The sequence below is a fragment of the Stutzerimonas tianxiuensis genome (assembly GCF_053470365.1).
The window spans coordinates 1-43712 of sequence record NZ_JBPVWS010000026.1 but is presented as its reverse complement, the minus strand read 5'-3'; the positions used below and the strand labels follow the sequence as shown (position 1 = coordinate 43712).

Sequence of the window (43712 nt, the reverse complement as noted above, 5' to 3'; positions counted from 1 at the left end):
TGAACCGCCGTATACGGAACCGTACGTACGGTGGTGTGAGAGGACGGCGGATGTGAATCCGCCTCCTACTCGATCGCTGATAGTTACCTTGGTAAGTGAATTTAATAATACAAAAAAACACGCACTAAATTACTTCACCACACCAAAAACCGCCCCCAATAGCAGCAAAAATGCATTTCAAGAGCTTGTAAACTCCTGCAAAGTCTGCGCAATTCGTGCATTTATTGGCCCCTTACTTGCTATATGTAAATGCTGACTATTCGATCAGCTTTATATATGGGGGATAAGATGAAAGTTAACAATAAGTCCACTGTTTTTGCAGCAAGCTTTTTGGGGTTTTCGTGTTTGCCATCGGTATCGCATGCCGATATGAATTGGCACAGCGAAAGTCTCACTTATCAATACGGCAAAGAGTTCAAGGTGGATGCACGCACCGTACAAACCATTACCTTCGAACATGCCAGCGACTGGTCGTGGGGCGATGTGTATTTATTTATGGACAACAATTGGTACCCAGGCGGTGGTACTTACAATGATGGACACCATTCCATTTACAGTGAATTGGCGCCGCGACTTTCGTTGGGCAAAGTGTTTGATAGCAAACTGTCGTTCGGTCCCGTCAAGGACGTATTGATTGCGTCGAGTTTTGAATGGGATAAAAACGAAAAGCATGAAACGCACGATCAGGTTAACTATTTGCTCGGCCCGGGCTTTGATCTCGATCTACCGGGTTTCGATTATTTCCAGCTTAACTTCTACTACCGCAAACCAGACGGCGGTGTAGCACCTAGTGGGCAATGGCAAATCACGCCGGTCTGGTCGTATACCATTCCGATCGGCCGCTCCGACGTGGTGATCGATGGTCATATGGACTGGGTGGTCAATAATAAAGGCACGTATCACAGTAATCTGCTGTTCAACCCGCAGATCAAATATGACCTGGGCAAGCACTTTGGTTATGAGCCCAAGCGCTTCTACGCCGGGGTCGAGTACAACAACTGGACAAACAAATACGCGATCAAAGACACCCGCGCATTCGACACCGATCAGAATGTGACCAGTCTGATTGTGAAGGTGTATTTCTAAAACAACACCGGGCGGTTATCCGCCCGGTTCAGCCTTGCCAAAAGCGAGGCATGAAAAAGGCCACTCGCTAGTGGCCTTTTCCGCTGTCGGCGCGTTATGCCGTGGCTTTCTTGACCCCGAAGGTCTTGTCGAACATAGCCGCGATATGACCGCCGACAGTGATGGGCGCCGGATAGACCTCATCGGCCTTGCGCAGCGTGGGCACCACCGAGGCTTCGTAGTAGTAATCCAGGTCGAAAAAAGTTGGCACCGAGTAGCGCGGGGTGTCTTTTTTGGAGTTGAACACGCGGTGCATGGTCGAGTGATAGAGGCCATTGGTGAGCACCGGCACCATATCGCCGAGGTTCACCACAAAGGTGTTCTCGATAAACGGCGCTTTCAGCCACTCACCGTCGGCATTGCGCACCTCGAGACCGCCGACTTCATCCTGCAGCAGCAAGGTAATCAGGCCCCAGTCGGTATGGGCACCGGCGCCAATCTGGTTTTCACGGGCATCGGCCGGCTGGCTGGGGTAGTGCAGCATGCGGGTAATGATCATCGGCTCTTTGAGGCCCTGGTCGAAAAAGTCTTCGGGCAACTGCAGCGACAGGGCAAGCAAGCGGACGATCTTGCGACCGAGCAGATCCATGTAGCGCATATAGTCTTCGGTCTGCTGGCGGAAACGGGGGTTGCCCGCTGGCCATTGGTTCGGGCCGTGATAGGGTGTTTTGCGAATAACGTGCGGATGTGCGTCGTCCAACTCGCGACCCAGCAGAAACCCTTCTTTCAGATCGGGCGGCGAACCTTCATCGAGAATTTGCGCCGCAATCGGTTCATACCCTCGCAGGCAACTGGAGTTTTTCGAGTTGACCAACATTTTTTCGTGCAGCGGCGTTTTGAAATATTCCTTGGCTACATCAAACTGCGCTTTCTGCAGTTCTACCGGTACGCCATGGTTTTTAATATAAAAGAAACCGGTCTGCCGTGCCGCCTTATGAATTTCCCAGGCTACTGCCTTGCGCTTCTCGATATCGTGGGAAAAGCTGTCCGCCAGATCGATAACCGGAATGTTTTTGGCCACTGAAGGCGGGGTATATATGACCATCTGCAAAACTCCTGTTGATTACTAAGTGGTGTAACAAGGCAGAGTGGTAGGGCAACGTGCTGTCAGAACCGCTGTTATGGTTATAGTGCGGGGCAAGTAGCCACGTCTTTTGATGTTCTGACGATAAGAGTAATCAGGGTTTGCCGGCCGGGAATATGCCGGCCATTACGGTAAAGCCTGGAATACGTCTGACTTCATCCAGCCAGAGACGCACCGAGGGATAATCCTGCAACGAAAGCCCGGCTTCATCGGCCATGGCCACATAGGGAAAGCAGGCAATATCGGCAATAGTCGCGTGCGCCAGTGGACAGAGAAACTTGAAATCCTGTTGGCGATTGATCCACAGATGTTTATCCATCACCTCCAATAATGTTTGAGCACGCGCGCGACAGGCGTCGGCGTCGAAGTCATACATGAACAACTCATGTAAACGTGCGGCAGAAAGTGATCCGGTCAGACTATCGGCAAATGCCAGCCACACCTGGATATCACCCAACACCTCCGGTTGATCCAGCGGATACCATTTGCGACTCGGATCAAATATTGATGCCAGATAAACCAGAATGGCCTGGGAGTCGCGAATGATCTTTTCGCCATTCTGCAAAACTGGTAATTGACCCATAGGATTGATGCGCAGAAATGCAGGGCGCTTATGTTCACGCCCCGGGTGGAACTCGACCACTTCGGTTTCGTATTGCACGCCCAGAATCGATAGCAGCAAACGCACCTTGAAGCAGTTTCCGGATAACTCGTAATCGTAAAGTTTCAACATCAGACACCCATTAGATATCCAGAATCAGCGTTTCAGAGCGGCAACCCGATACACACGGCATGATCAACGTGCCGCTGTCTTTTTCTTTGGCCGAAAGATAAACATCGCCGTGCTGCAGTTCGCCGCTGACCACCTTGGTCATGCAGGCGCCGCATACCCCTTGCTCGCAGGAGTAATCGATGGCTACCCCGTGATCGAGGCAGGCTTGCAGCAGGGTCTGCCCGGGGCTGACGGTGAAGGCTTTGCCGCTGGACTTGATGGTCACTTGGTAACTGCCCGACTCGGCAGCCGGCGGCTTGCTGCTGGGGGCCAGCGCAAAGTACTCGAAGTGAATCTGCTCGCTGGCAAAGCCAGCTTCGCGTGCCAGCTCGACGACCAGATCAATCATCGGCTGCGGCCCGCAGACATAGACGTCATGCCGTGCCGGTTCCCGGTCCTGGAGCAATTCACGCAATGTCTGCTGCGTGCCTTCGATATCGAGGCCCAGGTAGGTCGCCGCTTGTTTACCGAGCGCGGCAAGCCGCTGGGTAAAGGCCACATGTTCCTCACTGCGCGCCAGGTAATGAAAACTGTACGGGCGCTTGGCGCGTTGCAGATGCAGGCCCATGGCCAGAATCGGGGTGACCCCGATGCCACCGGCGATCAGCAGGGCGTGACGGCCCGGCGGCTGCAGCTGGAACTGATTGCGTGGCAGCGTCAGCTGCACCTGGGTGCCTACCTGAACATCCACGTGCATGCTGCGCGAGCCGCCGCGTGATTGCGGCTCGTGTTTGACGCCGATCACCAGTACATCCTGCTCGTCAGGCGTGTTGACGATCGAGTACTGGCGTAGGTGGCCAGAGGGCGTGGTCAGGCTCACGTGCATACCCGGTTCCAGCGCCAACAGCCGCCCGTCATCCGGTTTCAGCCAGAACGAAGCGATGTCCGGGGTTTCGTTTTGGCGCGCGATGACGGTGCACGAGAACGGCTCGCCCGGCTTATCGGCGGCGGGTGGGTTGGGAGTCTTCAGAGGCACCGCGTCCGAGGCGATAAGCCGCGCGGTCGGCGCTGGCGTGGGGCTTTGCAGTACGCGGGCAAACAGCTCGTCGAGCAGTTGGGTAAAGACGATTTTGCGTTGCAGGGGCAGGGCAGCAGCGGCGTAAAGGCGGGCATGCACCACGGCCTTGGAGTCCGATTCCGGCTGGACAAAAATCCGCACGCTGTCGAGCAGCCCGGCGCAGCTCAGGTCAATGCTCAGGCCGCTTACCAGCGTTTGCACGCGGTCGGCCTGATCTCCCAGCAGCGGCGCGAACGAGGGGGCGGCCTGCTGGATGGCCTCGACGACGGCCTTGGCGTTCATTGCCACTGGATGGCTGCGCAAATTGGTGGACAGCGCGGCACCGAGCGGACGCTGTCTCCCGGGTTTGGCGTTGCCAACCGGGGCTTCGAGCTGGGCGAACACCAGGCCGTCCACCTCGGCGCAGGGGAAGGTGCGCACACAGGCGGCGCTGGGTTTTGCCGTGCGGTGAGCGGGCACAAAGGCACAATGGCCCGAGCCGCTTTCATATTTCCAGCCATGGTATTGGCACTTCAGCTGGTTGCCGATGTTCACCCCAAGGCTCAGGCGTACACCGCGGTGCGGGCAGCGGTTTTCCCACACATTTACAACACCGTTGTCGTCACGCCAGACCGCCAGCTCCTGACCGAGCAAGCGCGTTTGGTACACGTGGCGAAACGGAAGGTCTTCGGAGCTGGCGATCACATGCCATTCCTGATGTAACGAACCCATATCTGATTACCTGCTAATACGGCTCAGCGAGCGGTGCCGAACGTGACGTTGCGTGCTTTGATCCAGCGGCGGTAGGCACTGGACAGTGCATCCGCGCGCACGGGCGTTTCGTGCCGGGGATCCAGCGGCAGGCCCTTGGGCACCTGATTGAGCAAAATCATGATGTCCTGGCCAAAGATGCGTTGCTGGAAGTCGCGCAGCTGCTTGTCGGTGTTGATGTCGTCGAGGTAGCACATGATCGCGTGGGCGATGCAGCTCTCCTCATCCACGGGCTGCACGTACAGGCCGAGCACATCCAGGCGATTGGCGTCGATGACGCAAGTCTTGTAGAGGATGGCGATAAAGGGGCGGGCGATGCGGTACACGTACTGCATCTCCACCGGTTCGCTGGCCGCCGCCGAACCCTTGGGCTGCGGAAAGCGGCAATTGACTGCCAGCACCTCATCAGCCTGTTCGTCGATCTCGACGTCATAGGCGGCCACTTCGGTGAGCGGTTCGGCGCCGAGAATATCGGTGTGCACGAACGGGAAGTGAGCCATGTCGAGGAAGTTTTCCACCACCCGCAGCCCAGAGGTGGCAACGCGGATCGAGCCGGCGCTGACGACGCGGCGGTCCGTTTCTTCGAACTCGGGAATGGCCAGAATTCGGCGTGGTTGCGCGGACAACGACACCCAGAGCAAGCCGTAGACGATCAAGGTTTTCAGCGGCTGAGAACTGTCGGCAAGGTGCGCGATCAGCCCGTCGGGGGTGCGGGTGTAGCAGATGGCCTGACCCAGAATCCGGGTATGGCATGGCTTGCCAACGACGGCCTCGGCCAGCGCACCAACCGGATGCCAGTCGTCGTAGACAAAGCTGTTTTCTTTTAACATAACGGTGGCCCGTACAAGGCTTGGCGGCGCCGTGACGACGCCAAGCGCAGAGGAGGTATTACGCCCGGTACTGAGCAACGAATTCAGCCGCCGACTTGGCGCTGCGCGCCTCGTGCACAGCCGCGCGCTCGGCGTACAACTCGCGGACGAACTGCGCGTAGGCACAGCTGTCGGCAAACATGTTGTACATCCAGCCCAGGCCGTAGGCGTTTAGGTTGATGTTGTCGATGGTCATCAGCGACAGGTTGGTAGCGGGGTTTTGCAGGTAGGCATCGATGACTTTGCGGGTGACTTCCTTGGTGCACGCCAGCTTGTGCGCATGCCACATGTCGGTATGCCATTCGCCTTCGGCAGGACGCCGGAACGGGTACTGAATGGAGCGCCCTGGACGGTCGATACCTTTGGCATCCCAAGGGCCGGTTTCAAAGCCCCACCAGTTCAGCGGGCCGTTAGGCGCGGCCGGGCGCATCTGGGCCCAGTGCACCAGGTTGCGGTTCAGCCATTCGTCCGCGTAACTGTCGTCGTTGAACGGGTCAAGTTTGGCGATGGCATCGTTGTCGCCACGCATCTGCGAGACGGCGTGCTCCACTTCGTTTTCAATCTTGAAAATGCAGTGGCTGTAGTCAATGGCCACGTTGAACTTCGCGCCGCGGGCTTCCACCAGATCGGCTACTTGCGAGACCCGGCGATAGTCTTCGGACCACATGTCCACATGGTTTTCGAAGGTGATGATCACCCCGGCTTTTTCCGCGTACTCGTACGACTCCAGGTAACACTCGGCGACCTCTTCGTTGGTCACGTAGTGGCGGTCCTTGTGCTTAGCCCAGATCATGAAATTGTGGTACTTGCCGCCGACCTCGACGGTCAGGTCGATGTTCTCTTTGATCAGGTGATCATCCAGGCCCAGGGTGTACAGGCCGCTCCCCGACAGCACCGGCAGGTCGTAAAGTTGGCTGCCCTTGATGTACTCGTCCAGCTCCTGGCGGTTGTTGGGAATGCGATCGATGAAGTCCCAGACCTCGGCTTCCTTGACCAGTTTGAATTGCTCGAGAATCGGCAACTCGGTCAGTGACACCGGGTTCTCACGCGACGACGCCTGGATACCCAACCCGGCACAGCCCAACTTGAACATCTTTTTCATGTACTGCTCCTGCAAAAACGTAGCTTCGAAAGGGCGCTTGGCCCATGGGTGTAGGCCTTAACGCTCCTCGAGCACTTCGCTGAGGAGGGCCGCTTTGAATTCGTCCTTGCCGCCCAGCGCCGCTTGCGACAGTTCGCGGTGCCATTTGCGGTACTGGATGGAGATCTTGTCGGTGCCTACCGACAGTTCGGCGCTATCGAGCTCGATAGGCCATTGGGACTGGATCACCGGGCGGTCTTCTTCCAGCACGCGTTTCTGGAAAGCCAGGTGCACGTGGTCGGGCTGCTGGTCTTCGGTACGCACGATGACCATGAAGTTGCGGCAAGTTCTGTCGTCCACCGGGCTGGCGGTGGTCCAGAGGATGAATTTGGAATCGTCCTTCCACAGTTTGATTTCCAGGTTCACCGAGTACGGCATCGAGCAGCGGTAGGTGAAGTCGCCCATGGGCGCTTCTTCCGGCAGCGTTTCGTACATCTCTTTGGGCGGCGCCAGCTGAAAGCGCAGTTCACCGTGGCTGCGATCGACGTTTACCGTGGGGTGACTGGCGAAGAAGGGGTCGTACAGAGTGCCGGGGTGAACGAAGGCGAAATGGGAGAAGTCGGTGAAGTTTTCCCAGCGGCGCTCGGCCGAGGTTTCCCACACATACGACTCCGCCACCACGACTTTCATGCCTTCGCTGTCCCAATCGCCCAGGTAAGGGATTTCGGTGCAGTCGAACGAATTGTCCAGGCGCACCCAGACGATGCCGTAGCGAATGGCGCAGTCGTATTTGGCGATTTTTGCGCGCGGCGGAATAGGGCGGTCGGGGCAGGCCGGCACCAGCGTGCATTCGCCGGCGTCGTTATAGCGCCAGCCGTGGTAGGGGCACTGCAGGGTGTCTTTGCCCTGGTGCTTGCACACGCTCCCCAGCGACAGGCGCGCCGAGCGGTGCACGCAGCGGTCATCGGCGGCCATCATCTGCCCGTCCAGACGGGCCAACACCAGGTTCTCTCCCAGCAGCTTCACCGACATCGGGCCATGCCCGGATGCGTTGGCTTTCTCGAACTCGCTCAAGGTACACACCGGGTGCCAGAAATGGCGGAGGTAACCTTTGTGTTCTATCAGGGGCTTCCATTGAGCGGACATCGCCGATCCTCATTACGGTTGATCACATTGCGGGCTTTTCAGAAATACAATCTGGTATACCAGTCTCGGCATCGCTAGAGCACGTCTTGTGCCAACGCGAAGAGGCGATCAGAAAAATGCTCGCAATGCCTCGTAGTTGACTGCCTGGACAGTTTTTAGACGAATTTTTTCAGCAGTTGGCGGGCGTGTTTTTCGCTCTGGCATGGTGCGCAGCGGCAGCTCGATGCACTTTCCTGGCGCGAAAAGAATCCGCGTTGGGCAACATTTCGAAGTGAGGAAGTCAGGTAAAACCATGGTTCGGCGGTTACGGTTTCATTCGGTGTCGGTCAGCTACTTCGACATGGTTCAGCACTGCGGCTCGATCCGCGAAGCGGCCCGGCGCCTGAACGTGGCTTCGTCGGCGGTCAATCGGCAGATCCTCAAACTGGAGGACGACATCGGTGCGCCGCTATTCGACCGGCTGAGCTCCGGACTGAAACTCACCCCCGCCGGCGAGTTGTTCGCACGCCATATCGGTGTGGTGCTCCACGACGTAGAACGGCTGCGCTCGGAACTCGAAGCCATGGAAGGAATCCGGGCAGGGCATGTCGAATTGATCGTTGCCGAGACCCTGGCTGTGGACCTGTTACCCACCGTGCTCGAACACATGCACGCGCGTTATCCACGGGTGTCTGTCGGTGTCACCGTCTCCGGCTCGCAAGGCATTCCGCAGGCGATCATCTCCGGGGCGGCGGACCTGGGTCTGGCTTTCGCGTTGCCTAAACACGAGCAGCTCCAGCAATTGGCCCTGGGGCATTTCCGGCTGGCGGCGATCGTGCCGCCCAATCACCCGTTGGCCGATAAAAGCCAGGTCAGTTTTGGCGCCTGCGCCGACTACGACCTGATCCTCAGCAAGCCGGAAATCTCGACGCGGCAACGACTCGCGCCACTGCTCAAATCCGCCCATTTTTCCGGCAGGACCCGCCTGGAAACCGCATCGCTTGAACTGGCCAAGCAGATGGTAGTGCGCGGCAGGGGCGTGGCGTTTCAAACCGCGTTCGGCATCGAGGCGCAGGTGGCCGCCGGTGAACTGAAGATGCTTCCGCTCACCGACAGCGGCGGTATTTTCTGCGACCTGGGCTTGTACATGAGCAGCGGCCGCTACATTCCGGCTGCCGTGGATGCCTTCGCCAGAATTCTCACCGACGAGATTTTGCGTCGCGAGCGGCACGAGGCCAGTCAGTTCGGGGCTCTTGGCTAGCGCTGCCAAAAAGGCATCAGGCCTGGCGATATTCGATGCTTTCCGCGCTCTGCCTGAGCAGATAACACTCCGGCCCATTCAAGTAGGAGTCGCTCACATGGCACACGCCCAACTCGCACCGTCACCTCTGGAGGCCTCGCAGGCCACCACGCTTCCAGTTATCGACATCTCGGGCCTGCGCTCGGCATCACTGATCGAACGCACCCGGGTCAGTCAGCAAATCGGCCAGGCCTGTCGTGACAAAGGTTTTTTCTACGTCATCGGTCATGGTGTACCGGCAGCTTTGCAGCAGCAGGTGATCGACCAGGCGGCCACGCTGTTTGCTCTGCCGCCCGAAGAAAAGCGCAAGGTCGACAAGTCACTCTCCATGGCCAATCGGGGCTACGAACCGTTGCGTAATCAGGTGCTCGAAGCCGGCGCGCCACCGGACGTCAAAGAAGGCTTTTACATCGGCCAGGACAAGCCGCTGGATCATCCCGATGTGCTGGCTGGCAAATTCAATCAGGGGCCGAACCTGTGGCCGGCAGACCTCCCCGAGTTTCGCCAAACCATGGAGGCCTACCAGCGGGAACTGGAGTCAGTGGCTCGCCTGCTGATGCAGGGCGTGGCTCTGTCGCTGGGCCTGCCGGAGCAGCACTTTGCCGCGTTCTGCGAGGACGCCATGACCACGCTGCGCCTGCTGCATTACCCACCGCAGCCGACCACTGCGGCACCGGGCGAGAAGGGCTGTGGTGCGCATACCGACTGGGGTGGCCTGACTCTGCTGTTGCAGGATGAAAACGCCGGGTTGCAGGTGTGGGATCAGGAGCGCAATGGCTGGATCTGGGCCACACCGGTTCCCGAGGCCTACGTGGTCAACCTCGGCGATCTGATCGCGCGCTGGACCAACGATTTGTACAAATCGACCCTGCACCGCGTGGTCAATGTCTCGGGTAACGAGCGCTATTCGGTGCCTTATTTCTACTCCGGCAACATCGCCCACGAAATCGCCTGCATCCAGGCCTGCCTGGCACCCGGCGAGTCACCCAAGTACCCGGTCATCAGCGTCGAAGACCACTACAAAAACATGTTCCGCAAAACCTATTCGATGTGATCACAGCCGCGCAGACGGAGCCTGTTTCAATGCCTGCCTTTATCCCGGGCTAACCGCCTAACCAATAACGTATGGGGAGCAATACGCGCATGAACATGCCTGGATTCAGGAAAGTACTGGCAGGGTTATTGAGTGGTATCGGTCTGGCAGCAGCCATCACCGCATACGCCGACGAGCCGCTCAAGGTCGGCTTCGTCTACACCGGTCCGATTGGCGACCACGGTTGGACATATCAACACGAGCAGGGCCGTAAGGCGTTGGAGCAGGCGCTGGGCGAGAAAGTCCAGACCACCTACGTCGAAAACGTTGCCGATGGCGCGGACTCCGAACGGGTGATCCGCAACATGGCAAAAAGCGGCTACGACCTGATCTTCGGCACCTCGTTTGGCTACATGAACCCGATGGCCAACGTGGCCAAGCAATTCCCCAAGACCGCGTTCGAACACGCCACTGGCTACAAGCGCAGCACGAACCTCGGCACCTACCTGTCGACCTCGTACGAAGGGCGCTACGTGGCCGGCTACCTGGCCGCGAAAATGACCAAGAGCAAGACCGTCGGTTATGTCGCGTCCTTTCCGATTCCTGAGGTTATCCGCGACATCAATGCTATTCAGGTCGCGTTGAACAAGTACAACCCAGGGGCGGTGGTTAAAGTGGTGTGGCTGAACACCTGGTTCGATCCCGGCAAGGAATCCGACGCCACCAACACGCTTATCGACCAGGGCGCCGATGTGATCTTCCAGCACACCGCCAGCCCAGCACCGATTCAGGCAGCCGAGCGCCGCGGGGTGTACTCGGTGGGCTATGCCTCCAACATGGCCAGCTTCGGCCCCAAGTCGGTAATTACCTCCATCGAATACAACTGGGCGCCGTTCTACATCCGCACTACTGAGTCTGTACTGAACGGCACTTGGAAATCGGCTGACTACTGGGGTGGGCTGGCCGATGACGCCCTGACCATGCCGATCAGCGATATCGTTCCCGCTGAATTTAAGGCCGAGGCGCAGCAGATCATTGCCTCGATCAAGAGCGGCACGTTCCACCCCTTCGATGGCCCGGTTGCCGACCAATCCGGCAAGGTCAGAATTGCGCCAGGAGCCACGGCCAGCAATGCGGATCTGGCAGGTATGGACTACTACGTCCAGGGCATCGCTGCGGAGTTTCCGAAGCAGTAACGTTGCGGGCCCCGCTCGCTAACCGGGCGAGCGGGGTGGCTGAATACCTGAAACGGATCGACATCCTCGATCCGCCTGTGCCGCTCCTGTGCAACAACACCTAAGAAGCTCAGGCAAGCAACTGTCTTTTCAACACCTTGCCCACAGAGCTGCGGGGCAGGGCCTCAAGCATGTGCACAGACTTCACGCATTTGAAGCCCGCCAATCGCTGGCGGCATGCCTCGACAATCGAGGCCTCGTCGGTAGCGCCTGGTTGGGTCGCGACCACAAATGCGATCGGCACCTCGCCCCAGCGCTCGTCGGCCTTGCCCACCACGGCAACCTCGGCCACGCCGGGCAGCGACGCGATCACCGCCTCCAGTTCTGCGGGATAGATGTTTTCGCCACCGCTGATGATCATGTCCTTTAAGCGATCCACCACGTAGAGGAAGCCCTGTTCGTCCAGACGGCCAATGTCGCCGGTTCTGTACCACGTCAGTGTTTTCCACCGGTGTGCTCGTCATCCTCTTCGCCATCTGCACGAGTCTTCGTTTTCAGCTGCGAGAGCGCCTGCTCATTGATGATGGGTAGAACGCCTTGCTCGGTGTCGACTACCCACATCTGCTGCTGCTCGCAGTAATACCCAGGTAGTTGGTCTTCGCCTGTACGAAGTGTGCTGGCACTTGCCAGGAAGGGCGAAATGTTCGCATGACGATGGCGGGCGCGCGCGTCCCTATCGGTGGTGTTTTCCATGCATCAAGTCCATTTAGATCGGTTTGGTGTGCAGATTGATACTACTTTGCCATCAATGACCGAACAACATAGTTTCCGCATGCTGGTGGGCGGTCGTAGCATGCTTACATCAAAGATTCGCTACTAAAAAATAAGGTTCCGCTCGCGACGACGGCAAGCAGTCAGGTTGCTTGATCTGGTAGTCGCCTGATCCACTTGCGATTTGCGTTTGCGACCTTCCTGGTAAGGCTGACAGAGCCGGTATGAGCGCCGACGCAGAGAACATCGAATCGGTGCGTTGGCGAGGCAGTAACAAAGCCCTCATAGAGCCAGCCGAGCAGGTCATCAAATAGGCCGTCATTCACTAGGACTGAATCGGCCCTAACAGTCCGCTATTGGCCGATAGCTGCTGCCCACGCAGGGTAGCTACCCACGCACTCCGATCACTTCACTCCAGTGCGTGGTGTATCTCGGGCTCAACATCTCTCTGCGCATCGCCCAGGCCGGCGCCGCCGGTACCCGCCCAACTCGCACAGTGCCCCTTCCTTCGCGTTGGTTGATCTGGTCGACAACTGCCATTAACCGCTCGGCGCCGCGACGCGGTTCAGGCGCAAATAGATCCGGCGTCAGCTCGCCGCGCTGGCTTAGGTCCATCAGCAGAATCGAGCATTTCGAGAACGGGTAACCAGGGCGGTAAATCTGACCCAAGCCGCGCTGGGCAAGCGCCAGTATCTCGCGTGTATCATCTGTGGGAGCTGGTAAAGCCAGAGTGATGGCATTGGCGTAGCGCGGCCCGTCCAGAGCCGCCAGCTGCGTCTGCAGTCCAACCTGGATGGTGCTGCATAGCGAGGCCTGGCTGCGCAGCTTCTCCGCGGCTCTAGTCACGTAGGCGGCCAGCGCCTCGCGGATCGGCGGCAGCTCCGTCTGGCGCACGCCAAACATCTTGCTCGAGCAAATGGCCTCCTTCGGTGGCGGCCCCTCGTTGAAGCCGATACAGCTGATGCCCTGCAGCTCCCGCGCGGTGCGCTCCATGGTTACGCCGAAAGTCTTACGCAGGGTGGCAATGTCGAACTGCGCCAGATCCCAGGCGGTGGATATACCCAAAGCGGTCAACCGAGATGCCGAGCGGTGCCCAACACCCCAGACCTCGCTTACCGGCGCCAAACGCAACAGCCTCTCCTGGCGGACCGGATCACTCAGATCCAGCACACCACCAGTGCCTTTCCACTTCTTTGCCGCCCAGTTCGCCAGCTTGGCCAGCGTCTTGGTGTTGCTGATCCCGACTCCTACCGGCATGCCGATCTCTTGCGCCAGGCGTTCGCGAATGCTCCGGCCAAGTGCTCCCGGATCAGCAATACCGGTCATATCCCCCCAGGCCTCGTCGATGGAGTAGACCTCAATGCCAGGCAGCATCTCGGCCATGATTCGCATCACGCGGTTGCTGATATCCGCATAGAGCGCGTAGTTACTGGAGCACGCCACCACACCCTGATGGCGCATCTGTTCGCGCACTTGGTAGTAGGCTGCGCCCATGCCAATACCTATGGCCTTGGCCTCAGCACTGCGGGCAATCACGCAGCCGTCATTGTTGGACAGCACGACTACTGGGCGGCGCTTGAGCCAGGGCCGGCAAATGCGCTCACAGCTGCAGTAGAAGCAGTTGCAGTCGATCAGCGCGAATAACCGGCGAGAAGTGTTCATGGCGCCACATGGCTGACCACCCAGCTCACCACGCCCCACACCTCGATCGGCACGTCACCATCCAGCTGAACATCCGGCACGATCGGATCGGCGGCTTTAAGCCAGCGGCCACCAAACAGATCTCGTGCAACGAGACGTACGCGGTAACCCTCATCACCGAGATCGACGACCACAAACCTGTTATCCAGCTGGCACGCCGCACGGTTCACGATCAACCGGTCTCCCGGGAAGATGCCGAAGCCAAGCAACGTGTCATCCAGTACCTGCACCCCCCAGATATGCGGCGCCCCTAGGCCTGTCAGCCGATCAAGGGACAGTCCTTCTTCCTTTTCGTCCTCGGCAGGTGATTGGAAGCCGGTTATCCGCAGGTCGGCCACATCAGTGAGCAAGCGTTCCCGGAGGCGCTCACCGCGAGCAAGGATGGAAAGAGACATTGGGGTACCTCTGAACAATGCTGTATATAAATACAGTATTCGAGAAGGCCCAGCTTAGGTCAACAGAAGCCCAGCACAGCTCCGACAGGAGGCAGGGCTACCAAACCGTCAGGCGTCTACCAACTCATCGCGAAGAATGGCCATCTGCTTGGGTGCTTCGATGCTGATGCGAGCTCGACCGTGACGCTTGATAGCGTCTATATGCACGGTAATCCCATCGCGCAGCAGCTGCTTGAGGAGTTTCTCGGTGTCGACGCCGGGGTCGATGGTAAGGCGGATCATCTCGCCTTCGCGGCGAGAGAGAGTCAGAAATCCCATGAGGCAAGTCCTTTGCTAATTGGGGGGGCGCGTCCTGCCCAGGCAGTCTAGAACAAGGTGGTAGATGTCGAATGTGCAACTGCGCGCAGCGTGAGGAGCCAGGTATGTGTGGAGGCGTGGAAGCCCGCGAGGCGGACAAGGTCTGGAAAATCTACTTCCCTAATCCCAAGGCAGCCTTACCCGTCATGTTTCCAGATGGAGGCCAGATCGACTGGATCCACTGGGGGCGCCGCAGGGAGGAGATAGGTGGCAGTCCACCTGGTGGCTGGGCAAAACTCGAATCAATCCACACGGGAGTCTGGAAGAAGCACCACCCCCAGCGAGCCCTAGCCATGGTGCAGCGGCTTATGGAGAAAGAAGGCCACGTTGGCGATAAGCATCGGCCCTCACATTGGTTCAATGTGCCGGAGGGGTACGCCTTGGAGTGCCTGGTAATCGGAGAAGAGGATCAGCGGCGTGTGTACGTAGTGACCACAGAACCACCAGAAGAGTACGCTTGGGTACATGATCGATGGCCGAGAGTGGTGCCTATAACGCAAATCCTGTCACCGTAACCAAGGCGTTGCTACGGTGACAAACCACGGTTACTGAGTCGATAGCCTGCACCTGTAAGCATCCGTGGCCACTCGCCACTGAAGCCCATGCAGAGAAGCAACTGGGCTCACTTAGGTGAGGTTGTCCCCACTGAGGATCCTCTTCAGATCTGCGCCAAAATTTCTGGCCATCAGTGTCTCCCGCAGTTATCAGGTTCTGATGTCGCGATCTTCTTCAATAAGCTTCTGAATACGGCCAGTCTCATCAAGCTTGGCGGTAATGAGTAGGTGAGCTGGAACGGTCCCCCCCATTCTGCGTATGTACTCCTCTTTTGCAGCAAGCATGTCCACCTCTCGGGCTGAGGGGTAGTGGCGCAGGGCACGTGAGGCCTGGCGCTTTATCTCATCGCTGACCTCGCTGCTGCTTGTCAGGGCGTATAGAAAACTGCGCACTTCCATAAGTGCAGCAGTACGTTCGATAGGCATGGTCATGGCGAGTCTCCATCGCTGCATTGAGGGGCAGGTATGTGAACAACAATTTATGAATTTCCAGGAGGGGTAATCCACCTCTGGCCGGCAGCTGCCTGATAGGTACCTACCTCCGGCCAAATGTGGCTTGCATTAGGCGGCTGCGAAGGTCTTCAACACGTCCGGGTTGGGCCAAGCCCTGCTGGCCATCACAGCAAACCAAATGACCCAGTGCCTCCTTTGGCCACCGATCGGAGTCGTCGTCGACCGACACCCAGTTTGGAAGGTGGGCGCGATTCACGTATCGGCAGATTTGTTCGTATCGAGCGGCTGTGTCCCACCAATTCTGATCAACCCAGCCTTTTCCCATCGCGCTATGCCAAGTCGCGCCGATCACCCGGGCCTTTAGCCGGGCGGGCAGGTAACTTCGCGCCCGTGAAAAGCCTAGATGGCGCACCCAGCTTGTACTCAATACCACCTGGACGTGGGGGAAATCCTCCAGCGCCTCAACCAATAGATCCGACCACATGAAAAGCGAGCCTTCAGCTCGCAATGTCGGCCCATTCTGTGTCATGAAAACGGCGTCCGGATGCAGTACACCATCAAAGTCGAGGAAAAGGACGGGATTGGCCGGCGGCGGCATCGTGCGGGTATCCAAGGTTATGGTTTAGCGTTCCGCACTAAGCAAAAACCCTTCCCCAATCTCTACCCGCCAGAGCCGCACATGCCTGCGGTGCTCCACCGAAACAACGAGTCGACACCTTCGAGAGCTTCGCCTCACTTTCGTAGGTGATGGGCTCCCCAATCTGGTCGACCAGAACACCTCCAGCCCCTCTGAGAATTGCGTGACCAGCCACCACGTCATGAGCGGACACTGGAGCAATCGAGACGGCCGCAACGCCATCTCCTGCGGCTGCGGTAGCGAGGCGGTACGCGATGCTGGGCATCGGTCTGTACTCTGCGGGAGCGCATAACACTTCATTGATCTTCGGCTTCGTCAGAGCTCCTGTACTCACCAGTACCTTGCTGCCGGCTTCCAGCTGACGATGGTTGATTGAGCTCGTTAGGAGTTGACCATTTCTATAGATGCCGCCCAGTCCTTGGCACCAGGCGATACAGTCTGGACCGCGATCGTTCGTGACCGGCGCATACACCACACCCAGGACAGGTTTCGCATTCATCAACAGGCCGACCGAAAGCGCTGTCCCCTTTCGGCCGCGGAGAAAATCCGCAGTACCGTCATTAGGATCAACGACCCAACAGCAGTCTGCACCAGTCAACCTAGAGCCCGTTTCCTCTCCCCAGAAATCACAGTCCAGAGCCGCGAGAAGTTCTGCCCGCAGCAGGACTTCAATCTCGAGGTCGACCTCCGCCTTGTCCCCGCACCCACGAGGACCAGATGGACGCCGCCACTCCGCCACAAGCAGTTCTCCAGCACCTTGGACGATCTTGATGGTGATGTTTAAGAGTTCGCTAAAGCTCATAGATTTAGGGGTGTCGGTCAGGTGCGGATGCCCAATGCGATGAGTGATGATTGGGGGCATCAGAAGCAGGCCAGCAATTGTTGCCGATAGTGCTTGGAGAAGCTGACCTGATGGCTCGGTTCAGCCACAAAGTCCGCCAGATGGACGGTGGCTGTAGAGCCTAAATCGGTAGCCTGCTTAGACCCAGTTTTAGTGCAGCTTTCCAGCGCGTCGGTATTCCCGGCAGGCTCAATCCAGCCAGTGTTTGAGACTGAAGTGAGGGCAGGTATATGCACCTCATTCAGCACCGCAAGGTCATCCGGAAGATCATCCGCAATTCGCTCAGCAAAGCTCCGTAGCACTGGCTCCGCCAACATGAACAACCAGGCTTGGCCATCGCTCTCGCCAGTGCGCCGAAGCACCCGGCCGAGCACTTGGCGATAGTGCAACTCGGTGCGGATTCGACTGAGGTAGCAGCACACTTGGAGGCGGGGGATATCAGTGCCTTCGCTGATCATTCCAATGGCAACAATCCAACGACATGCGCTATGCCGGAATGTATTGATGACCTGCTGCGCCTCAGGGGTTTTGTTGGTCACAAGCCGACAACCTTCACCTCTGGTTTCTAGAGCCAAGGCAATCTGATGCGCATGCTCAGTGTCGGTGGCGACGACCAAACCAGCCGCATTAGGTTTTACCTGGCGAAGCTCATCCAGTTTCTTGCAGCTAAGGTCCAGCAGTTGGTCGATCACCTCGTCATGTCGCAGCAGTTCTTCGTAGGTGACGGGGGATTCCCCCAATAGCCTCGCAATGCTGGGAAACATCCTCACAGTGCTATCAGCACCCATTTCTTCCGTGAGTTTTACCCGCTGATTATCGAGCAAGACAATACGCGGAGAGCGGCATACTCCGTCGGTAATAGCTTCTTCGAGACCATAGCGGTAGTCGCAAATCAGATGCCCTAGGGGGCTGGAGTAGCGGGCCAATGCAATAGCCCGTTCATCCGAACGCCATGGCGTGCCAGAAAGAGCCAGTGTGTAGGCCGCGCGATCCTGTATCCGGTGCAGTATCTGCTGCCCCCAGGCGCTGCTGAGAGTCGGATGATGGCCCGCGCAGTGGTGAATTTCATCGAAGACTACGAGTACACGATAGTCATCAAGCAGCTGCCAGAACCCCTCGTCTCGGAACTCCATTGCTTGGTAAGTGAATGCCGTGCCCACGGCCCCAATCTGGCCGTCGAGACGCTTGCCAAGTACTGCAGAAAAGGTCGAGCGGAACCCCTCCACTACCTGACAAGAGGGCGCGAAGCACATCACTAGATCGATGCTGTCCTGCTCAAGTAGTCTGCTGGCGAGTTCTGCGGCCATGCGCGTTTTTCCGGCACCAGGAGTTGCCTGGCAAAAGAAATGCGGAGTGGTGGAAAAGTGCTTCAGCGCAGTATTGATGCAGCTGTTTTGCCAGCCACGAAGTGATCTGGTCACCATTTGGCGGATAGCGTCTGCAGGGTCTTCTCAATGGCGCGCAGGTGTCCCAGCAGGCGTGAGCTGCGGTCTCTAGCCTCCAGGTACTCTCCTTCAATCTTATCCCGAAGGTGCGGCATGTCTTCTAGGAGCAGTTTGAATCGCTCGGCCTCGCCCATCGATGATAGAAAATCCAAGCGGATTTCTTTATGGAGCGTTTCCAAGCGCTCATCCGCCCCGGATGAGCGCTTAAGCGCTACAGCTTCATCATCGAGCAAAGCAGGTTCCTTCTCAGGCTCACATGCTGGCTTTCGACTGTTCTCGAACCCGTTATCGACCAGCTCCAGATCTAGATGCGCCGGAACCGGCTGCAGGTGATAGACCTGCCCGCGAGTACGACGGTCTTTATCCAGAACAACCCAGCCGGTGCGCAGCATTCGGCGAGTCTGCTCATACACATAGCGGCGCACATCGGCGATACGAAAACTCGTGCCGTTCAGGCTTTTGGCGTAGGCATCGCGTAGTTCACGGGTCGTGAACTGCGCGCGCCCTTCCTCCTGCAGCAGCTCATACAGACGCCGGTCGAAGACAAACGGTGCCGATTTCATTAAGAACCAGAAGAGTTAGCGCGAAATAAATGCGGATTATAATCCGTGGCTCGCACATCCGCAAACGCCCGATAGTGCCGGCTCAGGTGGAATTGGGACGGTCATGGGCACGTTGGCAAAAGCGTTAGGGGAACGCATCCGGGCGCAGAGGAAAGCTTGCCGGATTTCTCAGGATGCACTGGCGCTGGCCTGCAACATTGATCGCAGCTATGTGGGGCGGATCGAGCGTGGTGAGGTAAACATTACCGTTGAAAAGCTGTACCGCATTGCAGGCGAGCTTACCTGCGAACCTTCGTACCTTTTGCCTCAGATATCTGAGCTGCAACCCAACTAAAAATATCAATGCCGTTCACGCAGCAGGTAAATCGATACCGCTGCGCCTTCCCTCCAGTGTCAGCCGCTGGTCTGTCCCGGAACTGGTGGACAGGTAGTTAAGAGCTACTGCTCGCGTTTCGCCGCTCAAACTCCATTGGACTGATGTAACCCAACGTCGAGTGGCGACGGCGGTGATTGTAAAAGCGGATGTAGTCGAACAGGTCGGTTTTCGCCTCCTGGTAGCTGGCGTAGCGCGTCAGGTACACCCGCTCGGTCTTCAGCGAACGGAAGAAGCTCTCCATCGCTGCGTTGTCCCAGCAGTTCCCCGGACGTGAATGGCTGGGCACGATTCTATGTCGCCGAAGTAAGGCCGCTTGGCAGTAGCTTTAATGGCGTCGTCTGTGCCATGAATTCGCGCGGCGAGAAGTATTGCGAGTACAGCGTCAGTTAGAGTCATTAGGTGATTACGATCTCTATTAGTCGAGCAATGGCCTCGCGCATTATGTCATGAGTGCTCTGATGAATATGGATGTGACCCTAGCGAAGAAACATCTGCCCTTAGGTCGAACGGCGCGCCATTTGAGAATTTTGTGTGATGGTATTGCTTCTTTTTATTGCAGTCAGGTTAGGCACTCAGGCGGGAATGCTCGTCCTATCTATCACCGATGCGCTCAGATATCGGTTCTTAGTAAGCTTTCATTGACCATTGCCTAGTAATTTTTTCTGCCATGCTGCGCTGGCATTTGGAAGGCCAGCGGACGCGCCATCTCTAAGAGCTGTTCATGTCATGAAAAATTTATGGACATGTGTGAAATAACCTAAGTATCTGATCTTGCGAGCAAATTTGATGTCCATAGAGGTGGGAACTTTGGGGTGCGGATGCGGGAATGCTCAAGTATAGCGGCGAAGAGTGGGGGGAGCCAAATAAGTGGGATATGTCACGGATGAATTTCCAGGACTTCACTGAAGCACTGGAACTTGCCGTTATGAATATCCACGACGCAGTTGAACGTGGCGGCGTATATGGAATCCTCATGGGCAACATGCGCGCCAAAGGTACATACTATAACCTTAGTTCACTCGTGGAACGAATTGCGCCGGGCCGGCTGATCGATGAGGTCATCAAGGTCAATTGTAAAAGTGACTCAAGCTCCTACAAAGGAAACTTTGTCAGGATTGCCCACGAAAAGTTACTTGTTTTCGCTAAGCGTGAATCTTCGTTGTTCCTTATTGGTTCAATGGAAAAGCGCGCTGCTGCGATGACTGGTATTACGTGGAAAGCAGCGGTTCGGCGTGTGCTTCAAGGCAACAAGATTCTTCATCTGAAGGATATCAATGATGCATTGGAGCCCTATGCTAAATCGCGTGATAACCAACACTGGCAAGCTAAGGTGCGTCAGGTTCTACAAGACGAGCGCTACTTTGTTCGTTTGAAACCCGGTGTTTACCAGCTAGCTGCATAAGCCGATACACAAACTAAATAGCCCCTGCGGGAGAAATCCCGCACGGGGTTTCTCTTTGCCTGGGGCACTTAACCAGGAAGGGAGAAAATTATGTCAACGGTCATCAACACTAGGATCGGTGAGTCGAAAAACGTAGCGCGCCTTTGGCTTGAGGGTCGAAAGCTCGAAAGGGCGGGCGTGAAGATCGGTGCGCGCTACCAGCTCGTGCAGAACAAGGCGATGGAGCGTTTGGAGCTTCGCGAGGCCCCGGCCGTAGCGAACGACCAGACTTTCACTGTCTCCAAGCGCGAGCGGCGTGGTGTGGTGGTGCCCTTGATTGAGGTTCGATCAAGGGTACTCAGCGAGGTGTTCGAGAACATCGAGCGGGTACGTGTTGCAATCCGGCGAGGTCGGATCGTGATCACAGCGCTGCACATCGAAACCAAGATCCGGGAACGAGTTAAGCGTTTGACGGAAAAGCTGCGTACCGGAGAGCCGTTGGCAGTAGCCAGCCTGTTCCATGGTGGTGGTGTTGCGGATAAGGCACTTCATAGCGGCCTTAGACGTGCAGGGATCAAGTCGTTTATCCAAGTCGGTGTCGAAATTGAACCGGAATACTTGGATTCGTCGTTAGACAACAATCCTGAGCTGTGGAACGAAAAGAGTGTTGCGATCTGCTCTGACGTGAGAGAGGTCAACTGGGGGCATAACCCTCTTCAGTGCGACGTTATCTGTGCAGGAATTCCCTGCTTAGGAGCATCGAAGTCAGGTCGCAGCAAGAACAAACTGAGCATGGCAGAGGAACACTCCAAAGCTGGTGATTTGTTTGTTGATTTTCTCGATGCGGTTAAAGCGCTGAACCCAAGCATTTGCCTGATCGAGAACGTACCGGAATATCAAACGTCTGCTTCTATGGTTGTTATTCGCGCGAAGTTGGTTTCTCAAGGCTATGTGCTGAAGGAAGCTGTGTTGAATGGCAACGACTTTGGCGCTCTTGAGCGTAGAAGCCGATTGGTTGTGGTCGCGATAAGTAAGGGGCTTCCTGACGTTTTCGATTTTAGTGAGCTAAGCAAACTGAAAGAGAAAGAGGGAAGTCTTAATGAGGTATTAGAGGATGTTCCGCATGATTCTGAGCGGTTCAAATCCTTCGACTATCTCGCAAATAAGGAAGTACGCGACAAGGCAGACGGCAAAGGATTCTCACGCCAACTGCTAAGTGGGGCTGAAGATTTCTGCGGAACAATCGGACGTGGTTATGCGAAGTGCAGGAGCACGGAGCCCTTCCTAGTACATCCGACCAACCCGCAACTGTCTCGGCTACTCACGCCTGTCGAGCACGCACGAGTGAAAGGCATCCCGGAGGTGGTAATCGCTGGGCTTCCTGACACGACTGCGCATGAGGTGCTTGGGCAGTCAGTGATCTTTCCGTTGATTGAGTCCGTTGGGCTCGAATTAGGGGTGTCGATCACTGCTGCTGTAAACCCCAGCGTGGTGAGTCTGCGACAGGAGGGAATTTCCTCCTACTGTGGGCAGATCTGCGGCGGTGGTAATTGCGGTGCTGGCCAGTTGTGCAGCTTCGGAATCAACTCGGAAAGCCAGATGCCAGGCCTGCCGGAAAGTGATCCCAACCAGGGTCAGTTCCAGCTCAGTCTGATGGTGGCGTAAAACAACCCCTGCCAGGGAGAAATCCCTGGCGGGGCTTCTCCTTGCATGGATGGAAGGAGAGGATCATGAGTGCAATCCTTGAGGCAGCACAGTTGCAAGGCAACGCGAGCATCATCCGCAGGGCCTGGGCAAAAAGGGGCAAGCAGAAGGTTCACCTCTGGGAGCTATCGACTGGGGGCGTCATTCTCCTGCGCCACATGGAGGGGGAAGGGTTCAAGCATCCGGTAAAGCTGCATGAGCCAATGGAGGTAATCGTTAACCGATTTCGCGAGAAAAACGGTCATCAGGTGATCTCTCCCCATGCAATCTGAATTCAACGCCCTTCGGGGCGTTTTTTTTGCCTGCATGCTTGAGGCTGGCAGGTGGATCGGTATAATCGACACATCGCTTCATGTTTCATCCCTTCGCGCCTCAGCGCACTAATCTTCGTCAAGTGCATGTTGCACTCGGCAAGAGCCTGTACCGATCTTCGGTCAGGCAAAAACCAGAGTCACTTTGTGGCCTGGGAAAGCTAAGTCGGAGCTTCAACCGGCCTAATCGAAAGCATTCAGAATCAACGTTCCTCTTTAGGTCCGTTGCGTTTTTGTTTGCACAACAAAACCCACGCGGGGATAACTCCCTGCCGGGCGTTTCTCCGTCTGCATTAAGCTAATGGAGAAACATAATGAAAGTTCTGATCATCGCAGTAGTGCTGATTGTTGGTGGCATCCAAGTCGGCTTTAAAGCGTTCGATTACGGCGTTGCTTCGGTTGAAAAAACTGAAACCGCCAAAACGATCAAAGCCCGTCAGGTGCTCTGATTGAAACAACCCTTTGGGAACAATCCCATGGGTTGTTCTCAATCATTGAGGATCTGCGTATGTACTTCCGCAACTTAATGACTGCCCTATGGATCGGTCAGGTATTTGCAGAAAGCACACAACGCCCTTATGCCCTTTATGGACATAAGGAGGGCTACATCGTAAGAAAACTGACTCGGGCTAACAGCTTGGAGTTGGAAATAATCAAACCCTGACGGGAGCAATCCCGTTATGGGGGCGCCTCGTCATTAATTTGCGAGGTGTAATATGTTTTTTAATAAAGTTCTTAGTTGGTTAAGGGAGACTGTCGTCGGCATTGGCTGTAGCTTGCTGGCTGCGGGGTTCGTCGGCATCATCACTCCAGGTTCGCATCCGCAAGCCATTGCGGTCAGCGTGGTAAGCGGCCTGGTCTTGATTGTCGGTGGTCTGGTGGTATCCTTTTTCCAGAAAGACAACGCAGGTGAATGAAATGGACACGACACAAACGCTCGTTTTGGCTATATCCGGCGTGCTGTTCACGATCACTGTGGCAGCGTGCGTCGGCATGATGCTAGCGAAGCACTTGGACAAGAAGCATGCTGCGCATGCGTCCAAGGTGCCCTGATCCACGAGATATTTGCGTCAATACCCTTCTGCTCAAGGCAATGCCTTGAGTAGGTAACCAGCTAGTCGCGTAACGTGGTCATCCCTTGTGGGTGATCCACCAGAGCCCTCCGCGTGAGGGTTCTGGGGATCACCCACCTGGAGAACATCAAATGCCACAACACGAAGAGCCAATAGCACTGTACTGCCCCGAACTCAAAGAGCTGATGATCGACTCCGGCCGAGTGTTCCTCGTCCCTGATCAGATCGCAGCAACAGTGAAGAAGGCCAACCCTGACACCCGCTTCGTCAAAGCATGGGCTGTGCTGCACCGCCTGATACCCGCATCAGGCGCAGTATCGGTTCTCGAAGCGCCTCAGTCAGCGGCGGCATGAGTGCCAACAAAACCCCAAACCCCGGCTGTTTCCAGCCGGGGTTATTTTTTTGCCTGCCAGAATCTGGTCAGATTCCACCGCCTTTTCCTCTCGCGTATCTCTAGCATCTTGGTACTCACCTTCACCAGGTAGCACCTATGCGACCCAGCTTCAAACATGCCCTCCGACGCTTGGCTGTTGGCGGCATCATCATGGTTCAGCTCAATACGGTTGCCTTCAAGGCGTGGGCCGATTCCATTGCTGCCAGCGCCACGCTAGGCAATCAGACCGCTCAAATGGGCATTCAGATGCTCGATCCTTCTGCGGCGCAGAAGACGCTTCAGGATCTGTTCCCTGACCTCCAAGGCGGCGGTACCGCGTCCTTGGAAGAGGTGTATGGAGACGACTCGGGCACTCTTGACGCTGGCATCCAGGCCAACACACGGCTGAGAAGTGAGTCGTCGATGGATGGCGAGGCATACAGGATTCTGGTTGATAGCGGCAAACGGCCTGCTGTGGATCTTTCGAATGATCCAATGTTTAACCAGACGGACGAGATTCGATCTAATGATTTCATGCAAGGTTTCAAAGAGAACTTTGCAGACTGCTCCAGAAAAGACGTTTTTGAAGAACGCCAGGCTACGTCTCACATCTCTGATTACCGCACCTGTGAGCGCGTAGCAAACGAAGGCGGCAATGTGACCTTCAAGCATGACTATTCGCTAGGAGTTGTCGAGTATGTTTCGGGCCAGCCAAACTACCAGTCATGCGGCAGAGGTTGCCTATATGTATGGGTGGGCACCGTTGGTAACGATTACTGGGGCGGTAAATGCGCGATCTACGAGGAATACACACGCTTCAGGGTTATCAATAAAGATGCCATCCTGTCTGCGGTTGTTGAACAAGCTACGTTCGATGACTACTTTCAGATCTACTTCAATGACTCTCTTCTATGGACCCACACGCCGGGCGTATTCCCTCCCGAGACGGCGGGCGCGTGCGAGAGAAGTACCAGTTGGAGAGTAAGTCCCAACAAGGATGTCACGAACGAACTAAAGCAAGACTCGGACGTAATTACATTCAAAACACGCACGTCAGTCACAGGTCGGGGCGAAGGCTATGCACGCATTCGCATTAATTACGATCCAGCAAAAGCGATCATTGACAATGGTTGGGGGCCTGAAGAGCGCCTTCCACTCCTCAAGATGATTAACGATGGTTTCTGCAAAGAGAGCAGCGTTGTTTGCACTAAAGCGCCGGCAGTAGATGCGTCTGGCTGCATTAGTGAGAATGGTGTGGTTGCATGCCAAGCAGACATGCAGCCATCCCCTCATCCCGACCTAGACCCCTTCTGCAGGGAAGCGGAAGTGACAGCTGACTGTTCTTTCTTCAAAGGGGATCTTGCCTGCTACATTGATGCCAATGGCAAAGAGCAATGCCCTGAGAACGGGGGGGATTCATGTGTTGTAAATCATGAAATAGAACTTCGCTCAACTGGTTTGGTGGGCAAATTCGCTGCTAATGGGCGGAATATAGCCAGGGGAGAATTTGATTTCGTCGCAGGCACATGGAAAGCTCTACCTGGCTCTGATGGGACAGTATTCAATGGCAGTGTAGCAAAGGTCGATTACGATGCAGTGTGTGCTAATGATGAAGGATACGTACAGTTATCAGATGCTGATGTTTGGGCTGAGCATGGGCTTGGCGGGCAACTCGACACGTCAGTAAGCCACAATGTAATTACGTATCCGACATGCGCAAATGGACTTAAAGCTGTTGTTGAAATAAGGGATCAGCAAGGTGGTGATGATGGTGGTAAGTACGATCTTTCAGGTACGTTTACCTTTCGACATTCTAAGCTGGTCAAAGATGTATGGTCACCGCAAAGTTGCATAGATCAGGGTCAAGCTGTACTGGAAGGTAAGTGCAGCTCGGGGCAGATTACAGTCACCAAAGGTGTTCAGCATGAAGGAGAGTGCGCAACCATTTCAGGCATAAATATTTGTCCTGGTAATCCACTTTATGAACAAATCTCGGCGAGCCCATTGGGTACGTCAAGACTTGCAGAGCAGGTCCGTGTGCAGGGTTGCGGTGTAATCGAAGAAAACCTGGACACCTGTGAGCAGTACGAGAAAGACCCCAACTGCGGTTTCATCTCCCAGAGCTGTATTAAGGGGGCTTCTGGGGAGTCGGGAGGATGCTACGCCTACGAGGAGATATGGGACTGCGGCTATGACACCAGCTATCCCACGGTAGTCAATACCGGCACTCAGATCGAATGTCCTGGCGGCGCTAGGTGCATGGGAAGCGAGTGCTTCGACACCTCGAACCAGAAAAGCGGTGACTTTGCATACGCCGTCGCAATGCTCCAAGTTGCCCAGTTCGCTGAGCATGATCTTGATTGCGGTGGCGACGGATCGGATATCGAGGTTGCCAACGAGTGCAAGATATTCAAAGGCGAAGCAATGGAGTGCAAGAAAGCGCTCGGTGGCTATGTCGATTGTTGTGAGGCTCCCGAAAGCGTCAGTATTTACGATTATGTGAATCTGACAATGAACACTATGAAAATGGCTAGTGCAATGGAAGCGCTATCCACGCACGGGCTTGGGGGGAGCCTGAAGTATGGTTACTGGCAAGCAGGCACGAATGCCATCACGTCCGCTGGTAGTTCAGTCATAAAGGGGCAGTGGTCAACGATAGTTGACAACGCAACTGGTGCATTCAACAAAACGCTTCAGGGCACTGTCCAGGATACGCTTGTATCTCAGGTCCAGGAATGGCTAATGCAGAAAGCCTATGACGCCATGGTTAATATGGGCGCTGAGGTAGCCGCAAATGCTGTGTTTGTTCCAGCAGAAGGCGGCGGGATGATGCTTGGCCCTCAGGCTACGATGGTCGTCAACATCATTGGCTGGGTATACATGGTTTATGTGATTGTCGATCTTCTAATTAACATTATCTGGGAATGCGAAGAAAAAGAGTTCGAGCTTGGAGCAAAAAAAGAAACAAGGCAGTGCACGTTTGTAGGAAGTTATTGTGCCTCAGAAGCTCTTGGCTCTTGTGTTGAGAAACGAGAAAGCTACTGTTGCTATGGTTCGGTTGTAGGCCGAATCGTTCAAGAAGCTGCGCATGACCAGCTTGGTATTGAGTACGGTGATGTTGAAAATCCAAGTTGTGAAGGCATTACTCCTGACCAGATGGCCCTTATGGATTGGAGTAAAGTAGACATGTCGGAATGGATAGGCATGCTGAACATTGCAGGCCACCTTCCAACAGTGAACACGGTTTCACTTGAACAAGTTACAGGGAGTGGTAGCAGCCTTACGATATCTGAGGGGAACGTTCGGCAAAACTCGCTTAGTCGTAACGAAAAGCGGTTGGACGGATTTGATGCTGAAGCGGTCAAGAAAATGGAGGAAGACATAGCTAGGGGCGCAGTCCCCCAGTAAGTAAAAGGCCCCATCAGGGGCCTTTCGTTTATTTACCAATGAAGTAGTTTGGCGTTCCGCTTCTCAGCACTGCAGGCGGCAATTTATCGGACTTTGACCGTGTGGCCGATGTGACATAAATCAAAAACCAATCAGGCAGAGCTGCGGACAGCGCGACTGTGTTAGCCCGACTTTCGTGGATATTCCGAAACCCTGATGAATTGATAATGGATTCCTCAGTAACCTTGTGACCGACGATATGGATAGGACCATAGGATTTCGGTGCGGAAATGAATGCTGGACTATCTTTCGCCTCTTCTGAGAACAGCACTAAATTCGAAGCCTTTGGCATTTTGCCACCAAATGATCGGCTATCCGACTCGGGATATGCTGTAGCGATAAGTTCCTGAGGAAGCTGCTTTTGGAAAACGGCGGCCCTCGATTTATTGAACTCATTTAAGGCAACCTGCACAGCTGCTTCCGGGGAGGAGGCCAGATCTGATGGGACCCATGCAACGACCTGCGGCAATTGAGCTGGCTGTGTAGGTCCGCCCCCAAGAAGCAAAAGTCCCAGGCCGACCCCGGCTACAGCGCCTCCGCTCATTCCCGATGGCGGCGCCACGGCACCTACGCCATAGGTAGCAGCATCGAGCACTCCCGTGCTGTTTCCACCTTCGGCCGGTTGTGAGGATGCATCGCCCATCATTTCGCGTGGCACGTCACGCATGCCAGAAATCTGCATGGCATTCATGTAGACCATTGCGTCGGACCACTTCGCTTTGGGTGTAGCAGCCGGGTCCGGCAACTGATCGAAGGTAACGGTATTGCCTGGTGATGAGCACCCTACCAAGGCGGTGAGGGCCGCAGTCATCGCGAGTGTCAGTTTGATTTTGCTGCAGTGAATCATGTCCGCTGTCCTTCCTGATTAAGTTATTCAAGGCTACCAGTGACGGCCGTGTTGCCAAATTCTTGGCTTTGGCGCGTCAACTCCGCAGCTGGTAGCGGCCCACAAAAAACCCCGCTTTGATGCGGGGCTCTGTTGTCGTCGGCGCTGGACTATTCAGTCTTTTCCTGGCTGGGCCAGCGATGCTGGCTGATTTCGCTGCTCTACCAGCTGGCCTATGGCTTGGAGCAATGCTTTCGCAGGCTGGGCGCCTTTGACCAGGATCTTCTGGCCATTGGTGTTGTCCACGACGACTGTTGCAGGCGTGCCCGTCACGCCCATAGCGGTACCGCGATCCATCTGATCCTGGATCTTCTGCTTGAACTTGCCGCTGGCCATGCATGCATCAAATGCCTTCGAGTCTGCGCCGACTTCTCGTGCCAACCGACCGAAATCATCAATGCCTTGGCCGTTCATAGCGCTGCGCTCGAACCATTGCCCGGTGAATGCCCAGAAAGCCTGGTTGCCCGCAATTTCGCTGACACACTCTGCCGCGTGTGCAGCCTTTGCGGCCGTGGGGTTGTGGAACTGCAGCGGGTAATGCTGCCACTCCCAGTTGATCTTGCCACCGGCCTGCTCAACGAGTGACTTAGGTGTGTCATGGAAGCGTTTACAGAAGGGGCACTCCAGATCGCTGAACTCCACAAGGGTGAACTCGGCGTCTGCCTTACCGTAGATGTTGCGGCCTTTGACCTCGATGTCTGAGGCGGCAGACCATTGCGAAAGGATCTGTAGCTTGGCAGCCGCGACCTCGGCCTGTTCTTTCGCGTCAAGTGCAGCGGCGACGCCAGCCGGCAACTGCTCAGCTATCGCTTGGTTGATCGCATGCTCGGTGTACATGACGCTGGCGCCGAGGGCGGCCACTGCGAAAAGCGCGGAAAGACCTACGGTCAAAGGGAGTCGGTTTTTTGAGCTGGGCATGGGGTTCACTTTGAGAGGCTGTTGAAGGTCGGTTGTAGACGAAGTGGTACGTCCTTGGGTGTGCCATGCACTAGAACTTCCCACTCTTCGTAGGTGAGGCGTTCTGCGCCGCTGCAGAGCTTGTTGCGAACGCGGATATAGTCACTGACCGATCCGGTGCTGTTCGCCAGTGTCACGATCTGAGTTACGTCTGCGGGACCACTGGGCGTCATAACGCGGACGTGATCAGGCGTTTGATTCTCCTCCGGTTGATCCAGGCAGGTTCCAGACCGTAGCGCCGGTGGTACAGCGATGCTGGCTGTAACCTCTTGCGCGATGTTCTGCAGCTCTGGGTGCAACTTGCCAGCGCGTGTATCCAGCTCATCCGGGCTGCCGAGTACGGGTTGATAGGACGGCTTTCTCAGTGCTGCCCCTCCACGGCCGGAGTGCCCCCAGCTGGTGTGGTGACCGCGTAGATCCGGCTCGTACTGCTGGACCTCAAATGGGGTGCCTGTATAAGGCTCGGGTGCGGGCTCTTTGCTAGAGCAGCCTGAGAGCATGCCGAGGGCTGCGGTGATTGCCAGCGGTATGCGCAGTCGAGAGAAATGCATCGGTTGAACCTCGATCCGGGGGATGAGGTATTTTGTGGGAACCAGATCGCGATGAGGCGGCTAAACCTACACGATTCTTGTAAGATAAAAAAATTCTAAGATCGTGGCATACCCTCTTGCGCATTAGCGCGATTGGGGGCATGCTTTCGCCAAGCCTTAATGGCAATAACCTCAGAAAGCGCAGCTTCACTCTCGCGCCTTGGGCCACGAGCCTGTCAAGATTCTCCAAATTAAGTCGTTCTGCATGTGCAGATCGATTTAGTCATGCACTTCGGTGCATGGTCGGCAAGTTGGCCGTCTGTCAAATACAACCTAACTAATTGAAATGAAAACCTTTCGGGGCAGCGATATTCCCCGTCAGGGGTTTACGTCGCCCTGTGTTTTACTCTGAATGGAGAATAATCATGGCTCGTGGCGTAAACAAAGTAATCCTTATCGGCAATGTTGGCGGTGATCCTGAAACTCGCTACATGCCCAACGGGAATGCGGTTACCAATATCACATTGGCAACTACCGATAGCTGGAAGGACAAACAGTCTGGTCAGCTTCAAGAAAGAACCGAGTGGCACCGTGTTGTGCTATTTGGGAAGGTTGCTGAGATTGCCGGTGAGTACCTTCGTAAGGGCTCGCAGTGCTATATCGAAGGCAGACTACAAACCCGCGAATGGGAGAAGGATGGAGTCAAGCGTTATACCACTGAGATTGTGGTTGATATGCAAGGCACCATGCAGCTCCTTGGCGGTAAGCAGGCAGATAACGGTGGTGATGGTGCTCCTCGCTCTAGCGGGAGGAATCAAGCACAGCGTTCTCCGCAGCAACCCAACCGTCAACCGACTCAAGCGCCGACTTCTGATCCGCATTACGATTCGTTTGACGATGACATCCCCTTGCGCCCATTAGCCGAGTTCTTCTGAACATCATCTAACGGGTCAATCAGTTGCAAATAAATACGCGCCTTCGGGCGCGTTTTTGTTCAGGGGGTTTCATAATGTCTAGTGCTAACTATCAAAACGCTGTAGCCGTAATTGCAAAGCAAGAGGATAAGTTTCTTGAGTTGGTGAAGGCAGCAAAAACAGATGTCGTGTTCAAGCAAGAGATGCTTTATGCAGCTCAAGCCATGATGAACAATGACTACCTGTGCACTGTCGCTATCAACAATCCGCTGTCTCTTCGCAATGCATTTGGCCAAGTGGCCGCCTGTGGCCTAACGCTGAACCCTGCAAGGGGTTTGTGCTACCTGGTGCCACGGGACGGGCAAGTGGTTCTGGATGTGTCATACAAAGGCATGATCAAAACCGCTGTAAATGACGGCGCAATACGTGACTGTATTGTTGAGTTGGTCTACTCGAATGATCAGTTTAAGTACAAGGGTAAGCGTCATAGCCCTGTGCATGAATTCGATCCGTTCGACACTGAAGAGCGCGGCGAATTCCGTGGTGTCTATGTGGAAGTAACCCTGCCTGATGGCCGGGTCCATGTGGAAGCTGTAACAGCCAAGGAGATCTACAAAGCGCGTGATGCAAGTGATTTGTGGAAGCGCAAGAAGAAAGGCCCTTGGGTTGACTTCGAAACTTCCATGTTCAAAAAAACCGGCATCAAAATCGCTAAGAAATACTGGCCCCAAGTCGGCGAAAAACTCGACACGGTTATTCAGTATCTCAACACAACGGCAGGGGAGGGGTTTGCATCTCATGATGTCCCGATCTCTGTTGTAGAGCGTTATATGGGTGCAGCTGAAGTAGTCGATGAAGCCCAGCCACTCCCGACCTCGAATGAGGTTGAAGAGCAGGTGCCGGCATCTGAGACAACGCAAGTTGAGCCTGAAGATGCTCAAGCTCAGGTCGCAGAACCGCTGGAAGGCGAAGTGCTTCAGGCTTCAAATGATGAGAGCCAGGCACCTGTAGATCTACCTCCCAAAGTCCTGAAAAAGACTCAAGCGGTGGTCAATCGGGCGCGTGAATCGCAAGGCTGGAAAGCTGCGCGTGATTATGTAAGTGCGTGGCCTGCTGAGGCTCGTGATTACGCTCTGCGACTCCTGTCTGCAGCGGAATACCAAGCTGCTCAGGGTGAGTGACGATGGTTCATCTGTCGATTAGATCCCTGTTAGAAGGCAATACCTTCTGCAGCCAGACACGATCAGAAGTGTTCAGAAAGGGAGAAGAGGTTTTTCACCCCAATGTCCAGCTTCTGGAAAAGACTGGCTACAGAAACAAAATCTGCTCCGAGTGTCTTGCGATTTGGGATAACCCGGAGTCTCCAACCAACCCTGTGCAGGGCATCCCTTTGCACAGGGCTGCTGCTGGCAATAAATGAGGAAACTGAGATGGCTGAGATTATTATCAACCTGATCATGCTGTTCTTTAACTAAGAACAGCGAACTCACAATAAACCCTGACGGGGCACCTGCCCCTCAGGGGTTAGTTGCCTTCGTCGTACTGAAAAGGAAAACGAAATGGCAACTGCTAACTCAAGCTGCATCATCAAACTCGTCCATGACCATGACGCAGAAAGTCCGCGTGAATGGGACAACCTAGGATCGATGGTATGCGCTCATCGGCGCTATCGTTTGGGTGATGAGAATGGGGCTGCGAAAGCATTGGAAGTGATCTACAAGCACCTGTCTGATAAGCAGCTGGGGCAGATCGATTTCAATGCCAATCACATCCCAGATGTTGAGCGTGCGCTGGAGATGACGGGGCAAGCAATTATGCTTCCACTTTATCTTTATGATCACTCTGGCATCACAATGAAAACCTCCCCTTTTAGCTGTCGATGGGACAGTGGCAAGGTTGGCTTTATCTTTGTGTCTAAAGATAAAGCCCGCTCCGAGCTTGGTTGGAAACATCTCACGAAGCCGCGCATTGAGAAGCTGGAAACATATCTGGACGGAGAGGTCGAATCATACGATCAATACCTGACGGGGAATGTTTGGGGGTATCAAGTGATCGAGGATGACGAAGTTGTTGATAGCTGCTGGGGATTCTTTGGTAGCGATCCAATGACAAATGGCGTTCTGGATCATCTAAGTAATCAGCATCAGGCAATGATACAGGCTGGCAATTATCAGCGTGTCTATTCCTGAGTTTAAATAACCCATCTGACTGCGTATAAGTTGATCAGATAAATCTAACCCTGTAGGGACTTTCCCTACAGGGGATTGCTCCGTTTCAGGGATGAAAAGGAGAAATTAAAATGCGTACTTACATACTCGCTATGTGCGATATGCGTACCAAGCGTTACACCCGCTTTCAGTGCCAAGCCAACAGCTTCAATGAAGCAGTTGAAAAGGCCCAGAAGACTCTCAATGGGGGCTTTCCTGGGTTTGCAATGGGTGCTGCAAATGGAGGTCGCCATGCGTCCTTCAACGGTTGAATCGCTTAAAGAGTCTCTTGCCATCTGGCAGGAGCTTGAAGCTGGTGATCTGGCTCAGCGCAGCCTGGTCACTGAAATGGCCGGAGAGATCCAGAGGAAGATTCTTTCCCTGGAATCCCTACTGGGACTGTACGCGGTGCACGGGCTTGGGTTGACGCTCAAGCACTGCCGGACTGACTCGTGGGGGATTCTTTCCGAAGATTCTTCCGAGCCCGGACGGTACCGCTGGACGATGTTCGGCAAGGATGGTTTCACGGGTCATTGCACCCAGGACACCGCCGAGCTGTGCATTGGCGACATGCTCGATGATGGCTTCATGATCCCTGACATGGGAGCGCTGGAGCGATTGTCTTGCACAACTGAATGGCAGCGCGGGATGGAAGTTTGCGCAGTGATTCAGGCCTGCAATGCAGGCCGGATGAGCTGGCAGGAAGCGAACGACCGTTATGCCGAAATTGACCAGCGATACAGGAGCGCCGCATGAGCTACATGGCGATCCTCAAGCTGGTTCCTTCTGGCCGAAATATCGCCGTGTTTGGCCCCACCCCGCAAATTTGCGGTCAACGGCTGTTCAACCAGCTCCTGAGCTGGTACGGCGATGAAAACCGGCCTGTGAATGAGCAAACCTGCCGCCTCTTTGAGGTGGTGCAAGCAGCTCCGCACATGGAGACGAGAGTCGAAATGTTCGGTGCTAGCAAAACCAACGCTCTGCGCTTACTGCGCCAGGGCATCGCCGGCTGACGTACTGGCTGACGAACCAAACCCCCAGGGGGGCAACCCCCCTTTGGGGGTTTGCCTTTCCGGGATTTGCCCTTGGGATTTTCAACCCAGGTGGTGAAGTACCTAGAAAGGAGAATGAGATGAAAACCTTCGAAGCTGGCTGCAAGGCCTACCATGCCGCCAATAGCGAACTGGAAGCCCACTACGGCTCAGAGCAAGGGATTGAGATCCGCAATAAAGTGCCGCATGTGGATCTCAGCCTGTATCTGGACCTCAGTAACACACCACACGCCTATGCGTTGCCGGCTATTGCTGCAGCGCAGAAAGCATCACTCGATGAGCAGGGGTCTGACTTCACGAAGAAGTATGAAGCCTTCAAAAATCGTACCGAGATGCTGGTCCAGGCTCGGTATCAAGCGTTTTGTGATGCTCTTGGGCTGCTTGGCGAAGAAATGGGTGCTGAGTACGAGTTCAATACCTCAGGGCCTCTGGATCAACGCATCGCAGACGTGCTCACCAAGGGTGACTTGCTTCGCAAGACCCTCTTGGATGGGTTTGGCTATGTCGATCTCCTCGATCTTGAAAGCAGCTTCTCAAAGGGCTTTTTCACGGTGACGGGGCTGACAAAAATAAAGCTCTACAACGACCTCAAGCTTTGTTCCCAGATCCGTGAAGGCGGAATCAGGATCAGCGCTGAGGAAAGAGTACGGCTTGGCTTTCATCAGGAGTAATCAGGATGAAAGTAATCGACGTCCAACAGCGCTCTGCCGAGTGGCACGCGTGGAGAAAGGGTGGTGTCAGCGCAACCAGTTGCGCGGTCATCATGGATCAGAATCCTGACAAGACGAAGCTTCAGTTGTGGCGTGAGCTGGTTGGACTTGATACACCCCCCGATCTTGCCTGCATTCCTCAGGTAAGGCGGGGCGTCAAGTTTGAGCCGGTTGCGCTTCAGGCGTTTGAAGAGCGGTACGGTCAGCTGGGGCTCCCGATCTGCGCAGAGTCTAGCGATTACCCGTTCATGCGGGCTTCGTTCGACGGGCTTCTGGCAGGTAATGAGCCGGTGGAGATCAAGAACCTCTCCGATGACAATCATCTGGAGGTTCTGGCGCTTCGAGAGAAGAGCAAGGCGTACAGGCTCTACCGCTGGCAGCTGTTGCACCAAATGATCGTTAGCGGGGCTTCACGGGGCTACCTGTGGTGCTGGTCGCCCAAGCATGAGCCTATCTGCCTGGTGGTTGATCTCAATGAAGCTGTTGCGCAGCAGATCATTGCTGCGGAAAGGCGCTTCTGGGATATGGTCGAGTCGCTTACGCCTCCCGAGGCGGACCCGAAACGCGACCTGATGCCTCACGCAAAGATCGACCACGACCGTTGGTCAACCCTCGCAGCGGTCAGGCGAGACAAAGAGAACGCAGCTTTGGCTGCAAAAAAGGCGCTGGAAGAGCTTCAAAACGAGATAACGGTCATTGATGACCAGATTCTCGCGTTGATGGGCGATTTCAAGCGCGCAGATGCGTATGGCGTTCGTGTTATTCAGTATGAGGTTCAAGGCAGGGTCAACTGGAAGGCCGTCGCAGAGAGTGTCTGTGCCGCAATCCCAGCGGATGTTGTCGAGTACCACCGTGCTGACTCGCGCACTGCAACGCGAATCTCGGTTGATGCCGAGTTCGACGAAACCACCTATAAGCCAGAAGTCATGCCGCAACCGCGCATGGCGAAAGGCCCCGTAGACACGCAAGCACTGCTTTCCGCAGGCGTGTTCACCTTCTAACCCAGCCCGGCCTCGTGCCGGGTTTTTTTATGACCAGAATCTTGTAGGTTTAGGCCGCAAATCGCATTCGCAAACAGACATGATGCTCGGGTGAAAAGTCGGAGCATTCCTGTTCATGTTCAAGTTATTCAAGCAGCTCTTTGCGGGCAAACGCCGTCCCAGTCGGCTCATCAACCCGCCGCCCGACCCGCGTTTCGAGCACCCCGCATATAAGAACATCCCGGACGATATCCGACGCGTGCTGAGCGATCCGTCGATCCTCAGAAACCCTCCCTACCAGGAAGGCTATTACGGCCTGATCTCGGGAGAGTTCTGCATGTATGAGTTCCAGTCGCGCCTTGTAAACAAGATTGAAGCTCAGGCTGGATTGGCGCCTGATGACTACGAGGCGTACCTGAAGCCCATGTTCGTGGCGTATGCCGAGTTGGTTCACCTGCTCCCTGCCTCGGAGAATCACCACCACAACACACCAGGCGGGCTGCTGCGCCACGGCCTGGAGTGCGCGGCTTTTATGCTGGACTGGATGGTTCTGACCAAGTTCGACCACGAATTGACGCCAGGTGAAGCAAGCAAACGTCTTCGCCGCTGGTATGTGGCTGGCATCGTGGCGGCACTGTTCCATGACGCGGGTAAGCCTCTGACGGACGTTATCGTCATGTCGTTCGACGGCACGAAGAAATGGGTAATGGGCACCGAAACCATTCATGAGTGGGCGGTGGCGAATAACCTGACTCGCTACTTCATCAACTGGGAGCGCGGGCGTCAGAACAAGCACATCACGCACACCAACACTCTAATCGGAATCTACACCAGCGTTGAGCTGCGAAAGTGGCTGCTCGAAGGCGGGGCAGATATTTGGCAGGCACTATTGGACGCTGTGGCAGGCCAGCCTGGACCCTTGACCGAAGCGGTGAGGGTTGCGGACTCGCGCTCAGTAAAAGCAGACCGCGAGCGCGGTGCAGTGGCCGGCGCCAATACCAACACCGGCGTGCCGGTGCAGCGTCTGTGCGTAGATGCGATGCGACAGTTGGTCGAAGAAGGAAGCTGGACGCTCAACGAACCCGGCTCGCGGCTCTGGCTGAGCACCAAAGGACTATTCCTCGCTTGGAGCACCGGCTCCGAGGACATCATCCATCAGGTAGTCAAGGACAAGGTAGGAGGCTTCCCGCGAGCGGAAAACACCCTACTGGCTGCTATGTCCGAGTACGAGCTGTTTGAGAAAAATGCAGACGGTTCGCCCATCTGGTTCGTGGCGCCACACCCACTGCTCAAGAACGGAAAGGCGCCGTCCATCCGCTGCGTCAAATTCAAGAACCCCGACAACGTGTTCCCGTTCCTGGACGGAAACATCGCCCCGGTTTCTGTGACCATCGGCCGGGATGATAACGCCAAGGAATACCTGACCAAGGAAGACGCAATCGCGCGAAAGGAACAGGAGAAGAAAGGAACGCAGGAAGACCTTTTTGGTGCGACACCACTGCCGGCCGCCGCAGCGACTGAGAGCCCCAAGGGAAAAAATCGCCCCAAAAAGCCAGTCCCGGAGCGTACCGGCGTATCTCTGCCGCCCAACCTGGAAGAGCGAGCGCGCCTCCTCAAGCAGGGCGCACAGCAGCCGGTAGACGATGTTGCTGATCAAGCGCCCGAGCAGCAGCAGGACAATGCGCTCGATGACAACACTCTTGCCGCCATGTTGCACGAAATCAACGGCACAACACCCGATCCGGCGCCGCTTCTATGTTCAGTCAATGATGACGAGCCCACGGATGAGCAAGACCTTCACTCGGTGGAACCGGAAGAGCCGGTTCAAAAGGTAAAACTCACCTTCAACGACATGATCACCAAGAAGCCCACCAGAGTAGATAGGGGCAACGTAGGCAAGCCCAAGGCTTCGGTTGAAACCGCAACCCCAGAGCAAAGCACCGATGCACTCGATATTCCGCCAAAATTTAAGAGCCTGCTGACAGATCAGGATCGGGCTTTATTGCAACGCAACCCAGAACTTGGCAGCCGCCTTCTGCGCGTGTTCGCCGGCGACACGGCGATCAAAGAAGTTCGCAATCGGATATTCATTCCCCTGGTTGGGGAAATCACGCTGGGCGATCTGCCGGCCATCGACCGTGCAGAGTGGTTGTGGCGCGACTTCACGAGCGCTGAGGAGCAGATAACACGAACTCTAAGAGGAGTTGAAGGCTTCCTCGCAAGCATAGAAATCTCCCTGCTCTACTGCCGACTAAGCGACGCCAAGTGGCACCCCTGCTGTATCGAAACGCTACCGGCCGAGTACCGCAGTAAAGCCTTTCGGGTTGCACAGTCCTTCAAAGAAGCCGCTGCGCCGGAGCCTGGCAAAGGTGCGGATATTTACTCCGTATCGTTTTGGACCCGAGAAAAGGTTGCAGAGGCGGCAGGAGTGGATCTTGAGACTTCTGAAGCCGCGCTTTTCTATTGTCTCGAAGCCGTAAAAGTGGGCCGCGAGAAAAAATATTACTTCCAGCTGGATAGCAAGGTGAACCGCTGATGGGTGACTGGAATTATACAAACCTCTGGCGCACAAATTACGAAGCCAGGGAAGTCGGAGCCTGGGGAGCTTCAATGCTAGCCAGCACAGGGGTCCAGGTACTAACTGGCATGCCGATGATGCCGTACCTGATCACGATGGGTGTTCAGGCTGGGTTCGCCCTATCTGCACTGCCGAGGGCAGTTCGTGTCTATCGAGCGAAAAAGTCCCTTCTCGGTTCTCCATTGTCGTTTACCAGCATTGGGGACATTGCAAAGATCGTCGAGAAGCACCCCGACAGTTTTTACTACGGTCAGGCCTTTCAGTGGCGGCAGCAACACGGCCAACACGCATTTGAACTGCAATCGAGGGACATGTCTGCGGTCCTTGGAAAGAAAGGTCTGCGCGACCCGAACGTAAAAGGTAGCCGTTGGATTCATGGCCTCGGCATGGTTGAAGAAGAGGAATGCTTGCGCCCAGCGGGGATGCGAGACATCCATACCCTGGTTACCGGCACGACTGGCGCCGGGAAGACCCGCCTGTTTGACTTAGCCATTACCCAATGCATCTTGCGTGGTGAGGCCGTCATCATCATCGACCCGAAGGGTGACAAAGGGCTGGCCGAGACATGCCGGCGCACCTGTGCGCTGATGAACAAGCCGAATCGCTTTCGCTACTTTCATCCAGCATTCCCGGACGAGTCGATCCGTCTTTCGCTGACGCGCAACTATGGCAGGGCGACAGAGCTTGCATCGCGAGTCGCCGTGCTTATGGCGTCGGAGTCTGGCGATCCGTTCCAGGCATTCGCGATGATGGCGCTCAACAACGTGATCCAAGCAATGCTAATTATCGGAGAACTCCCGAGCCTGCTTAGTTTGCGCCGGACGCTAGAAGGCGACATCCCAGGCCTGACCATTCGAGTGCTCACAGCCTACGGAAGGATGGTGCGAGGGGAAAAAGTGTTTGACGCAGCGGTTGAACAGGCCTGCGCAACGGCCAAGGTGAAAAATCCTGAGGACAAAGCCAAGGCCCTGCGCAAGCTGTACTACGCGGACCTGATACACGATGCGCCGAACTCCGACCTTGAAGGGCTGCTGACGATGCTCGAACACGAGCGCGCTCACTTCAGCAAGATGATCGCCGGTTTGCTGCCGATCCTGGTCATGCTCACGGCCGGCAGGATGAGCGATCTTCTTTCGCCTGCGCATACTGTCGATGGAACGGATGCGTACCAAGACTTCAGCGACATGAATACCGTGATCAACGGTAAGCAGGTGCTCTACATGGGGCTCGACTCATTGTCGGACCCCATGGTGGGCTCTGCTCTTGGTTCGCTGGCTTTGGCAGACCTCGCATCTACTGCGGGAGAGATCTACAACCACAGGCTTCCGGTGCCGGTGAACATCTTCGTGGATGAAGCGGCCGAGGTGATCAATGACCAGCTGATCCAGCTGCTCAATAAGGGTCGCGGCGCCGGCATCAACCTGTTCATCGCAACCCAGACGATTGCGGATTTCAAGGCGCGCATGGGTGATGAATCGAAAGCCATGCAGGTGCTGGCGAACGCGAACAACATCATTTCCCTGCGGGTGCTGGACACCGACACCCAAGAATTCATCGCCAAGAAACTGCCCATGACCCGCTACAAGTACGTCATGCGCACCCAGGGCAACAGCGCCGGTGAGGGCGGTGTCATCACCGGGGGCAACCAGGGTGAGCGACTGATGGAGGAAGAGGGCGAGCTATTCCCTTCGGCACTGCTAGGCAATCTGCCTGACCTCGAATACCTGGCCATTTTCGCGGGCGGTGACGTGCGAAAAGGTCGTCTGCCAATTCTCAATTTCCAATCGAAGTAAGGGCTTGATCATGTCCATTACCCGGATCATCGAGATTCAGCGCAGCCTGCAGCTGGACGATAAGACCATGGTTATCCTGCGCAATTTCGACATTGACTGGAATTGCGGAACACGTTTCATCCTGGCGCTCATCAAAAGCGGCGTAACCGGCCGGCCGGTGGCAAACGCGCTCAGCGAGGCGCTGTTTGAGTACAAGATCATGTGCCAGCTGGGCGTCAGCGATTACGAGCGCCTGTACCACCTCTTCTACCAGCTTTTCGCCAAGCTGCAGTCGCAAGGGGTATCGGTGACCAACGACACGATCTCAAGCCTGTGTCAGCTTGCAGTAGTGCCTGATCCGATTCGGGAGCAACTGATCAATGGCTGAGGTTATTGAAGAGAAGTGGCCGAAAGGGCTCGTAGCGTCCCTTTTCTTCCTGTTCATCATGGTGCTCATGCTTGCGGTTTTTGCGCCCAACCCCATGATCGATACCGTGATGCAGAAAGAACGGCAGTGGAGCGTGTCGCTGCTGCCTCAGGACGATCTGAAGCGCATAGATGAAACCACGGCCAGCATCTACACCGCTCTGGTCATCGACTCGGGACTCAAGTACCACATATCCGGGATGTTCATGCGCAGCGGCCCCTCTACCGTGGACTCCTTTGAAGAAAAGGTGGGCTGGTGGTTTGAATACCTGGATTCACGAGGTGTGGCACTGCAGAAGATCACCTATCAGATCCTCTATCGGGCGGTGCTGATGACGTACTGGATGCCGTTCTTCGCCGTAATGGCAGTGCCGGCTATTTTCGCCGGGGTCATGCGCTGGCAGGCGAAGAGGCACGGCTTCGATTACTCATCGCCGTTCTGGAATAACAACGCGGTAAGCCTGATGGGATGGGGCGGCATCATGCTTGCGCTCAGCCTGTTGGCGCCGCTACCACTGCCTCCAATGGTGGTTTGCACAGCGCTGATCATCATTCTGCCAATCCTGCTGTCGGTCCTGATCAGAAACCTGCCCAAGCAAATCTAAACCTACAACAAACGTGTCAGATTAGAGGCCAATTTGGGCGTTGAGCAATTCACACTTTGCACAACGCCCAGATAGGTTCTGATCCATGTCCGCATCTATACCCTTGATCATCATCTCCACCGGCCTTGCTACTGCGCTAGCGGTAGGCGCTTACCAGCATTTTGAGACTGTGGGGGCACTTCAAGATCAGATTTCAGAGCTTGAGGTCGCGACTCAAAAACCTCTGACCTTTGAAGAAATGGACGAGCTGAAAAACATGTTCATCGGTGAAACGAGCAAGAGCGCTCCCAGCCAGGGGCAGGACGGTTCGGCCCCGGATAACTGGATCTATGGCAACACCAAAGCCCGCTTCACCCTGGTCGAGATGACGGATACCGAATGTCCCTACTGCAAGCAGCATTTCCCCGTTATCAAGTCGCTCATCGACTCATCTGGCGGGCATATCAACGCTGCGTTGATGCATGTGCCGGCCTTGTCTGAGGCATCCCGGCAGCAGGCGCTGGCGATTGAATGCGCCGGAGAGCAGGGTGGTTCAGAAACGGCATGGAAGTTTGCGCAGCGAGTGTTCGACACGACGAGGGGAAATGGGCAGGGAGTCGCCGCATCATTGAGCAGTTATGCAGCTGAGATGGACATCGACCGGCAGCGCTTCAGTCAATGCATGGATTCTTCGCAGGTAGTAGAGCGTGTCATCGCCGATATGGATCACGCGATTCGACTGGATATCAAGCAAACCCCCTCGACGATGGTGATCGACAACCTCACCGGCAACTCGATTGTTCTGCAGGGGGACAACTCATCCCATAAGGGCATCCTCGATGCCATGGAACAGGTCAGCAAAACAGGAGCTGCACAGTGAGTGACGAACCTACCAAGATCCCCGCGCATATCGACGAGCCGCCCTATCTGCTGTTCTGGCGTATAGACGAGGTTCTGCCCATCGGCGTTGGCCTGGTTGCCGGCATCCTGCTCGCACAGCTCACCATTTGCCTCGGCCTGGGGCTGGTCCTGGCGCGCATCTATCGTCGCTACTGTGACAACCGACCCGATGGCTATCTACTGCATGCAATCTACTGGTACATGGGAGCCATTGGCTTCAAGCGCAACCGCAGCATGCCTAACTCATACGAGCGAGATTTTATCTGATGCTTCTATCCAATCTGAAAAACTCATTCGACGGGATGCGTGGAGAAAACAAATTCCTGCGGCTGATCCTTTTTGCGATGACTGTCGCGCTGATTGCAAGCTCGTGCTCTGCCATGAAGAAAGATCAGATCATCACGGTGGTACCTCCGACGCTGACTGAGACGGCGTGGGTCAGCAAGACCCAGAGCAGCAGTGAGTACACGACCGCGTGGGCCATGTATGTAGGCATGCTGCTGGGAAACGTGACGCCTGAGAACGCAACCATTATCAAGGATGCCCTGGGGCCTATCCTCCACCCTGATATTTACCAGTCCACGATGGAAGTGCTGGACAAGCAGATATTTCAGATACGTCAGGACAGGGTGACCCTCTCGTTTGAGCCGCAGAAAGTGCTGCGCGATACCGTCAATGAGCACCGCTTCTTCATCACAGGCAACTCAGTCAGCGAAGGCCCAGCAGGTGGAAAGCGGCGATCAAACCGGACCTACGAGGTGGACCTTCAGATCAAAAACTACAAGCCAGTTATTACTTGGATAAGCACAAATACCGGCGATGCGCGAACACAGGACGTGATTGATCGTGAGGCCAAGATGGAACAGAAGCTCAAGGAACGTGAGGAGCGTCGTCGTGGCTGAAATTAGTCAGGAAGAGGGGACAGCGATGATGGAAGGTCAGTGCGAGTTGTGTCGTGAAAAAAGCAAGCCGTTTTCTCAGTGGCCCAGAAAGCAGCAGATTGCGGTAATCGTAGCGGTAACGATCTTCTTCGGAATGATCATCATCCTCCCCCCCAACAGCCCCTTTTCCGACTGGCTCCAAGAAAAATCACGAGAAGAAAAGGTTGAGCTGATCGGCCAAAGGATGAGCGTGATGGCTGACGCCGGCAGGCCGGAAGCGGTCATTTGGATGGCCCGGCATTTTCCAGATGTGCCAGAGCGGCGCAAAGCGCTCGAATCCCTGGCATCGTCCGGTCACGGTGAGGCGTTGGTGCTGCTCGCAGTGCTCACAGGCCGTACCGATCCGGCGAAGGCCCGGCGTTTCATTGCCAAAGCAGCAGAGGCTGGGAACCCTGAAGCGGTACTAGCCGTCGCACGTAACCCAGAACGCTTCAAATAGCACGTTGGGGCCAAGCCAGTGACAAGAAACCCGGCGCCTGCCGGGTTTTTTTTGGTGCGCCAGGCATGGCGCGTTGCGCGCAAGCGCAACCAGCTTGGCTGTGGTGGCCACGCTGGTGACTG

General features: G+C 55.6%; 46 protein-coding genes and 2 pseudogenes. 27 read left to right on the top strand and 21 right to left on the bottom strand.

The annotated features are described in order from the left end of the window. Positions 1 to 288 precede the first annotated feature (288 nt). Positions 289 to 1086 (top strand): outer membrane protein OmpK, encoded by a 798-nt coding sequence (locus tag ACSSNI_RS21920; protein WP_448260277.1) that lies wholly within the window; start codon positions 289 to 291, stop codon positions 1084 to 1086. 94 nt (positions 1087 to 1180) lie between these two features. On the opposite strand, the gene ACSSNI_RS21915 is transcribed toward ACSSNI_RS21920, so the two are convergent. From ACSSNI_RS21915 to ACSSNI_RS21890, 6 genes are all read right to left on the bottom strand, one after another. After that, entirely contained in the window at positions 1181 to 2170 is a 990-nt protein-coding gene (locus ACSSNI_RS21915) for an isopenicillin N synthase family dioxygenase (RefSeq protein WP_017678248.1), read from the bottom strand. Between the two features lie 133 nt (positions 2171 to 2303). Beyond that, positions 2304 to 2942: a glutathione S-transferase family protein gene (locus ACSSNI_RS21910; RefSeq protein ID WP_017678249.1), complete on the bottom strand. Its 639-nt coding sequence runs from the start codon at positions 2940 to 2942 to the stop codon at positions 2304 to 2306. 10 nt (positions 2943 to 2952) lie between these two features. Beyond that, a complete protein-coding gene (locus ACSSNI_RS21905; RefSeq protein ID WP_033377565.1) occupies positions 2953 to 4710 on the bottom strand; it encodes a Rieske 2Fe-2S domain-containing protein in 1758 nt (585 codons plus the stop codon). Positions 4711 to 4733: 23 nt separating this feature from the next. Beyond that, positions 4734 to 5579: an aromatic ring-hydroxylating oxygenase subunit alpha gene (locus ACSSNI_RS21900; protein WP_017678251.1), complete on the bottom strand. Its 846-nt coding sequence runs from the start codon at positions 5577 to 5579 to the stop codon at positions 4734 to 4736. 58 nt (positions 5580 to 5637) lie between these two features. Further along, positions 5638 to 6720: a TIM barrel protein gene (locus tag ACSSNI_RS21895; protein ID WP_017678252.1), complete on the bottom strand. Its 1083-nt coding sequence runs from the start codon at positions 6718 to 6720 to the stop codon at positions 5638 to 5640. A 57-nt stretch (positions 6721 to 6777) separates the two neighbouring features. Continuing rightward, positions 6778 to 7845, bottom strand: a complete 1068-nt coding sequence (locus ACSSNI_RS21890) for an aromatic ring-hydroxylating oxygenase subunit alpha (RefSeq protein ID WP_017678253.1) — start codon at positions 7843 to 7845, stop codon at positions 6778 to 6780. A gap of 292 nt (positions 7846 to 8137) precedes the next feature. Between ACSSNI_RS21890 and ACSSNI_RS21885 the strand changes: the two genes are divergently transcribed. From ACSSNI_RS21885 to ACSSNI_RS21875, 3 genes are all read left to right on the top strand, one after another. Next, positions 8138 to 9085, top strand: coding sequence for a LysR family transcriptional regulator (locus tag ACSSNI_RS21885; protein WP_026088706.1), 948 nt, complete (start codon positions 8138 to 8140; stop codon positions 9083 to 9085). Positions 9086 to 9182: 97 nt separating this feature from the next. Further along, positions 9183 to 10178 carry an isopenicillin N synthase family dioxygenase gene (locus tag ACSSNI_RS21880; RefSeq protein WP_017678255.1) on the top strand — a complete coding sequence of 332 codons (996 nt, stop codon included), beginning with the start codon at positions 9183 to 9185 and terminating at the stop codon, positions 10176 to 10178. 89 nt (positions 10179 to 10267) lie between these two features. Beyond that, positions 10268 to 11353: a BMP family ABC transporter substrate-binding protein gene (locus tag ACSSNI_RS21875; RefSeq protein ID WP_079456520.1), complete on the top strand. Its 1086-nt coding sequence runs from the start codon at positions 10268 to 10270 to the stop codon at positions 11351 to 11353. Positions 11354 to 11462: 109 nt separating this feature from the next. On the opposite strand, the gene ACSSNI_RS21870 is transcribed toward ACSSNI_RS21875, so the two are convergent. The 10 genes from ACSSNI_RS21870 to ACSSNI_RS21825 form a co-directional block, all read right to left on the bottom strand. Next, positions 11463 to 11753: an AMP-binding enzyme gene (locus tag ACSSNI_RS21870; protein ID WP_017678257.1), complete on the bottom strand. Its 291-nt coding sequence runs from the start codon at positions 11751 to 11753 to the stop codon at positions 11463 to 11465. 74 nt (positions 11754 to 11827) lie between these two features. Then, a complete protein-coding gene (locus ACSSNI_RS21865) occupies positions 11828 to 12085 on the bottom strand; it encodes a hypothetical protein (protein ID WP_017678258.1) in 258 nt (85 codons plus the stop codon). Between the two features lie 405 nt (positions 12086 to 12490). Further along, on the bottom strand, positions 12491 to 13765 hold the full coding sequence (umuC, locus tag ACSSNI_RS21860) for a translesion error-prone DNA polymerase V subunit UmuC (protein WP_200638690.1): 1275 nt from the start codon (positions 13763 to 13765) through the stop codon (positions 12491 to 12493). Further along, positions 13762 to 14199 (bottom strand): S24 family peptidase, encoded by a 438-nt coding sequence (locus ACSSNI_RS21855; protein ID WP_200638691.1) that lies wholly within the window; start codon positions 14197 to 14199, stop codon positions 13762 to 13764. Before ACSSNI_RS21855 ends, umuC begins: the two co-directional genes overlap by 4 nt. Positions 14200 to 14307: 108 nt before the next feature. Then, positions 14308 to 14517: a carbon storage regulator gene (locus ACSSNI_RS21850; protein ID WP_200638693.1), complete on the bottom strand. Its 210-nt coding sequence runs from the start codon at positions 14515 to 14517 to the stop codon at positions 14308 to 14310. A gap of 743 nt (positions 14518 to 15260) precedes the next feature. Further along, a complete protein-coding gene (locus tag ACSSNI_RS21845; RefSeq protein ID WP_200638695.1) occupies positions 15261 to 15542 on the bottom strand; it encodes a BPSL0761 family protein in 282 nt (93 codons plus the stop codon). Between the two features lie 103 nt (positions 15543 to 15645). Next, positions 15646 to 16161, bottom strand: a complete 516-nt coding sequence (locus tag ACSSNI_RS21840; protein WP_200638697.1) for an HAD domain-containing protein — start codon at positions 16159 to 16161, stop codon at positions 15646 to 15648. Between the two features lie 37 nt (positions 16162 to 16198). Then, on the bottom strand, positions 16199 to 17002 hold the full coding sequence (locus tag ACSSNI_RS21835; protein ID WP_200639758.1) for an inositol monophosphatase family protein: 804 nt from the start codon (positions 17000 to 17002) through the stop codon (positions 16199 to 16201). Between the two features lie 59 nt (positions 17003 to 17061). Further along, the gene (locus ACSSNI_RS21830) at positions 17062 to 18462 is read right to left on the bottom strand and encodes a DEAD/DEAH box helicase (protein ID WP_200639759.1); all 1401 of its coding nucleotides are present in this window, start codon (positions 18460 to 18462) and stop codon (positions 17062 to 17064) included. Next, positions 18459 to 19049, bottom strand: a complete 591-nt coding sequence (locus ACSSNI_RS21825; protein WP_200638699.1) for a hypothetical protein — start codon at positions 19047 to 19049, stop codon at positions 18459 to 18461. Before ACSSNI_RS21825 ends, ACSSNI_RS21830 begins: the two co-directional genes overlap by 4 nt. A gap of 103 nt (positions 19050 to 19152) precedes the next feature. Here ACSSNI_RS21825 and ACSSNI_RS21820 point away from each other — a divergent pair, with 103 nt between their 5' ends. Next, complete coding sequence (locus ACSSNI_RS21820) at positions 19153 to 19383, top strand: helix-turn-helix domain-containing protein (RefSeq protein WP_200638701.1); 231 nt, start codon at positions 19153 to 19155, stop codon at positions 19381 to 19383. A 97-nt stretch (positions 19384 to 19480) separates the two neighbouring features. On the opposite strand, the pseudogene ACSSNI_RS21815 reads toward ACSSNI_RS21820, so the two are convergent. Together ACSSNI_RS21815 and ACSSNI_RS21810 are read right to left on the bottom strand one after the other, a co-directional pair. Beyond that, positions 19481 to 19729 (bottom strand): annotated as a pseudogene (locus ACSSNI_RS21815) (integrase core domain-containing protein); the annotation flags it as partial. Between the two features lie 8 nt (positions 19730 to 19737). After that, a pseudogene (locus tag ACSSNI_RS21810) lies at positions 19738 to 19821 on the bottom strand (DUF7740 domain-containing protein); the annotation flags it as partial. Positions 19822 to 20251: 430 nt separating this feature from the next. Here ACSSNI_RS21810 and ACSSNI_RS21805 point away from each other — a divergent pair. From ACSSNI_RS21805 to traN, 7 genes are all read left to right on the top strand, one after another. Then, complete coding sequence (locus ACSSNI_RS21805; protein WP_448260269.1) at positions 20252 to 20827, top strand: DNA adenine modification methylase; 576 nt, start codon at positions 20252 to 20254, stop codon at positions 20825 to 20827. A 90-nt stretch (positions 20828 to 20917) separates the two neighbouring features. Beyond that, positions 20918 to 22471, top strand: a complete 1554-nt coding sequence (locus ACSSNI_RS21800) for a DNA cytosine methyltransferase (RefSeq protein ID WP_063541855.1) — start codon at positions 20918 to 20920, stop codon at positions 22469 to 22471. Positions 22472 to 22536: 65 nt separating this feature from the next. Further along, complete coding sequence (locus tag ACSSNI_RS21795) at positions 22537 to 22782, top strand: hypothetical protein (RefSeq protein WP_019406492.1); 246 nt, start codon at positions 22537 to 22539, stop codon at positions 22780 to 22782. Between the two features lie 353 nt (positions 22783 to 23135). Then, positions 23136 to 23270, top strand: coding sequence for a hypothetical protein (locus ACSSNI_RS21790; protein ID WP_019406491.1), 135 nt, complete (start codon positions 23136 to 23138; stop codon positions 23268 to 23270). A 267-nt stretch (positions 23271 to 23537) separates the two neighbouring features. Then, on the top strand, positions 23538 to 23738 hold the full coding sequence (locus ACSSNI_RS21785) for a hypothetical protein (RefSeq protein ID WP_026012503.1): 201 nt from the start codon (positions 23538 to 23540) through the stop codon (positions 23736 to 23738). A gap of 287 nt (positions 23739 to 24025) precedes the next feature. Then, positions 24026 to 24247 carry a hypothetical protein gene (locus ACSSNI_RS21780; RefSeq protein ID WP_019406488.1) on the top strand — a complete coding sequence of 74 codons (222 nt, stop codon included), beginning with the start codon at positions 24026 to 24028 and terminating at the stop codon, positions 24245 to 24247. A gap of 191 nt (positions 24248 to 24438) precedes the next feature. Then, positions 24439 to 27675 (top strand): conjugal transfer mating pair stabilization protein TraN, encoded by a 3237-nt coding sequence (gene traN, locus ACSSNI_RS21775; protein ID WP_173425593.1) that lies wholly within the window; start codon positions 24439 to 24441, stop codon positions 27673 to 27675. Positions 27676 to 27703: 28 nt separating this feature from the next. On the opposite strand, the gene ACSSNI_RS21770 is transcribed toward traN, so the two are convergent. From ACSSNI_RS21770 to ACSSNI_RS21760, 3 genes are all read right to left on the bottom strand, one after another. Beyond that, on the bottom strand, positions 27704 to 28561 hold the full coding sequence (locus tag ACSSNI_RS21770) for a hypothetical protein (RefSeq protein WP_448260267.1): 858 nt from the start codon (positions 28559 to 28561) through the stop codon (positions 27704 to 27706). Positions 28562 to 28714: 153 nt separating this feature from the next. Further along, complete coding sequence (locus tag ACSSNI_RS21765) at positions 28715 to 29518, bottom strand: DsbA family protein (RefSeq protein WP_448260265.1); 804 nt, start codon at positions 29516 to 29518, stop codon at positions 28715 to 28717. A gap of 5 nt (positions 29519 to 29523) precedes the next feature. Next, a complete protein-coding gene (locus ACSSNI_RS21760; RefSeq protein ID WP_073865946.1) occupies positions 29524 to 30108 on the bottom strand; it encodes a hypothetical protein in 585 nt (194 codons plus the stop codon). Positions 30109 to 30512: 404 nt separating this feature from the next. On the opposite strand from ACSSNI_RS21760, the gene ACSSNI_RS21755 reads away from it, so the two are divergent. From ACSSNI_RS21755 to ACSSNI_RS21685, 15 genes are all read left to right on the top strand, one after another. Continuing rightward, entirely contained in the window at positions 30513 to 31022 is a 510-nt protein-coding gene (locus tag ACSSNI_RS21755; RefSeq protein ID WP_448260262.1) for a single-stranded DNA-binding protein, read from the top strand. Positions 31023 to 31096: 74 nt separating this feature from the next. Continuing rightward, positions 31097 to 32182: a RecT family recombinase gene (locus ACSSNI_RS21750; protein ID WP_019406482.1), complete on the top strand. Its 1086-nt coding sequence runs from the start codon at positions 31097 to 31099 to the stop codon at positions 32180 to 32182. Between the two features lie 378 nt (positions 32183 to 32560). Continuing rightward, positions 32561 to 33190 carry a hypothetical protein gene (locus tag ACSSNI_RS21745; protein ID WP_019406481.1) on the top strand — a complete coding sequence of 210 codons (630 nt, stop codon included), beginning with the start codon at positions 32561 to 32563 and terminating at the stop codon, positions 33188 to 33190. A gap of 189 nt (positions 33191 to 33379) precedes the next feature. Beyond that, on the top strand, positions 33380 to 33964 hold the full coding sequence (locus ACSSNI_RS21740) for a hypothetical protein (RefSeq protein ID WP_181121887.1): 585 nt from the start codon (positions 33380 to 33382) through the stop codon (positions 33962 to 33964). Next, positions 33961 to 34221, top strand: coding sequence for a hypothetical protein (locus ACSSNI_RS21735; protein ID WP_019406479.1), 261 nt, complete (start codon positions 33961 to 33963; stop codon positions 34219 to 34221). Before ACSSNI_RS21740 ends, ACSSNI_RS21735 begins: the two co-directional genes overlap by 4 nt. A gap of 119 nt (positions 34222 to 34340) precedes the next feature. Beyond that, positions 34341 to 34931, top strand: coding sequence for a hypothetical protein (locus ACSSNI_RS21730; RefSeq protein ID WP_019406478.1), 591 nt, complete (start codon positions 34341 to 34343; stop codon positions 34929 to 34931). A gap of 5 nt (positions 34932 to 34936) precedes the next feature. Beyond that, the gene (locus ACSSNI_RS21725) at positions 34937 to 35971 is read left to right on the top strand and encodes a lambda-exonuclease family protein (protein ID WP_019406477.1); all 1035 of its coding nucleotides are present in this window, start codon (positions 34937 to 34939) and stop codon (positions 35969 to 35971) included. 115 nt (positions 35972 to 36086) lie between these two features. Next, on the top strand, positions 36087 to 38486 hold the full coding sequence (gene mobH / locus ACSSNI_RS21720; protein WP_019406476.1) for a MobH family relaxase: 2400 nt from the start codon (positions 36087 to 36089) through the stop codon (positions 38484 to 38486). After that, positions 38486 to 40321, top strand: a complete 1836-nt coding sequence (gene traD / locus ACSSNI_RS21715) for a conjugative transfer system coupling protein TraD (protein WP_026012500.1) — start codon at positions 38486 to 38488, stop codon at positions 40319 to 40321. The genes mobH and traD overlap by 1 nt, the downstream gene beginning before the upstream one ends. 10 nt (positions 40322 to 40331) lie before the next feature. Beyond that, complete coding sequence (locus ACSSNI_RS21710) at positions 40332 to 40688, top strand: hypothetical protein (RefSeq protein ID WP_125878293.1); 357 nt, start codon at positions 40332 to 40334, stop codon at positions 40686 to 40688. Then, complete coding sequence (locus ACSSNI_RS21705) at positions 40681 to 41331, top strand: IncC plasmid conjugative DNA transfer DtrJ family protein (protein ID WP_063542325.1); 651 nt, start codon at positions 40681 to 40683, stop codon at positions 41329 to 41331. The genes ACSSNI_RS21710 and ACSSNI_RS21705 overlap by 8 nt, the downstream gene beginning before the upstream one ends. Positions 41332 to 41416: 85 nt before the next feature. Beyond that, entirely contained in the window at positions 41417 to 42190 is a 774-nt protein-coding gene (locus ACSSNI_RS21700; RefSeq protein WP_019406472.1) for a DsbA family protein, read from the top strand. Continuing rightward, entirely contained in the window at positions 42187 to 42477 is a 291-nt protein-coding gene (gene traL, locus ACSSNI_RS21695; protein WP_019406471.1) for a type IV conjugative transfer system protein TraL, read from the top strand. The genes ACSSNI_RS21700 and traL overlap by 4 nt, the downstream gene beginning before the upstream one ends. Beyond that, positions 42477 to 43112 carry a TraE/TraK family type IV conjugative transfer system protein gene (locus tag ACSSNI_RS21690; RefSeq protein ID WP_019406470.1) on the top strand — a complete coding sequence of 212 codons (636 nt, stop codon included), beginning with the start codon at positions 42477 to 42479 and terminating at the stop codon, positions 43110 to 43112. Before traL ends, ACSSNI_RS21690 begins: the two co-directional genes overlap by 1 nt. Further along, positions 43105 to 43590 (top strand): SEL1-like repeat protein, encoded by a 486-nt coding sequence (locus ACSSNI_RS21685; protein ID WP_019406469.1) that lies wholly within the window; start codon positions 43105 to 43107, stop codon positions 43588 to 43590. The genes ACSSNI_RS21690 and ACSSNI_RS21685 overlap by 8 nt, the downstream gene beginning before the upstream one ends. Positions 43591 to 43712: the final 122 nt, after the last annotated feature.

Coding starts and splice junctions, on each gene's coding strand:
- ACSSNI_RS21900 (WP_017678251.1), bottom strand. CDS start 5,579: ATGTTAAAAGAAAACAGCTTTGTCTACGACGACTGGCATCCGGTTGGT.
- umuC (WP_200638690.1), bottom strand. CDS start 13,765: ATGAACACTTCTCGCCGGTTATTCGCGCTGATCGACTGCAACTGCTTC.
- traD (WP_026012500.1), top strand. CDS start 38,486: ATGGGTGACTGGAATTATACAAACCTCTGGCGCACAAATTACGAAGCC.
- ACSSNI_RS21770 (WP_448260267.1), bottom strand. CDS start 28,561: ATGATTCACTGCAGCAAAATCAAACTGACACTCGCGATGACTGCGGCC.
- ACSSNI_RS21760 (WP_073865946.1), bottom strand. CDS start 30,108: ATGCATTTCTCTCGACTGCGCATACCGCTGGCAATCACCGCAGCCCTC.
- ACSSNI_RS21820 (WP_200638701.1), top strand. CDS start 19,153: ATGGGCACGTTGGCAAAAGCGTTAGGGGAACGCATCCGGGCGCAGAGG.
- ACSSNI_RS21855 (WP_200638691.1), bottom strand. CDS start 14,199: ATGTCTCTTTCCATCCTTGCTCGCGGTGAGCGCCTCCGGGAACGCTTG.
- ACSSNI_RS21710 (WP_125878293.1), top strand. CDS start 40,332: ATGTCCATTACCCGGATCATCGAGATTCAGCGCAGCCTGCAGCTGGAC.
- ACSSNI_RS21750 (WP_019406482.1), top strand. CDS start 31,097: ATGTCTAGTGCTAACTATCAAAACGCTGTAGCCGTAATTGCAAAGCAA.
- ACSSNI_RS21920 (WP_448260277.1), top strand. CDS start 289: ATGAAAGTTAACAATAAGTCCACTGTTTTTGCAGCAAGCTTTTTGGGG.
- ACSSNI_RS21840 (WP_200638697.1), bottom strand. CDS start 16,161: ATGCCGCCGCCGGCCAATCCCGTCCTTTTCCTCGACTTTGATGGTGTA.
- mobH (WP_019406476.1), top strand. CDS start 36,087: ATGTTCAAGTTATTCAAGCAGCTCTTTGCGGGCAAACGCCGTCCCAGT.
- ACSSNI_RS21825 (WP_200638699.1), bottom strand. CDS start 19,049: ATGAAATCGGCACCGTTTGTCTTCGACCGGCGTCTGTATGAGCTGCTG.
- ACSSNI_RS21765 (WP_448260265.1), bottom strand. CDS start 29,518: ATGCCCAGCTCAAAAAACCGACTCCCTTTGACCGTAGGTCTTTCCGCG.
- ACSSNI_RS21690 (WP_019406470.1), top strand. CDS start 42,477: ATGCTTCTATCCAATCTGAAAAACTCATTCGACGGGATGCGTGGAGAA.
- ACSSNI_RS21800 (WP_063541855.1), top strand. CDS start 20,918: ATGTCAACGGTCATCAACACTAGGATCGGTGAGTCGAAAAACGTAGCG.
- ACSSNI_RS21875 (WP_079456520.1), top strand. CDS start 10,268: ATGAACATGCCTGGATTCAGGAAAGTACTGGCAGGGTTATTGAGTGGT.
- ACSSNI_RS21740 (WP_181121887.1), top strand. CDS start 33,380: ATGAAGCAGTTGAAAAGGCCCAGAAGACTCTCAATGGGGGCTTTCCTG.
- ACSSNI_RS21795 (WP_019406492.1), top strand. CDS start 22,537: ATGAGTGCAATCCTTGAGGCAGCACAGTTGCAAGGCAACGCGAGCATC.
- ACSSNI_RS21865 (WP_017678258.1), bottom strand. CDS start 12,085: ATGGAAAACACCACCGATAGGGACGCGCGCGCCCGCCATCGTCATGCG.
- ACSSNI_RS21745 (WP_019406481.1), top strand. CDS start 32,561: ATGGCAACTGCTAACTCAAGCTGCATCATCAAACTCGTCCATGACCAT.
- ACSSNI_RS21870 (WP_017678257.1), bottom strand. CDS start 11,753: ATGATCATCAGCGGTGGCGAAAACATCTATCCCGCAGAACTGGAGGCG.
- ACSSNI_RS21705 (WP_063542325.1), top strand. CDS start 40,681: ATGGCTGAGGTTATTGAAGAGAAGTGGCCGAAAGGGCTCGTAGCGTCC.
- traN (WP_173425593.1), top strand. CDS start 24,439: ATGGTTCAGCTCAATACGGTTGCCTTCAAGGCGTGGGCCGATTCCATT.
- ACSSNI_RS21885 (WP_026088706.1), top strand. CDS start 8,138: ATGGTTCGGCGGTTACGGTTTCATTCGGTGTCGGTCAGCTACTTCGAC.
- ACSSNI_RS21850 (WP_200638693.1), bottom strand. CDS start 14,517: ATGGGATTTCTGACTCTCTCTCGCCGCGAAGGCGAGATGATCCGCCTT.
- ACSSNI_RS21730 (WP_019406478.1), top strand. CDS start 34,341: ATGAAAACCTTCGAAGCTGGCTGCAAGGCCTACCATGCCGCCAATAGC.
- ACSSNI_RS21845 (WP_200638695.1), bottom strand. CDS start 15,542: ATGACCATGCCTATCGAACGTACTGCTGCACTTATGGAAGTGCGCAGT.
- ACSSNI_RS21915 (WP_017678248.1), bottom strand. CDS start 2,170: ATGGTCATATATACCCCGCCTTCAGTGGCCAAAAACATTCCGGTTATC.
- ACSSNI_RS21880 (WP_017678255.1), top strand. CDS start 9,183: ATGGCACACGCCCAACTCGCACCGTCACCTCTGGAGGCCTCGCAGGCC.
- ACSSNI_RS21890 (WP_017678253.1), bottom strand. CDS start 7,845: ATGTCCGCTCAATGGAAGCCCCTGATAGAACACAAAGGTTACCTCCGC.
- ACSSNI_RS21790 (WP_019406491.1), top strand. CDS start 23,136: ATGAAAGTTCTGATCATCGCAGTAGTGCTGATTGTTGGTGGCATCCAA.
- ACSSNI_RS21735 (WP_019406479.1), top strand. CDS start 33,961: ATGAGCTACATGGCGATCCTCAAGCTGGTTCCTTCTGGCCGAAATATC.
- ACSSNI_RS21905 (WP_033377565.1), bottom strand. CDS start 4,710: ATGGGTTCGTTACATCAGGAATGGCATGTGATCGCCAGCTCCGAAGAC.
- ACSSNI_RS21780 (WP_019406488.1), top strand. CDS start 24,026: ATGCCACAACACGAAGAGCCAATAGCACTGTACTGCCCCGAACTCAAA.
- ACSSNI_RS21755 (WP_448260262.1), top strand. CDS start 30,513: ATGGCTCGTGGCGTAAACAAAGTAATCCTTATCGGCAATGTTGGCGGT.
- ACSSNI_RS21785 (WP_026012503.1), top strand. CDS start 23,538: ATGTTTTTTAATAAAGTTCTTAGTTGGTTAAGGGAGACTGTCGTCGGC.
- ACSSNI_RS21805 (WP_448260269.1), top strand. CDS start 20,252: ATGCTCAAGTATAGCGGCGAAGAGTGGGGGGAGCCAAATAAGTGGGAT.
- ACSSNI_RS21835 (WP_200639758.1), bottom strand. CDS start 17,002: ATGAGCTTTAGCGAACTCTTAAACATCACCATCAAGATCGTCCAAGGT.
- ACSSNI_RS21895 (WP_017678252.1), bottom strand. CDS start 6,720: ATGAAAAAGATGTTCAAGTTGGGCTGTGCCGGGTTGGGTATCCAGGCG.
- ACSSNI_RS21910 (WP_017678249.1), bottom strand. CDS start 2,942: ATGTTGAAACTTTACGATTACGAGTTATCCGGAAACTGCTTCAAGGTG.
- ACSSNI_RS21725 (WP_019406477.1), top strand. CDS start 34,937: ATGAAAGTAATCGACGTCCAACAGCGCTCTGCCGAGTGGCACGCGTGG.
- ACSSNI_RS21700 (WP_019406472.1), top strand. CDS start 41,417: ATGTCCGCATCTATACCCTTGATCATCATCTCCACCGGCCTTGCTACT.